Genomic DNA, 57671 nt, shown 5'->3' with positions numbered 1-57671 from the left:
TAATGGCGACATGAGAGTCTGGATACATTATTTTATGGGTAATTTCTTTGTACTTTTCAGTACCGTTAAACTATTTCACCCTGTAAAGTTTGTTCAAGGCTTCACAATGTATGATATTTTAGCTAAGCGTATTCGCTTATATGCCTATGTCTATCCTTTTCTCGAGTTATTATTAGGCCTTTTATACTTGTCTTTCTTCATTCCTGTGCTGACTTACCTACTTACCGTGGTCTTATTAACTCTTAGCAGCATCGGGGCAATTAATGCATTAAAAACCGGACTAGACATTAATTCCCCATATATGGGTTCAAATTTAGATGTTCCTTTATCAACAGTTACTTTAATTGAAAGTATCGGAATGGCTTTTATGGCTTTAATTTTATTATTAACAACTGCTTTCCAATGGCTTGCAAGGTGGTTTTAAATTAAATGTAATTTGAAAGCATAAACACTAATCTCCTGAGGTTTATGCGCCATAAAAGAGCAAATTTACAACGATATAATCTTTCTAAGCAAATCAGATAGTTAATTATATTAGTGACATCATGGTTAGGGCTTGTTACAGCTAGTAGTCTCGCGTAACTATAAATGATTCGCAAGTCTGATAAAGGGGTCTAAAATAGTACCATTTACAATGGAAGTAAATTATGAACATTGCAAGTTTTTGGCAGTCACTTAAAGAATTATTTAAATTTTGGCGTACAGATAGGGTTTCCAGTTTATCCGCAGCATTGGCCTTTTATACTATTTTTTCACTCGCACCAATCTTGCTTATCTGTATTATTCTCATCAGTTTCTTTCTAGGAGAAGCTGCCGCACAAGGCCGTATTTTAGATCATATTTCCGGCTTGGCAGGAGAAAAAGCTGCTTTGCAAATTCAAACTATGATAGAAAATAGCCAACGAACTGGTACTAGTAAGATGCCTCAGATCATTGGAATTGCCTTCTTAATCTTTGGTACCACTAGGGTTTTTGCTGAACTTCAAAATGGACTAAATAGAATTTGGGGAGTAATGCCTAAACCTGGTCGAGGATGGTTTAATATTATTAAAGATCGTTTCCTATCTTTTAGCATGGTCCTAGGGGTTGCCCTTCTCCTGTTAGTCTCTATGACATTAAGTGTTGCCCTTGCCGCAATGAGTAATTTTCTCATCCAAATATTTGGTGGCAGTATATACCTTTTTATGATCTTAGACTATATCATTTCTTTTCTTATTATTACCTTACTTTTTACCATGCTGTTTAAGGTGTTACCAGACGTTATTCTTGACTGGAAGGACGTAGGGATGGGTGCTTTTATTACAGCTATTTTATTTACTTTAGGAAAATTTATTGTTAGCTACTATATTAACAACAGTGGCCGAGCTTCAATATTTGGCGCCGCCAGTTCTGTGATTATTATCTTAATCTGGTTTTATTTCACCTCACAGATCTTATTTATAGGCGTTGAAATAAATAAATTACTGGTATTGAAAAAAGGCAAAACCATCAAGCCCAAGGAGTCTGCTATTTTAGTGGATAGTAAAAGGACCAATATAGAGAACATAAGCTCAGCACCTTAAACAATGACTGAGCTGCCTATCAAAAGAGTATAGGAATTTCAAAACACCTAGATAATAAGCTGGTCCCATTCACCATAGGAATTATAAATTTTTCCTCGAGGGAAACTTAAGAGAATCAAGAGCCCTCCGCACAGTAGGCTAGATAGAGTTTGCAAAAGATTGGCTTCGTATATAAAGGGAGTAAACAACAAACAAAGGCCAAAAAAAAGATTAATCCATCGTAAGGAGCGCGCGGTTTCTGCAAAAGCAATTACACTTACAGTAATCACTAAAGAGCCTATAATATGATCGGCATTTGCCATACTTCCTGTAGAATCTAACGTTAATCGTGTAAACATGAGCCAAAAACCTACTAGCAGACAAAGCAGTAAACTCCAAGGGAAACTAACCCCTCCACTTACTATATCTTTAATAACTTTTAAGGGTGGGCGTTCAAAATTAGTTTCATCCTGACTTTTTTCACTTTCAGAATCTACATCACCTACAAACAAAATGCGTAAAATAGGTCGACCAGCTTTCCAGCGACGCCAGAGAAAAACGCTAGTTGCGATCAATTCATCAAGAGAATAAGGAACTTGTATCAACATAGCGCTAGCGGCAATTAAACATAAGGTGCACCATGTACCCAACAATATGGGTTGAATGATAATAAAAGTAATAGATACAACACCTAAGGGAACAATTAAAATGCCAAAGAGCAAGACTAACCAAGGCATGGTTCGCCAACGATTTGCTCCACCAATAATTCCTGTGAGAATCTCAAGGATATAGACAAAGGCACCTAAGCCAGCATCAGGGACAGGCCAGGCTTCTGAGAGATAAGAGGTAATAATTTCTTCTGTTCCATTTTTTGGATTATTGGCATAGCCCATAAAAAAAGGTTCCCAAACGCCATCAATATGTCCTAATTGATAGGCTGCCATATATCGAGAGATAAGTAGTCCAAAAAATGCGAGAATAATAATTAGCATGCGTTGTGACCAATTAGAAGGTGAAAAATCCCAGCCATCAGGAATTTGAGATCCTTCCATAGCAGCATTAGGCGCGACACCAATGTCAGGACGTACTAAAACGGAAAAACCAATAATAAGCGATCCTACCAGTGTTCCATTCAAATAGGCAGCCGCTGTCGGTGCCCAAAAAGCTAAGGGAGCAAAGATAACCCAAAGTCCAACAAGGGCACAAATCCATCTTGCTCTGGCAAATCGCCAAGATAAACATATAAAGGCTAAAACAATAAGTAACCCCCCGCTTATCCAATCGCTTAGCCTCATTAGATAAGACTCATAGCCTAAAGTGAACGGGGAGCTAAGGAGCCAAAATCCCAAAGCAATATTTAAAAAATGAGCCCAAAGAAAATTTTGATGGGTTTGACGAAATTCCTTTTCATAAGCTTTGCGTATTTTTTCAGGATCTTGGTTTTGAATAGTTTGCATCCAATCTGGAACTGGAATTTTATTTTTTTCATACCAATTTTCAGGGTCGTTTTTTAAATTTTGAATAATGTTAGGTAAAACTTTTTTTATTTGATGTTTTGGCTGCCAATCGAGCTTTTCCTTAGCTCTTGCGATATCCAAATCATAGTGATCCGAAGATAAATCAATCATAAAAGGTTTTATAAAAGGTTTTTGGCCTTGATCGAAGTCATCTGGGATAAGGAATTCTGTTTTTTCTTCCAACCATGCGCCAGCTTTAGCAATAGGCTTAGGCACATTTATTAACTCAGATTTCTCATTATGCATCAGATCAGTAATGTAGTGTTGCAATTCTTTATAACTAACCGCGACGGGTTCACCTGCAAGAATGACCTCTTTTTCAGGTAAATCATAACGATGCTCGATGGATTTTCTAATTAAACTCACTAAATCCTCTTCATGAATAAAAGACTGTCCGGCCTCTATATTTCCTGCATATAGATAACTTTTGAAAGAACGCTCATAAATGCGCTTTATTTGATGAGCAAGCGTGGGCACACAACTACTATCGTTATACAATCCAGCAAGTCTTAAAATCAGGTAAGGAACATGGCCGTGATTTTTTTCAATCACTTGTTCGGCTTTGAGTTTTGATTCAGGATAAACCCACTTAGGGCCAAGAGGTGTAACTTCACTAACTTTCTCACCTGGTTTACAAGGCTCATGAACAAGCATTGTACTGGTATAAATAAATCGCTCAACTTCAAAATCTTGTAACTTTTGGAGCAATCTTCTCGTTCCCTTAACATTGACTTTTTCATATAAAGTTGAATCCTCGCCCGTAAAATCAAAATACGCAGCAAGGTGGATGACGGCAGCAATTTTTGTCCCATAACGTTGTTTAAATGTTTGAAAGGCTTGATTGATAGATGATTCTGATGCTAAATCGATGACAATATCAGCAGACTCCTTTTCTCGATCAAATCCGATAACGTAATAGTCTTTTTTCAAAGCGGTTGTTAATATAGTGCCTATATTTCCTGAGGATCCGGTTATAAGGACAATAGGTTTGTTATTCTCATGTACCATCTGAATTCCTTTTCTATGTGTACAGTTATCGCACTTTTATTTCTCGCTTATCATTTGTAGGTGTTGCGAAGATGGATAATTTTTTGCTAATTTCCAAGCATATTTAGAATATATTTATTGCCTGTATTTGTTTAAATACCTGCATTAAAGCCTAGAACAGTTTCATTAATTTAGCTAGGAACCTTAAAACTCTTCCAACTTGATAATTAAATTGTATTATCCCTATTAACTAACCAACAGCAGCGCTTACTCCAAAGAACTCATTATCACAAATCAATCAAAAGGCGAATTGCTAACCTTAAGGAGTTATCTCAAGCAGCAAGAATACTAAAACAATATAACTTATATAAATCACCCTACTTTAAGTCACTTGCAGGGTTTGCAGTAAGCAGTAATTCCTTTACAATTGTTCCGATAACCATTTAACAACGTATTTAATAGGTAGAGCGTTCTCTAAATATTACTCTAGTGCCAAAAGCAAGGGCTTCAAGGAACAGCGTGTAAATGAGCACTCTACAAGCGTTTGCGATGCAAGCAATATAGTAAAAATACAGATTATGTAAGAGCTGTAATAAAGCTGTTAATAAGAACAAATACTTTATGCATTTACTTATAAACGGTTAATCAATTTTAACCAACAAAGTATAGTTTTTAACTATAGAAAATGGTTGTCTAAAAGGATTTTTATGCTTTGGATGCTGTTACTACATATATCAACGCTACTTGGTTGGTGTGGTTCTCTTCTTTACCTGCCAGGACTTATAGCTACTGCTTCTATTCAACAAGGTGAAGTTCATAGCGCTTACATCCATGTTCCACGCAAAATTTTTACCCATATCCTTACTCCAACAGCACTTATAGCAGTCATATCAGGAACTATTATATTTTTAAAAATGAAACTAATCGCAGCATGGCTTATCATGAAGCTTACATTAGTTAGTGGGTTAGTTATCTGCCATGTCCTTAATGGTTGGTTAATCCTCCGACTTGAAAAAATGCCGGAGAAGCCTAGGCTACTACCTTGTCTCATAGTAGGTTTAATTTCTGCAATACTAATTATTGCCATCCTCTGGCTTGTTTTGGCCAAGCCTTATGTTTAGAAACTGCTTAGAAATGTGGCATCGGATGTTACGTATTGGTCGGCAAATCCACGCCCACGCCATACTCATAAACCAGCCGACCGCCCAAATAGCTAGTCAAAGAAATCATTCCGGCAGTCAAAAGCGTCAGATAGAGTCCCCAAGGCATCAAATCAGTCAGGTGTTTAAAGCGAAACAGCCAGTTAAGCGAAGCCAAAGACAGCATCATCACTGCAAGAATAGCGTGGCACCAAGCAGTAATCATTCTTCGAATGCGTGCTACAACTATCAAATCAACCAAGCCAGCCAAGCCCGAAATAGCACCGCCCAAAGCACCTATTCCAGCAAGCCAAATACCTGCCCTTGCCCAGAAAAAATCATGGGTGTAAATATAGGCACTATCCGTACCAAGTATTCCAATCAGAGCTGCAACAGGAAAATGAATCAACATTGGATGAATTGGATGACCAGCAATGGCCATACGGCTAATAATAGGTCCTGGCATCAGCAAAATATCCTTTTTTTATTCCTTCTATTTATTACTAGATTAACTAAAATCATGCCACTATTCATTCTTTTTTTATTTACAGTAATAGGCTGTAGTGGGCCGCAATCAACGCTGGATCCCGCCGGACCTGCTGCAAGAGAGATTTCTTACCTTTGGTGGGGGATGTTTATCTACTCTAGCATTATTGTAGTAGGGATTGTCGCTCTATGGCTCTACGCGATGCGCCCTAAGTTACAAGAAAATCAGTCTAATCGATCGCATCGAGCCCTAATTATTAGCGGCGGTATTTTACTCCCCTCTGTCAGCATTATACTTTTACTTATCTTTGGTATCCCTGTAGGCCATCGGGCACAACCTCTGCCAGTACATGGCGAGCAACCATTAAAAATTGAGGTGATAGGCCATCAGTGGTGGTGGGAAATTCATTATCCTAATGAAAGGATAAAGCTTATCAATGAATTACACCTACCTGTAGGCCGTGCTATTGATATCTATGCCACAAGTCAAGATGTGATTCATTCATTCTGGATCCCGCGACTTAGTGGAAAAATCGATATGATCCCTGGTTATACTAACATTATGCGCCTTCAAGTAACAAAAGCTGGTTTTTTTCGTGCTCAGTGTGCTGAATTTTGCGGAAAATTTCACGCGCAAATGCTACTTAAAGTTTATGCTCATAACAGCCAAGACTTTGTATCCTGGGCAAGTAGTAAGCAAACAGCTCTTATCCAAGTAACACCTCAAGCAAAACAGGGAAGATGAATTCTAATGAATGAAACAACTATTAATAACTCAACCTCTATTCATGATGAATTTAATAAAGTTTGGGGTAACCCTCGCGGCTGGTACGCATTGACCATCGTAAATCATACAACAATTGGTATTCGTTTTATGGTTACAGGTGGACTATTTTTTCTATTTGGCGGTTTACTGGCCATGATATTAAGAGCTCAGCTTGCTCTTCCTCAGCAATCGCTTGTAACCCCAGAGATTTACAATCAACTTTTTACCATGCATGGAACAGTAATGATGTTTCTCTTTGCTGTGCCCATGATGGAAGGTATGGCACTTTACTTAGTACCTAAAATGTTAGGTGCACGCGATCTAGTCTTTCCAAGGCTAAGTGCATTTGGATACTTTTGTTATTTGTTTGGCGGTATTATTTTAGCCTTCAGCCTGATCCTTGGTGTAGCTCCTAACACAGGTTGGTTTATGTATACACCACTAACCAATGCAGTTTACTCTCCTGGACCAAATGCAGACTTCTGGTTAATCGGGATTACCTTTGTAGAAATTTCTGCTGTTAGCGCAGGTGTTGAATTATTTGTATCTATTATCCGATCGCGTACAGCGCAGATGGGGTTACATCAAATGCCTCTATATTGCTGGTACATTTTGGTTATGGCATTAATGATTGTATTTGGCTTTCCACCACTGATTCTAGGCAGTATTTTACTTGAACTTGAAAGAGCAGCTGGCATGCCCTTTTTTGACCCCACAAGGGGAGGCGATCCCATTCTTTGGCAACACTTATTTTGGCTCTTTGGCCACCCGGAAGTTTATATTATTTTTCTACCAGCGGCGGGGATCATTTCTACTCTAATTCCTGTTTTTGCCCAAAGAGCTATCATTGGTTATCGATGGATTGTCCTATCCACTATTGTGACAGGCTTTATTAGTTTCGGCTTATGGGTGCACCATATGTTCACAGTAGGTATTCCTCAATTGGCCCAAGCATTTTTTTCAATAGCTAGTATGCTAGTGGCAATCCCTACAGGCATCCAATTATTTTCTTGGATAGCAACACTGTTAGCTGGCCGGCCTATTTATCGCCTACCTATGCTTTGGGTCGTTGGATTCTTAATTATCTTTGTCATTGGCGGATTAACCGGTGTGATGTTAGCGTTAGTACCTTTTGATTGGCAGGTGCATGATACACATTTTGTCGTTGCTCACCTCCATTATGTGATTGTTGGTGGTGTATTTTTCCCGTTAATTGCTGGCCTTTATTACTGGCTGCCACATTTTTCTGGTCGTATGCCATCAGATAAACTTGGCACTTGGGGTTTTTGGTTAACGTTCATCGGTTTTAATGTAACATTCCTGATTATGCACTGGACTGGCCTTTTAGGAATGCCTCGTCGAATCTACACCTATGATTCAGGATTAGGCTGGGATATGCCTAATCTCATTTCCTCCATTGGATCATTTATCATGGCTGCTGGCATCGCAACTATTTTGCTTGATTTCTTTTTACATTTTTACATTGGCCAACCAGCAAAAACAAATCCCTGGAATGCTGATACCCTAGAATGGGCTACAGCAACACCGCCTAACCCTTATAATTTTATAAGCTTACCAGACTGTTCAACACGTCATCCACTTTGGGATGCTCCAACCCTTCCTAAAACAATTGCCGAAGGAAAGCATGCTCTGGCTGTTGCAAGTCATGGTAGACGAGAAACTTGGGGAACTGATCCTATCACTGGAAAAGTCAGTGAAATTATTCACCTGCCTGGTAATTCTTGGCTACCCTTTTTTACAGCTTTGGCCATCGGGGCTGCCTGCATTGCTCTTATATCACGTAACTACAATTTAGCTTTATTTAATTCACTGGTTTGTTTCTTACTTTTATTCCGCTGGGCTTGGGAAAATGGCACTCACCCAAAAGCCGCCCCTGATGCAAAAACGCTACCTAATGATCCACCACTACACTCACGTACCTTAAATGGGCCTGGCCTCTGGGGTATGAATACGAGTTTGCTTGCAAACGGCGCCTTATACATGTCATTGCTATTTGGCTGGCTGTATTTATGGACGGCAGCACCTCAATGGAAAATACCTGAGCAAGTACATTTAGAAAAGAGTGCGTTCTTTATTAGTGGATTATTTCTAACGGTAGCATCGATAGGATTTACCTATTTAATTCGTCAAATTCGTCGTTTCGAAATTGCTCATCTCCAAATTAAATTATGGGGATTAAGTTTTATCGGCTTTATTCAAACTGCTATTTTAGTCTGGGTACTAATTAGTGCGAAACTCTACCCCACCCAAACAGCCCATGATGCCGTCATTACAGTAATGATTATTTATCAACTAATCCATAGCTGTTTAGCTACTCTCATTACGATACAACTTGCTGCTCGCGTAGCTTATGGCTATATCAATAAAAAAGCACTTTATGAACTCGTTGTAGTTGAAGGATGGTGGTTATATACCTTAATTACATTCTGGATTACCTACATTGCCATCGTCTTATTACCCCTAGCTTTGGAGAGAAGTTAATGTCATGGCATAAACATCCTTTATCACTTATTATTGGGCTAGTTATCTGGAGTATCTGGTTTATCTTTATCTACAGTGCATTATCAGTTGCCTGTGCAATTGTGCCTCCTGCAATAGTAGATTCCTTTACTTGGATCAATAGTATTTTACTAGTTAGTACGTTAATAACAACTATATTACAACTCTATTTAGCTTTAGGTTATTGGCAAAAGCTCCGGTTATCAGAATTAAAGGATAACCCAAACTCCTTTATTCTCTGGGTCGCTGTGGGCGGCTTCCTAGCTGCAGCATTTGCAACATTAAGTATAGGATTAATGGTATTATTTTTTCGACCATGTTTATAGGAATAAGACATGATTATTCGAAGCCTGCTATTTATTATTATAGGATTAATACCGAATTATGCTCTCGCTCATAACCCTTTTGCTGAACTTAGTAAGGAGCAATTACCAACGCTGTTAAGTGCTTTATGTTTAGCTTTGTTATGGTTCACTTATTCTATTGGTGCATTGCGAATATGGCCAGGATGGCAGCGATTTCTTTTTTTTCAAGGAGCGATATTAATCACCATTTTCACTATCTTTGGCGGGTTAGACGAGCTAGCTGAGACAAATACAGCCGCTCACATGGCACAGCATATGTTAATGATGGTTGTTATTGCGCCCATCTATGCTTTTGCACAACCTCTACCACAATTGGTCGCTGCCACTAGTCGCATCATCCTACTTGGGTTGTCGCCAATCCTTAAAATTGTACGCTATCCAATTTGGACAGCTGCATTACATGGTTTAGTGATTTGGTTCTGGCATGCTCCTAAACCCTACTTACTTGCTCTTAATAATCCCTGGTGGCATATTATTGAGCACCTTTGTTTCTTAATAACTGCTGGCTTATTCTGGTGGTCTATATTATATACTAGCCAACAGACTACACCTCGTGCGCTTTTGGCTTTATTATTTACACTCATGCATACAGGATTTCTTGGTGCTCTTCTAACATTCGCCCAAAATTCAATATATGGTCCTATACGTTCGCTACAAAGCCAGCAACTTGCAGGACTTATAATGTGGGTAATAGGAGGAATACCTTATCTTGTGGCGACAATCTGGTGCGGTGAACGCTGGTTCAAAAGAACATTGAAAACTAAACTATAGGTAATAAAAATTGGCTTATGGTAATAATATTCATGTCATACATGCAGGTTGCGCATAGCTCTGGCTGCTTAGTAAAATTAATTAAACTCCCTCATTTCTGAGTAAAATTTATTAGATATGTTTGATAAAAATACTGGCTATTTTATGTTAAAGAGACTGTCGTGCACATTTATCCAAATACTAAAAACCTAACAAATACAGGCTGTTGAGAAATAAAAAATTTTATTAAAGCTCGGTAATGCTAAAAAAGGAGAGAATAGTGATTTACCTAGCCAGCGAACTTTAAATGCAAATACCTTGGCATGCTTAGACGTGTCAAAATTATCGCTGAGAGTTTGTAAGCAATAAAGTAATGGGTCACTCTTTTTAGAGTTAAAATCATACAAATTAAAATTAAATACAAGCTTTTTTTTAAAAATAAGCTTTTCTTGAGAAGCTTTTCTGTATACTAGGTAAGAAATTATCTCTCTAAAAATTAATGAATAACCTTAATAAAAATGTATTAGAATCAATGAATCAATTTCCATCCTTTTCATTAACCTCAACTGACGATGAGCTTGACTTTAAAAGCGCAGGTGCGCTTACATTAGGTGTAGAAATTGAATTACAGTTAATTGATCAAGAAAATTATAATCTCAACCCTTGTGCCGAAGCAGTATTAAATACTTCTACTCATCTCCCAAAAATAAAACCAGAGTTCTTTCTAAGTACTTTAGAAACTAATAGTGATAAATGTAAACTTGTGCAAGAAGCAGAATCAGACTTACGTAACACGTTAAGTGAACTGAATTTTATTGCTCAACAATTTGGTATTGCGCTTTCAACAACAGGGACGCATCCTTTTTCTAAATAAGAAGACTGAATCATCTCCCCTAGTACGCGTTATCAGGACTTAATCAATCGTGCCCAATGGGTTACGCAGCGTAAGTGTGTGTATGGATTACATCTTCATCTAGGAATGACAAGTGGTGAAGAATGCATTCGCTTTAATAACTTTTTTATGTATTTTTTACCTCATTTCTTAGCGCTATCTGCAAGCTCCCCCTCCTGGCAAAGCATAGATACAGGCCTTTCCTCTTGTCGCCCTACAACCTATGAAGCACTACCAACCGCCGGGCATCCCTATCATGTAAAAAATTGGCAAGAATTTGAGAATATGTGTAGAGCATTAAAAGCCTGTGGCTCTATTAAATCGCTTCATGACCTTTGGTGGGATTTACGTCCTAGTCCTAATTTAGGCACGTTAGAAATACGTGATTGTGATGGTGTAGCAACTCTTGCTGAAGCATTAGCCATTATTGCTTTTACTCAAACACTTGCCTATTGGTTTACCGATAATGGTAGCTGGCTTGAATCTGTCGCCTACCCTCCGTACTGGCTTTCTCGTGAGAATAAATGGTGCGCTATTCGGCATGGCTTAGATGCTCAATTAATTATGAACACAGAGGGGAAATCAAAGCCTCTTCGGGAAGATATTTTAGAATGGTTAGATAAGTTAGCATCCTATATTAAACAATTAAATTATGAAAGCTATTTTCTAACGTTAGAATCTATTATGAATAAAGGTACCAGTTCAGAGCGTCAACGAAAGATATTAAATAAGACAGGGTGCTTGAAAGAGGTCGTTAAACATAACATTAAGGAATTTTTATTCCAACGACCTCTCTATGAATAATGTATTCGTTAAAGCTTTAAGCTAGTTTTTTAGAAAGAAAAGTTAAAGTTAGGTTTTCCTTTTAAACCATTAGAGGCTATAGTTTCTATATACGCTAAATAATTAGTCATGTACTTTTACTAGCTTTATTTAAGCTTATCAACCAATTCAATCATTGATGTCCACCGTTATTTAATAGGTGTATTTTATCGTAGAATGCAACTATTCAATTTGTTCGCTAATTAAGATGGAGCACTATGTGCGGGATTGCTGGAGAGTATCACTTTTCTGATGAACAGGTTTCATTACCTCACTTAGAAAAAGTCATTTTAAAACAATTGAATCGCGGCCCTGATGCTGGCGACATCTATCACCTAGATAAATTGGCATTTGGCCATAGGCGCTTAAAAATTTTTGATCTTTCAAGCCTAGCTGCACAACCGATGGTTGATACAAATTTAGGACTAGCCTTAGTCTTTAATGGCGCTATTTATAATTTTCTAGAGTTACGGCGAGAACTTGAGTTAAAAGGCTATACGTTTAAGTCAACAAGCGATACCGAGGTTATTATAAAGGCCTATCATGCTTGGGGTAAGCAAAGTATTTCGCGACTTAAGGGCATGTTTGCCTTTGCTTTATGGGAAATAGAGACAGGAAAATTAATCCTTGTTCGTGATCGTTTAGGTATCAAACCACTTTACTATAATACCAATTACGCACAAGGTTTCAAATTTGCCTCCACCCTTCCAGCCCTCCTTGAATTTAGTCATATTGATACATCAATTGATAAAATGGCGCTCCATTATTACCTCACCTTTCATGCTATTCCTGACCCTTTTACTATTCTTTCTGGTGTTCGAAAATTAAACCCTGGCACGATTATGACGGTGCATGCTGATGGTAAAGTAGAAGAAGAGAGATACTGGCAACTTAAAATAAATGAAGATAATACAAATACCATTCGCTCTGAGGAAGAATGGCTTTTTGCTATTGAAGCGGCCTTATCACAAGCGACAAAGGGCCAGTTAGCTGCAGATGTACCTGTAGGAGTATTATTATCAGGCGGCCTAGATTCATCACTGCTCGTAGCAATGGCTACAAAAGAGCGCAACGAGCAATTACATACTTTTTCAATAGGCTTTGAAAGCAGCTTAAATGAGCAAGGGGATGAATTCTTTTATTCTGATTTAATTGCCTCTCACTTTAAAACCAATCATGAACAATTATTTATATCCAATAAGCAACTGGCTTATTCTTTACAAGATTGTATTTTGGCCATGTCTGAACCCATGCTAAGCCACGATAATATTGGCTTTTACCTTCTTTCAAAAGAAGTTGCTAAACAGGTCAAAGTCGTTCTTTCAGGTCAAGGTGCAGACGAGATTTTTGCAGGCTATCATTGGTTTCAAACGCTTAAAGATAAGCAAGCCACGCCACTGCAATCAGCACAAATGATTTTTGACCTGGTTGCAGATCGCGCTTATCAAGAATACCAACAGCTTGTTACACCGGACTTTCAAACGACGCCAGATGCTATGTTATTTCTTGAAGAACTATGCTGGCAGAATGGCTCTCGTTACCCGATAGATAATTTACTTGTTTATGAAAGTACATTTGCGCTAGCCAATGGGCCACTTTGTCGTGTTGATAACATGACGATGGCAGCAAGCCTTGAAGCGAGAGTCCCCTTTTTAGATGAGGCTGTAGTTGAACTTGCAATGTCTTTACCACTTCGCTACAAGTTACCTCAAGATGGTAAATATATTTTAAAGAAAATTGGACAGAAAATTCTGCCAAAGAAAGTGGTTAATCGACCTAAAGGTTATTTTCCGGTTCCAGCCTTAAAGTACCTAAAAGGCAGTACCCTTGAACTGATGCAAGACGTTCTATCAATAAATCATGTTAAGCAACGTGGACTTTTCAATTGGAAAGCCATTGAAGAATTATTTCAGCGTCCCGAAAAGCATATCACTCCGCTAGGGGTTTCAAAAGTATGGCAAATTGGATTACTTGAATACTGGCTGCAGCTAAATAAATTGTAATGCTTACTTTTATACTAATTATCCTTCTTAACTTGCCTTAACAATTTCTGGCTATTAATTATATTTTGGTTTTTTAATAATCGATGCTAAAGTTAATTTCAACATTCTTAATTTAAGTAATAAACATGGCTGATAAAATACAAGGAAAAGTAAAGTGGTTCAATGAAAGCAAAGGGTTTGGATTTATTGAAAGCAGCGGCAAAGATTATTTCGTCCATTTTAGCGGCATTCAAATCATGGGCTTTAAAACATTAACTGAAGGAAGTCGTGTAAAATTTATAGCTAGCCAAGGAAAAAAAGGATTACAAGCTGAAGCAGTTGAAGTTATTTAACAATTTGATAACAAATAAAAGGCTTATTTTTCCCAGACGAATATCTTGATTTAGTATTTGTCTATCTACAATAATTACAACAAATACAATCTATATAAAAATGCTAGGAATTAATAAGTTACGGCCGCACTATTAAGCTAACAAATAAGCAGCAAAGACAGTGGTTAGTTAAAGTTATGAAACAAATACCCTTTGGCCGCTCTTTAATCCCGTATGGAAAATCTTATAAAAGCCACTTATCCCACTATCATGAAGTCATTGCCAAAATGGATTTAAGTAAATGCCATGGACTTCGATATGCTTATGCCCAAAGAAGATACCTTGAAATAACCAAACATTATGACAAAAATGGCCATGGATTACTTTGTCCTATTCAGGGAGGGAAACACTATAGAGAGCTGAGCTTCCTTGAAAAAGATTGGGACAGACTTGCAAGAGAACGCATTAGTCAGGAGCTTGAGCATTCAAGATTGAGTATTACTAAAATTTATTGTGGTTAGTAGAATACTATGTACAGTAGAACTAAATTTTCTTTATTTTACAAAACCTATTGTTAAATTACTACGCATAATATTTAAATTAATAAAGGCTCTCTTATAGTGACTTATAATAATCGCAGCCATTGTGCCAATTAACCTAAGTCATAAAGAACCACATAGTAGTCTAGAATTAATAAAAGATATTTTCCACTATTATCAGTTTAATCATATAGGAGAAATATTATGAGAAAAATGGAATTTCCCAACAAAATAAGCGCCTGTCTCTGGGCGCTACGTTTTGAAGTACTAGGTGTGATCTTATTGGTTATCGCAACCGGTTTAACAATCTCTTCTCGCAATGGTCTTGGAATAGTTGCTTTATTTGCCGCAGGTGTTGTTTTGTGCCTTTTTAATAAATTTTGTGATTACGCCTGCTTATCCAAGCATTCATCCTGTCCTATTTGTGATAGACTCCATGATAACTCTGAAGAGTCGATTCAAACGCAAGAAAATGAAGCAAAACAAGCTATGGATAATGAGGGTGGAAATCAAAATAATAGAATTAGATAAACTTGTCATAGAAAAAGGAATTCTGTAAATTAATTCAATGTATTAGGAATTTTATGCACTTCACGCGCAATATCTCTTATTGACTCTGAAAGCCGTAAAAAATTAAATTTTCTTCAAGCATTAGGCCTAGACTTATTGCATCATAAATGAAAAGGATGATTGAGTGCCATTAAATCCACAATTACCTAAGGAGTCTATACATCGGTTATCTAAACCCTTAGATCGATTTATTCGTATTGAAACAAGCACAGCTAGTTTATTATTACTATCGGCTTTTATATCAATAATATTGGCAAACTCGCCTTGGTCAAAATTTTTTTTATCTATTTGGGATATCTCCTTAGGCTTTCACGTGGGAAATATTGAATTTTCTCGTTCAATTCATAGATGGATAAATGATGGATTAATGACTTTATTTTTCTTTTTTGTGTCTTTAGAGTTAAAGCGAGAATTGGTCTTTGGCGAGTTGCGTGAGCCTAAAATAGCGGCTCTTCCTATTATTGCGGCCTTGGGTGGGATGATTGTACCTGCTTTATTTTACCTCTTACTTCAAGCAGGCGAGTCTGGGCAGAATGGGTGGGGTATTGTTATGGCAACAGATACTGCCTTTGTGATTGGCTGCTTAGCTTTATTTGGTAAACATATTCCTTCAAACCTTCGAATTTTCATGTTGTCACTGGCCATTATTGATGACATTGGCGCAATTTTAATTGTTGCTATTGGTTATAGCGATGGGATTACTTGGCCGGCTCTTGCTACATCATTAATAGGGTTTATCCTCGTATACATAATGAGAAAACTGGGGATTCGCAGTATAATTATATTTTTTTTTATTGGAGCTCTAATATGGGTTTCAATAGATGCATCAGGTATTCATCCCACTATTACTGGCGTTATTCTTGGATTAATGACTCCTACTGGAGCCTGGATAAGTGATAAACGGTTACATAAAATTTTAGAGCATGTGGTTTCTTATCCACCAGGAGAGCATTGGAGTGGAGATACAGATGATCGCAAGGCATTACACATGGCTGAAGTAGCGGCTCGTGAAACGCTTTCTCCAGTTGAGCGACTTGAAATTCTCTTGCACCCCTGGATTGGGTATCTAATTTTGCCCTTATTTGCGCTAGCTAATGCAGGCGTAGTAATATCTTTTTCCGATTTTACTAATAAAGTTACCCTTGCTGTATTTTTGGGATTTATCCTGGGAAAACCTATAGGGGTCTTTAGTTTTAGTTTTATTGCTGAATTGCTTGGGTTAGCAAAGAGACCTAGCGATCTTAATTGGGTATTGTTAGCTTGTAGTAGTGTATTAACTGGTATTGGATTTACAATGGCTATCTTCATCGCGAATTTAGCATTTAATAACAATCTTATTAATTCAGCTCGATTAGGTATACTATTAGCGAGTATTTTTTGTGCCTTAACGGGTATTTTTATGCTTTTAATATATAAATTTTTTTTCTCGTCTAACTTAGACTCTAGTGTATCTGAATGATTTTTCTAATAGTTTTACTAACTTCCATATTAAGATTAAAGTAATATCGCATAGCATTGCAATTCTGGATTTGGCATAAATCATGACTTAATTCGTCAAAATCCTATCCTTATTTTTATAAGTATCTTGCTCTATAACTATCTCTCTCATTAAAATACCTGCAGCTACTATGATTGTCTAATGGAAAGTATGGATATTATGTGCAGTAATTTCTGATTAAGTCCTTGTAGAAACTTAAATCTAAACGTACTGCACATAAGTACTAACTAACCACAATACACTTTATGTTTTTCAGCATATAAAAGTTAACTTGGCTAGAGCTTTTAAAAAATTTTGAGTATCAAATAGGTATATTTAGGTACAACCAGAGCACCCCCATTGCTTTTCTTTTTTTGCTTGTTAGAATGAAATTGACACAGCTGATGAGCCAGTGAAATTCTGGTGAAACTAGGTTTCCTAGTCTTGTGATAATGCCATCTTCTTCCCTAATTTATGGCAGAACGTTTAGTCGGGAATATAGTTAAATGCTGCCTTTGTAGGATTTAACTCATGGATTAAGTTTAAGTACTTACACTCTAGGAAGGCTTACGCCTAATTTCATTAATAACTTGGCAAAATCAACCGATGAATCGGTGAGGTTTTTCATTGCATAACCCAAAAGGGATTGAATCTTTCCCTTTTGGGAAACCAATTCCTTTGTATCAAAGGAGCGATACCATGCAACCTTCAAATTTTGTTGAACGAGAGATTGAGCATTTACTGGCTGAATTAACTTATTGTTTGAATACCCTGCGCCAATTTCGTGAGCAGTGGTCTTTAGCAGAAATTAAACAGCTTGACCTCATTCTCTCTGACTTCAAACAGTCTGTGCCTGCTTACCACTGATTGAATCATTGTCTATCCGCACTACAGAAAAACAACTGCCTGCTGCGGAGGTTTTCCTGTTGTGCTTTTATTAAAAAATAGGAGAACATCATGACTGCTTTTTTAAATCGCATTCAACTCATTGGTCATTTAGGTACAGAGCCTAAAGACATCACTAGTAAAAGTGGGCAAACATTTATAACCGCGACTCTTGCCACGAATGAATCATTCAAAATTAAAGAGGAATGGCATACTCGCGCTGAATGGCACCAGCTTGTCTTTTTTGGCATTTTAAATAAAGTTACTGAGTATTTACAGAAAGGAAGTTTAGTCTTTATCGAAGGCAAACTTCGCTCTAATCCCTGGACTGATGAAGACGGTAATAACCGCCACTCTATTAGTATTGTGGTGAGTAATATTCAGTTGTTAGGACAAGCCAAAGCTAGTCAAAAGACAACTGCCTTAGCTGAGCAACACATGTTAACTATGCGCAAAATATTGCAAGAAAACGCACCTACAACAAATGTCCCCTTTTAGCCTTCTAAGTCATGAGCAAACTATCTATTTAGTTTGCTCAGGCATCTTTTATTTAAGGAGAAAATAATGCTTACCCCAAGTATTTATGTGGCATGTCTTGCTTCTTATAACCATGGTATTTTACATGGTACTTGGATTAACGCTAATCAAAGTACAGACAATATAAGTGAAGAAATTCAAACACTGTTAGCTCAAAGCACGATTGAGGATGCTGGCGACTATGTAATTCATGATTATGAAGGTTTTGGCAACATCAATCTCAGTGAGTATGAAGACTTAGAAACCATCACTCAATATACTGACTTTATAGCTACTTATGGTAAGTTAGGACAAGCACTCATTGCAGATGTTGGTTTTAAAGAAACTCAAACCATGATGACTGATGATTATGTAGGTTGTTACGATTCTGAAATTGATTTTGCCTGGCATATTTTGGAAGAATGCTATAGCCATGCGATACCGGATAATTTAATAAGTTATTTCGATTGCGAAGCGTTTGCTCGTATTTGTTTCTTAGTGATTATTGTTTGGTTGAAGCGAATGGTAAGATTCATGTTTTTTCAAGTTATTAAGCCCCTGTTTAAGGGGTTTAATTTAATATACAACTAACACTATTTCTTAATTTTAAGGTAAAAATTCTAATGAACTTACTTAGGTTTTAAATTACCTCTAAAAGAATTTTAATACCGTTAGATACTCACCATAAAATTAATCACCTTAATTCATTTATTGTAAAGATATTTTTTCCAGCTATCTTTATCTAAAATATTAGAGCATAAGTCTGTTATCAGATCAGCTGATTTCTCTATTAATTGATCAGCACTTCCACCTAAAATTTTTGAGCTTGATGTTTTTAAAATAGACTTTAATACTCCCTTAAGTGAATTATCAGGCGCGCCAGCTTTGGTTAATGCTTGTTTTATTCTATCTTTTTCTTTATCAGGGATACATTCAGAAATTAATGATGCAACGGCATCTAGGTTTATTCTTACAATTGATTGACTGAAAGAGCCATCAGAAATATGGCCTAAATTCTTTAATTTTTCTCTAAGAAAAGCTTGTAATAAATTACTTTCTATTTCTAATACGAAGTAATCACCATCTTTTGCAAATGTTGCCTTTGACAAAGCCTCTTTAATTTTTTGATCAGGATCTATATCTTTGAATTTTCTTACTTCGTAATCATAAAGTAGTCGTGATGCCCTTGCTTTCGTTATACCAAGCTCAGTCATTAAACCAAATGTTGAAGAGGGACTATTAATAGCCTTGATATCATTCATAAATTCGAAAATCATAAATTCTAGTTCTTTTTTAGTGACAATGCCGAAAGCCGGCTTAGTAACATTTTCTACAAATTTTTCTACTGAGCTTTTTAAAACTTCTGTATCTACAGAAATTATGTTTTCTGAATTCATACCTATCGCTCCATGCAAAAGCTAAGGCTATTTATAGAGAAGTTTAATAATTTATTTATTTGTAATAAAAGACTAATAAAAATTTTAAGTTAGGTACTGTGGAATTGCTAATACGTATAAAATATAGCTTATATAATAATGAAAGACCCAGATTCTAGAAATTCTGTTAAGTGTACCCGAATGATTATGAAAATTTAACTACCAGTATAAAAACCTTATAAACACTATGCCGTTGAGCGGAATCGAACCGCTGGCCTATTGATTACGAGACTATTTTTTATCAATATCAAATATTATCAAAAAATATCAAATAATAGGACAATCCCTTATTTAATAAGGTTTTTATCCATTCTATAAATTTCATTTTATTTCATCTGATATCATAAATAAACATAACTAGTGGTACCAAAATTGGTACCAAAATGATAAGAGATAATTATTAAAATTTATTATCAATATACGATTTATATTAACTTTATTGTTTATCTTATAGCCTTGCATACAAGAAAATTATATTAAATAATACATATCTTCAAAATCTAATTGACTGGAGTAGAATTAAGGTAATATTGGTAAATATTGTTTTTATTTATAAACTTAAGGATGCTTCTATAAGCTTCCCTTTACAATTTAGCTGTAATCGGAGTAATCATTTTGCAAGGGACGACTGTTTTTTTAAAAGATTATATTGCGCCAAATTTTGATGTAGAAAGTATTTACTTAGATTTTCAGCTTTATGAAGATTATGCATTAATAACCAATAAAATGAACCTTAGACGGCTGCTTCCTGGTCTATTACATCTCTACGGTGACGAACTTGAATTAATTAGCATTACATTAGATGGCAAAGTCTTAACTGAAAGTGATTATGTTCTGAAAGAAGGCAACATATTATTTGAAGATTGTCCAAAAGTATTTACTTTAACGATTAAAACCCGTGTCTATCCACAAAATAACTCTAAACTTTTAGGTCTTTATCGCTCGAATCAATTATTTTGTACTCAATGTGAAGCAGAAGGATTCCGGCGCATAACTTTTTATCTTGATCGTCCTGATGTCCTTTCAACGTTTACGACTCGTATTACAGCTGATAAAGAGAAATACCCGATTTTACTCTCAAATGGTAATTTAATAGAAGCAGGCGATGCTGAAAATGGACGCCATTGGGTAATTTGGCAAGATCCTTTTAAAAAGCCTTCTTATTTATTTGCATTAGTTGCAGGTAATTTGGCTTGCGTATCAGATAAATTTATAACATGCTCAGGTAAAAAAGTTGATTTAAAAGTTTATGTTGAACCGGGAAATGAAGATAAATGTGCCCATGCTATCAATTCATTGCATAAATGTATGCGTTGGGATGAAGAAAATTATGGTCGTGAGTACGATTTATCTACTTATATGATTGTTGCTGTTAGCAATTTTAATATGGGAGCAATGGAGAATAAAGGATTAAATATATTTAATTCTAAATTTATTTTGGTAAGGCCTGACACAGCTACCGATCAAGATTTTGCTGATGTCGAAAAAGTAGTTGCTCATGAGTATTTTCATAATTGGACAGGAAACCGTGTAACTTGCCGAGATTGGTTTCAATTGAGCCTTAAAGAGGGATTGACAGTGTTTCGTGATCAGGAGTTTTCACGTGATATGAATTCACGTGATGTCAATCGTATTTCAGATGTAAAAATATTACGCGTTGCTCAGTTTCCTGAGGACGCAGGTGCTATGGCACATCCGGTTAGGCCAGAATCCTATCAAGAAATAAATAATTTTTATACTACTACTGTTTATAATAAAGGCGCAGAAGTTATACGTATGCTGTCTATGCTAGTAGGTAGAAAAGGCTTCCGCAAAGGCATGGATCTTTTTTTTAAACGTCATGATGGCCAAGCTGTGACTATCGAAGATTTTGTAGCTACCATGGAAGATTCAAATCAAATTGATTTCAGTCAATTTAAACTTTGGTATAGCCAAGCAGGAACCCCTACTGTTGAAGTAAATAGTACTTATAGAGCTAATATCTTAACACTCACTTTAAAACAAATTTGTCCATCCCCTATAGCAGGTTCCGTTAACCACCCCTTTCATATTCCTATCCGTATTACTTTATTTGATAAGCAAGGGCAGGTAATTCCTTTAAAGTGTAGTTTATTAGAATTACGTAAACAGCAACAAACGTTTACAATCGAGAATGTTACCACTGAGCCTGTTATTTCTTTACTACAAGAATTTTCAGCCCCCATTAAGTTGCAGAGAAAATTAACTCAATGCGATTTACTTTTTTTATTACGTTTCGAAACAGATGGGTATGCTAGATGGGATGCTGCACAGTCTTTAGCTCTCTCATGTATAGCAGAATTGTATCGTTCAACTACTAGCAAGTGGCAAATACCTGTTGAATTAGGAACTGCATTTTTACATATTCTTCAAGATGAATCTCTAGATATGGCCTTGCGTGCAGAATTATTAACACCTCCAGGATTTGAAGATGTGGTATCTTTTGTTGGAATTGAAAATGTTGATGTAGATATTATTGAGGCTGCACGAGATGCTTACCGCCAAGAGCTGGGTAAATATCTTTATAATCAGGCACAAACAATCTATCAAAATCTATGGGCTTTAGAAAATCATCTAATGAATGCTAAAGCTTATGGGAGGAGAAAACTTCGTAATATTTGCTTGTGGTTAATGATGAAATCTGATGAGCAAGCCGCCTTAGATATCTGTTATGAGCAATTTACACTTGCAAAAACAATGACAGATCGAATAGCAAGTTTTCAGCTTTTAAATAATTGTTCTATTGTAGAAGCCCGAGCCAACGCAATAGATGAATTTTATAATCAATGGTCCCATGATGAGTTAGTACTTGATAAATGGTTTTCTATTCAGTCTTGCAGTGAGTTACCTGATACATTAAGTAGAGTAAAAACCTTATTAAGCCACTCTGCTTTTTCTTTTAAAAATCCAAATAAAATCAGAGCAGTTATAGGCGCTTTCTCTCAATTTAATCCGAGAAATTTCCACGCGTCGGATGGCAGCGGCTATGAATTTTTAGCTGATACATTGATTAAGCTTGATAAGCTTAATCCTCAAATTAGTGCTTGTTTAGCAACTCCGTTTACTCGCTGGCGTCACCATGACAAGAAAAGACAATTACTAATACAAGACCAATTAAGGCGCCTTGAAGGGCATTCCTTATCAAAAGATTTAAATGAAATTATCTCAAAGAGCTTACAATGGTAATTTTAAAGCTTGATACGTCTAATAGTGAGTAGGTACCTTCACTGTATTACGTTTCTTTAAGAAAAAACATTAATGGTATAAAGAATAAAATTGATAATAAACTTTTATGTTTTCAAAAATATTAAGGAATTTATTTATAGATAAATGTATTTTTATAATCAGTGTTTAATGCAAAGCTCTTTTCAATAAAAATTTTAAAATACGCATAATACAATTTATTGACTATTAAATAATTTAGTGAGAATCTAATTAGCTCATTGCTATATTAAATCATTGATAACTAAGTTTAAACTTAAGGAGAAGTTTCGTGCTTTTAAAAAATAAAAGGTTTATAAGCGCCATAGCATTTGGCATTCCTTTCTCTATATTTTCGGTACATGCTGGCACTATGGGCCCTATACAAGCAATTGAAAATAAATTTCTGCTAATAGAGGGCGGGGCTTCTTATCTGCATGCTTTTTATAAAGACAGTGCTAGAGGTGCTAACTCGTTTACAAGAAATGATTTCGGCGGCCGTAGATATAATCCATCTAGAGTCTATCCAAATGACTTCTTTGGTGGTTATATGGGTGTATCATTTTTACTTGATACTTATATGATGAATGTACGTTATGAATTATTTGAATCTAAAACTAAAAACTTTAATCATGGCTCTCTATTAACAACTTTAGCACCAACAAAATTAGCTTTTACTTTAGATAAAATGTGGGGCACTTATACAAACTTATCTGTAGGTGTTGGTGCAGGTGTTATAGCCTCAACTCATAATAAGGCTGAGATCTATGACTATCAACTAGCGCCCTATCAAAATGAAATTGGTATTTCATTCCCTGGTCGGGTTAGACTTGATCCGTTAGTTGAAGCGGTAGCTATGTACAAACTGTTTGATAACTTTAATTTAAAGGCAAATGTTAGTTACCAAATACCCGTACATTCATTCTATACTAATGGTCATCTTGATGTTAATTTAGGTATTAATTACGCTATTCCTTTATAATTAATACTCTATTTTAGCATACTTAACTTTCTATATCAGATTGTTAACATGGAAAGCTAGCAATAAATATTTCAAACCATAAGGAGATAATGATGAATTCGGTAAATGAAAATTTAGTTGAATTAGTTGAAGTTGAATTGCTTTTTGATGAAGAATTGCCTTCCGAAGTGTCCTTAGCATCTTGCTGTTGTTGTTGCAGCAATTAGTAAAACTAATCGAATTTTATAGAGTTACATAAGTTTTTTTCCACTTTTAAAGACTTATTGATTAATCCTAGTTAATTTTCTTTTAGGTTGAAATTAAGCCGGTTAATCCGGCTTTTTAAATAGTATATACATTTTTTGAAATCTAAAAATTAGAGCATTAATAACCCCTTAGTATTAATTTGCTTATCGTTTTTAGTCAGACTTTAAAAACTATCGTCTAATATTCTGCTTTGAAAATCTATAACTTTAATATTGTTTCTAACAAGGTATGTATTAAATATCCTCCCTTAATTAGTGCTTTTCTTATAAATTTTTATTTTTGAACTGATTTAGAAAAATTAAAATGAGTATTATGAAATTAGAAGAGCTAATTAATTTAATTTAGCACTGTTACAGAACTCAATCATCCTTAGCAATATTTTTAATAACACCATAACGTATAGACTTGGAGAGAATAACTATTTAGTATAGCCACTACTACATTTATTGAAAGGGAGATCGATTTTTGTACATTATTAATGAATATCAATTGCAGACTGTTAATTCGACTACCTATATCTTTAGCGATACTAAAGCAGCTAAAATCCCTAGCAAGGTTTTGTATGAGGTTCTTAAGGAACTGCAACAACAACAAAAATTTGAAATTAGTGAATCCGCTCTATTAGCTTTGGCAACACGTTTTCAAATCTCTTTAGAGCAATTAAAATTTGTTTTAATAAATCAATTAGACATACTACGTCCTTTAGCTTCAAGAAAATTTCGTAAAATTTATTTAAACATTGATGATACTTTAATAGGTGAACTTTTATCTGATTCTTTCCAAGATACTTATCATGTTAAAAATGTCACTAAAGATTTTAGCGATTATGATAAAGAATCACTCGTTATATTTTATCGTAATAATTATTCGAGCCCAGAGTTCAAACAACTCTTTCAAGACTTACCAGATAACGTTTATCTAATTACAGCGGGTATTATTCATAAAATTTTAGTAATTGATAATTTATACTTTAACGATTGTGGGTTACCTACACATTTATCGAATTTGCACCAGCTAATGGCCTTTCTTAACAGTGATATTTCCGTCACAAAAGATAATTGGTTACTTTTTTATCGCAGTATGTTAAAAAATGGTGTTGATGTTTTTCCTCAACCTAGCGTTAACGCCTGTCAGAAAGGTTTCGTTGCCTATACACTTTATCAATTTGCAAGCCAATATACACACTTCTGGAAAGCTCAGCTACCTTTAGACAAAATTAATTGGTTTTGGCATGCAGATTTAACTAGTTTTAATGTCCACCAAGAAATCGCCATACATTCAGCATTTTCTGAGTATGATATGAAAATAAACTCAACACACTTAAAACAGGCGGAGTTAGTTTAACAATGAAATTGACCATGCCTAAAATCTTTGTAAAATCGCTAGTTAATAACTACATTGATAGTACTGTACTACAGGATATTATTAAAACTCATGCTAAAGAAAGTATAACTTTAGTTCCTTACGGTAATGTTAATATTAGTAATGTACCTAATGATTTAATAAAAAAGGTACAGTTTAGTGAAACGGAAATATCATCCTTTCATAAGTACGATATTGACTGTAACAGCTTTCCGTCTCCACCGGTTTCGAGGCGAGCTTCCCTCAATAGTTTTAGCCAGAAAAAGATTTCATTTGAAGATTTGCAGAAATGGTTAATCAAATGCTTTTCACCAGATGATCATGGTAGGCGCCCCTATCCTTCTGCCGGTGGATTATATCCTATTGAGCCTTTAGTATTTTTATTTCCTGAACGTATAGAGGGATTTTCTCACATACCAGGTTGTTACCATTTTCGTTCCCTTGGAAAAAAACTGCAATTGATAAAAACCATGCAGAAAGAATTTTTCTTTGACAAAATATTGCATAATTTGATTAGCCAAAATGCTCAGCCTTGTTTTAGTATTTTATATCTTGCAGCCATAGAAAAAGCGATATTTAAATACCGTTATCGTGGATATCGTCATGCACTTATGGAGGCTGGAGCGATGTATCAGCATGCTACACATACCTTCGAAGGAGCCGGCTTACGCACTACTGTTTGGTCAAGCTTCGGTGATCAGCAGTTGATGTATGCTCTGGATCTTGATCATAGCTCTTACATTCCACTAACGTTACAGTTTTTTGGGTATGGTGATTAAATGACATTTACAAACCCATCATTAAATACCTCTATAATCAAAGTTAAACATATTTCATTGCAACATATTCATTCATTTAGCCTCTGTGGTGATGGCATGTTGTCAACTCCTCGTTCTGTTATACTTAATGGTATTATTAGCTATGGTGGAGGTACTGGCGTAGGATTAAATTTAATATGCAAGGCTTTTGGGGAATATTATGAGCGGAATCACTTTTTTACATCTGTGCCCATAGTTGAAAAGAAAAAAATAGGCAATATTAATTCTCTTACTCATCAACAACACTTAATAAGCTTATGTCATTTCGAAAATTATCAGCAACTTTTACAACATCAATTTTCATTTACTCGATTAAAAAATATTTTTACCCAAGAGCCATATGATTATTTATATAATGCTATTAGCCTTCGTCTTGATAAAAATGACAGTGAATTTTTAAATTTTAGCGATAGTTGCGCTTGTGCTGCACACACCAGCAAGGACGAAGCATTACATAACTCCTTAATAGAATTCCTTGAACGACAAGCTTTACTTGGAAGCTGGATATCCAAAACTATCCGCTATAGTATTAATCCTCAGATACTTAAGGTAACATCTCCTTACAGTAGCCTCGTAGAAAAATTTTTGGATAATGGTGATCTTTTCATCTTTGAAAACGGCAATCATCTACCTGGCTATAATGTAATTATGTTTTATTTTGCACATAGCACACATGATGCTGTACAGTATTCTGTAGGTTCAAAATCTTCGACTTCTCTTGATAGCGCATTAAACTCAGCATTTGAAGAGTTATATCAATGTTATACATTTTTATATAATGCAGCCTTTAAAGATTCTCATCTCGAAAATAAGGCTGGAGCTAATTATCATATGGCCTTCATTCAATATAACAATCAACAAACAAGATCAAAGATTCCTTTTTTTAAAGCCATGAACACTTTTCAAATCAATAACAAAACCGATATAGATAACTTACCTCAATTTACCTATGAAGATATGCTGGTAGAGCTTAAGGATCTTTCGCCTAATATTTATTATTATCATTTTTTTGAGGAAACATTAGGTTTACATTTTACTAAAATAGTCAGTCCTGATTTTTTTGCACATATGGCATTAAATAAATCTTTAAACTTACAATGTTTATATGCAAAAAAATTAAAAATTGATCCAGATAATGCTTATCTAGAATCACTTCCATTTCCTTAAGTATTTTAAAAATGTCTTTTATCAAATTAGTTCATAAAGGAATAGAACAATATGAAAGTAGTAAGTGACCTTAACGCGACAGTTTTATGTCCATTTCAACTTGTTGCAGATATTTCCTTTCACTTGGAAAAACAATTTTTAAAAAAGAATACTGTTCAATATCAGGATGACTCAGCTCATAATCTGAATACTTTAAAGTCACATCTTTTTCAACAAGTTTGTCCTTTAGAAACCCCAACTGATTGGGTTAATCTCGATGATTCAGTAGGTGATCTTGTAGCTATGCGTGGATATGAATTAAATAAAATGTTAATTCCACTATTACAGATTAAAAAGCTTGAACTCCATATTCTACTTGGAGCGAAAGCTTTAAATAGCGATAATCTCTATAGCTTAATTTTTCTTGCAAATTCTTTTTCACACCTAAGTGTTCATTTTTACCTTGATTCAGAAAGTATGACTCATTTACAACCTAATTTAACACTCATTAAAGAAAAAATAACTGTAAATTACCATCCAACCTTACATATGTTTAAACCGCCAAGTATGGCCGCTCTCCTTGAAAATATAAAGCTAAATCGCCAAGGAATTTTGTACGGTCAGGGCTTTAATTTTTGTGAACAAAAAAAGCAATTATCTCATAGTTCTGTAATTCATTATGCTTGGAAATGTCTGAAGGCTGGTGCTTATAACTTATCCTGCCAGGTCTTAGAGGAAGCGTTAACTCAAAATAACTTACCAAACCCAATGAAAGAGGAGTTTTTTCTACAGCTACAAGTTATCCGTTTTCTTTCTCACCAACATCATTTGGTTAGTAGAGTACCCTTGCCAGAAAAGTTTGAAACAATAAATGATTTAAGGACAGCTTATCTTTATTTTATTCAGGCGTTTTCAGCAACAATGACTCATAACTTAAAAAGAGCTGAAATTTGTTTTACAAAAGCAAACATCCATATGGATTTGGAAATAAGCGATGAGGATTCTATATATAAGTTAAATCTATATGCCCTTTTCCTCGTTTTGCAAGGCAATTCGGAGAAAGCCTATACTTTAGAAACAAAATTAATTAATTATATTGATTGTTATTATCCAACTAGTACAGCTATTAATCATGTAATTAGAATGAATATAGCGCGTTTATATAAAAAAAGTAAACAGTTTAAAAAAGCGGAAATCGCCTATCACGAGGCTTACTCACAACTCTCTAGTGGAGGATTTACCCTTTTTGATTTTATTAATTATGAAATGGATAAAGGAATTTTATTTGAGGCGCAAGGAAAAATCCATGAAGCTATTTCTGCTTGGATAAAAGTCACCCTTTACTGGTTAACATGCCCTAATCCTTATTCATTAGCAGTTCGCCCAAGGCTAGTCTTATGTCAAGAAAAAGTAACCGATACAATTACCCCCCTTTCACTTGAAAAAGTTAATCAATTTTTACTACAAAAATTAAAAACACTTTCATCTCAATTAACATGTACCACAGGTAAAATAAATATTACAAAATACCCTGTTTTTAGAGTTAATATCAATACTGATAAACTTTCCACTGAGAAAGAAGAGATGTTTCATTTTATTTCAGACACAGTCAGATTTAATAATAATAAAACCTGTCATGTTATGGATGATATGGTTATCTATAGTTACGACTGTAACATAAAAGATCAAAGCAAATCCTATAGTTTAGTAGAAAAATCACTTCGCATTTTCGTAACGCGCCTATTGAAACAGCGAACTAACATTTCTGATAATACCAAGGCTATCGCTATTGAAACAGTGTATGATTTAACCGTGCCCAAATCAGAAGAAGCAGCTATTACTCAAGCCAGTTTGGCTGATTGCAATGGTTGCAATTTTTATGGCAAGTACGTGGATATTAGTATTGAAACTTCAGCAACCTATCTTCGAAATGTAGCAGTGAAATTTCCTACTATGCTCAACGAAATCAGACACACTCCAAATAGTGTGCACTTAAATTATAGGCGTAGCTTCTTAAATAAAGTCATCACATGTTCTAAGATAATAGCATTAATTAAACGCCTAGAAAATGGTGAGTTTATTTCAGTAGATCTATTAAAAAATACATGGCCTGACCAATTTATACAAATGGTAAACCAAAAAATAATAGTTGTGGAAATGAATGCCCATCTATCATCGGATAAAGAAGATTCACTTAATAATCAGGAAGTAGACTCCTTGTTTTCTACCACATCCACCTCTCTGGATTTAAAACGTGAAGATTTAATACCTGATCTACTAATATAAAGAAATAGATAATAATGAATCTTTTATTTAAGGATACAGAAAATATAAGGCTTAGCTATTTTTTTTTACGAATACTTAATCTAGCAATTCCAATAAGTCTCTGCCGAATAATATATTTGCTCTCTGGATTTATTGCTATATTAATGCTTGGTCAATTAGGAAAATTACATGTAGCTGCTGGTGTACTAGCTATCCCAACTTTTTCTATAGCAGTAGTTTTTACTAGCTCAATTTTCCAAGCCCTGAGTATTTTAATCCGAAAAACACCAAGCTCGCAAAAATCATTAGTTGAAATTTCTGCCCTTTTTCAAAGTAGTATTTTCTTATCTGTAATAGTTGGCTTATTAACAACGTTATTGATATGGCACGCCGATAACTTATTAGTAGTTACAGGTCAAGAATTAACAATTATAACTATTTCTCGTTTATATTTTCAAATTTCTGCTGTAAGTATTATCCCTACTTTAATAATTACTGTAATCAATCAATTGAATATTGGTATTGGCCGACCTAACACTTTGCTTTATATCGAACTATTATGTTTCGTACCCCGAATAATATTATATTATGGATTTATTCAGGGGCATTGGGGATTACCTGCTTTGGGTTTGAGCGGTGTTGCTCTAGCTGAATTATTAATTAAATATCTAATCTTAATAATACTTATAATTCATTTTTGCATAAGCAAATTTTACCAACCCTTTAGACATACATTATTTTTACACAAATGGATTTTTAATAAAAAATTGATAAAAATGATATTAGGTATTGGCTTGCCTATTGCTTTACAAAGCAGTGGAGAAATTACCGCAATGTTAATTGCAGGTTACTCTATGGGAAGTTTCGGCGCGACAGCGCTTGCTGCACTCTCTGTTACTAATCAATATATGATTCTAATTATGGCGTTTGCTTATGGCTTGTCTCAGACATTAACTTTATTAATTAGTGAAATAAAAGATACAATTAATGCTCACAAGGCCATAATTACGTGCTTATTATCTGCTTTACTAATTATGGTTATTTATTTGATTCCTTTTATTATCTTTTTTTTAAAATTTCCTATCGAATTATTATCATTATTCTTACCTTTAAACATTCAAGATGCTAATTTACAGTCATTATCAGCCTCATTTTTCATCATTGCTATATTTTTCATTTTAATTGATGGTGTCCGTAATATTGTTATTGGAATATTATGGGTAACTTCTAAATCTCGCGTAATTATTATGCATAGCTTGGGTATAACTTGGTTCATTGCGTTACCCTTAGGTTACGTATTTGCCTTTATTTTTGATGAAGGGCCAATAGGACTACGTTTTGGTCTGTTACTTGGTTTAACGATTAGTTTAGTTTTACTCAGTAGCATATTGTACTACAAATTGTCTAAGCCCCTTCGTAACTTTATTTTACCAGTAAAACAATTAGATTAAGTGTATTAATTTAATTAATACAACCGCTACATCACTGAGGGCTCTATCTGCTCTATGCCGATTGAGCGGAATCGAACCGCTGGCCTATTGATTACGAGTTACAAAATTGGGTATTTTATGTACTTCGACATTCTTTTAATTTCTTTTAAAAACCTTTTATTTACAACGAGTAATCCTTATAATAAGTTATAAGTTCTTTTAACAAATTTTAACCAATTCTTCGACACATATTCGACACGCCTTCGACACGTATTCGACACGCTTAGGAAAATTTTAATGAAAATTACTAAATCAGTTGTAGATAAATTACCCATCCCTTCAAGCCCCCAAAATGGAAAGTCAGCACAAAAACGTTATTACGATGACAATATGAAAGGATTTGGTGTGCGAGTCACCTCAGGCGGCACCAAAGCATTTTTTGTTGAAAAGATTATTAAGAATAAACTGAGTCGTATTACATTAGGCCGCTACCCTGAATTAACCGTCGAGATGGCCCGTAAAGAAGCCCAAAAGCTGCTTGGCCAAATTGCTATGGGCTTTGACCCTGTGGCGCAGAAGAAAACCTCCAAAATGCGAGAAATCACCTTACAGGAAGTATTTAATGATTACCTCCAAGCGAGAAAGTCATTAAAGCAAAGCACCCTTATCAATTATAGACAAATTCTAACCAAAGGATTTTCAAGCTGGATGAATAAACCCTTAATTTCGATCACTAAAGACAAGATTGCCAAACACCATCAAAAATTAGGCGAGGCTCACGGTGAAGCTTACGCTAATTTAGCCATGCGCGTTTTACGTGCCCTATTTAATTTTGCTAGTGGCCAATATGAAGACGCTGAAGGTAAATCACTGATTCCCGAAAATCCAGTTAGACGTTTATCACAAACCCGAGCTTGGTATCGCGTTGAACGCCGCCAAACGCTTATCAAGTCACACGAATTAGCACCTTGGTATAACGCCCTTGAGCAACTACCAAATAAGACACTCCGTGATTACCTACTATTAATTTTATTTACGGGCTTACGCCGCCAAGAAGCAGCAACGTTGACATGGGATCAAATTGATTTAAAGGCAAAGACCTTAATTATCCACGACACAAAGAACCGCGATAACCACACCCTACCTCTTTCAGATTTTCTATATAACTTAATGCAAGCGCGCTACGGCAGTCGCATTAACAATTACGTATTCCCAGGCGCAGGCGCTGCGGGTCATATTGTTGAACCCCGAAGACAAATGACTAAAGTCACTGAACTAACGGGCATTCAATTTACAGTGCATGATTTAAGAAGAACATTTATTACCATTGCGGAAAGTTTAGATATTCCTGCTTATGCACTCAAACGTTTACTGAATCATAAAATGACGAGTGATGTTACAGCAGGATATATTATTGCTGATGTAGAACGCTTGAGAAAACCGATGCAATTAATTACTGATTATATTTTAAAGTGTATGGGTGTAATAAAATCAGCTGAAGTGATTGCAATCCAACAAGAAAAAGTGGAGCTATTAAAATGACTACGCCTGTTTCAAGCGAATTATTATCAGCTGTCCGAACTCTTCTAACCCAAACAAGAACACAGCTACATCAAACCGTTAACCATGTCATGGTAAAAACATATTGGGAAGTCGGACGTTTGATTGTTGAGCATGAACAAGGTGGGGAAAAGCATGCGACCTATGGTCAATATCAACTTAAATTTCTTTCCAAACAGCTACAACATGAATTCGGTAAGGGCTTTAATGAACGTAATTTGCGAAGAATGCGCGTATTTTATTTAGCTTACCCAATTTGGACCGCAGTGCGGACCGAATTGAGTTGGACTCATTATCGAATATTATTACAAATTGAAAACCCGAAAATACGTGACTGGTATATTCAAGAAAGCATAGACCAAGCATGGAGCGCTCGAGCATTAGAGCGTCAAATCGATAAATTATATTACGAGCGATTATTATCAAGTAAAGATCAGCAACCGGTAATTGATGAAGCTAAAGCGCATACTGATAAACTTAATCATACCCCAAAAAATTATTTACGAGATCCCTATATCTTAGATTTTCTTAACTTACCTCATGCCCCACTATTAGAAAACACTATAGAACAAGCATTAATTGATAATTTACAACACTTTCTATTGGAGCTGGGGAAAGGCTTTGCCTTTGTTTCACGCCAACAACGAATAAGCACTGAGGATCAAGAATTCTACATCGATTTAGTTTTTTATAATTTTAAACTTAAATGCTTTTTATTAATCGATTTAAAATTAGGTAAACTCACTCATCAAGATGTTGGCCAAATGGATACCTATGTCAGAATTTACGACCAATACCGTAAAGGCTCTGACGACAATCCTAACATCGGCTTAATTCTCTGCAGCCAAAAAAGTGAAGCTGTCGCTAAATATTCTGTGTTAACTGACAGCAAACAACTCTTTGCTTCTAAGTACCTTCCTTACTTACCAACAGAGGAAGAATTACGGTTTGAACTAGAACGTGAACGTGCTGCCTTAAGTCAATTACCTGATAGCAAAGAAGAGGAAATTTAGTTCGTTTTTTTGCCACATACAACGTATGTATATTGCGCCCTTAGAAAAATGATTTTCTGCGGGATAAAAGGAGTTGGAAAGATAACTGTCTCATTAAATGGATATCACGATAGGGAAGATGATAAAAGTTAAACTTATAGATTATTTAAATTAGAGAAAACTAATAACATCTTGCTAACTATTGAAGTTGTCTAAATTCCAGTGCGTTCCATTTTAGAACTTAATGGTAAGATCATTTTGGCAGCTAGCTATCAAGGAACCCGTGACAACGGAATATTAGTTTAAAAGGATTTTAACTTTATCTTGTTAGGCAAAGATAAATTTGAATTAGAACCCATAAGTTAATCTTTAATCGATTATAAAGCCCAATATTGTTCATTTTTTTTGGTTGTTCATTTTTAATGAACATACTATAATTATGAACAAGAAGACAGAGGTGATAGTCATGGATACGAAAAAATTATTATCTACTATTAGTAATAAGTTAGGAGTTGAGTGTAAATATGACAAAAAATCAAATCAGCTCAATATTCGTATTCAACAGAATAATCTTACCTTTAAGCCTGAGATAATTGGCAACATCGATAAATCTAATATCGGTGTAGTCATCCACTATCTGCAGCACTTAAATAAAAAAAGTATATTAATTACTAACCACGTTAACAAAGTACTCGCTGAGAAATTACAAAAGGCAAATATTGAGTATATTGATTTCTCAGGCAATATGTTTATTAACACAGCACCCGTCTTTATCTATATCAAGGGTGAAACACCTCAGAAATCATCTATACCAGATACCCAACATTTTTCACTTAGCGTTGCTAGTATAAAAATTATTTTTACTTTATTAACAATTAAAAGTGCGTTAGATCGCACCTACCGCGAAATAGCAAAAATGAGCGACGTTGCGCTCGGAAGTGTAGGTAAGACGCTTTTAATACTAGAAAAGTATGGTTATATAGTCACAAAGAACCCTGGTGAAAAACATCTTATTAATAAAGAAGATTTATTTAACAAGTGGTGTATCGGATACATAGAAAGATTACGCCCTAAATTAATAATGGAAAAATTCTCAACGGATAATCTGGCTTTGGTAAAAGAAGTAAACCCTACAGATTTTAATTTTCTTTGGGGCGGTGAAATAGCAGCGGCCAAACTAACTAACTATTTAAAACCCCAGATAATTACCCTCTATGCAAATGATAAACTGCCCTTATTACAATACAAATGTCGGCTAAAACGAGATGTTAATGGCAGTGTTGAACTACTCAAAAAATTTTGGAATTTTGATACAAAGTCTTACGAGCAAAACACTGTGCCGTTTATTTTAGTCTATGCAGATTTATTAAGCTCAACTGATGAGAGAAATCAGGAAACAGCAGAAATTATTTATGACAAATTCATCGAAAAGCAAATGGAATAATATTTCAGACAATGATATCGAATTATTTAATTTGATAAATGATATTACCCTTAGCAATAATTGCCCCTATTTTTTAATTGGCGCAAAAGCAAGAGATATACTTTTAGAGTTTTATGGTAGAAATACAGCTCTAAGAGCCACGTTAGATACAGATATTGCTATCTGCTGCAAAAGCTTGGAAGAATTTGAAACAATCAAAAGTGTCTTTCTTAATAATACTGATTTCATCGCTGATGACAAGCGTATACATCGTATTTTATCCAATCAATATGGTTATTTAGATATCCTTCCATTTGGTGATATCCAAGGCGGAAAACACAATATAAAGTGGCCGCCAGAATATGATATAGAGCTTAGCTTGATAGGATTTAAAGACGCTTATAATTGTGCAATAGATATTAAGCTTAATGACATGATTATAAAAATAGCTTCGCCTTTAGGTTTTGCTCTTTTAAAGTTACTTGCATGGATTTCTAGAAAAGAAGAAAAGGATGCTAGTGATTTTGCTTATATTATTGCTGATTATTTTGAATTTGGTAATCAAAATAGACTTACAGAAGAACATCAAGATCTTTTAGAAAAGGACTTTGATTATACTTTAAGTGGCTGCCGCCTCTTAGGACGAGACCTTAGAGAGTTAACTTTAGAAACTCAAAATCAGCTGCAAGAATTCTTTGCTGATAAAACCTTAATAGATAATTTAGCACTAGGAATTTCTAAACGACAATTTAGTTATAAGGAGGCTCTATCTATCATAAAGATGATAGAAAAAGGACTTAATGACTGAAATAGTTTAGAAATATCTATGAAATAAAGGGAATTAAAAAATATTTAATATCCCATATCTAACGATTGAGCCTGATCCACTAATTCTTGTAGTATCGCCTTACGTTCTGCTAATGACCTATCTTTAAATTTATTTAGATCAGTAACTAAGATTCGGTTATTAACTTTATCAAATGGAATCTTTCCTTCCTCTAATAACTTTTTAAAATAAGGAATCGAAATATTTAAGATATCAGCAGCTTCTTGAATTGTTAAACAAGAATTCCTAGGCATTTGAGTTGAAGGATTATTTTTTGGCATTTTGTTTGCTGTTAAAGTTATTAACTTAAAAGTATAGCAACTATCCGGGAATTCCGGATAGTTTAAAAAGCGGTCCAACTCATAGACTGTAGCATCAGTCTTATATTTTAATTCAAGTCAGTTGCTATGCTAGCTAATAAATCCTCTGCTAAAATAATAATAGAACTATTTATTTAAAATAAAAACATAATTATTGGGATTGATTTAGGAAGTTTAATGGATATTAACAATGAATGGAAAAGAGCGTGGGCCTTCTCTTATCTTAGGAAATGGATTTAATTTAGCGCTAGCGAAATGCCTAGAAGGCAAAGATTTACATATAAATTTAAGCTATCAGGAAATAAAAGCCGAAGTTATTGATCGGCTAAAAAAAGAACAGGAATCACATACTGATTTATGTAATTTCCTAGAGCAAACTAATTTAGAAGAGAAAACTGATGACTTAGAATATCTTCTCTTTATTTTAAGAAATGCTCAGGCATGTATAAAATATAGTGAAGGTACATATTGTAAAAAAAATGAAGAGAAAGATTATAACGAACTTATTCCCCAGGACATTAAATTGTTAAAAGAATTTGTTATAAATGTATTAACAGATTCAAATTTCCACCCTCAGTATGATGAAATAATTAATTTTGATAATGATATTTACTTAAAAACCTGTGCGGAAAACATCTTACAATTTGATAAATTATTTACAACAAACTATGACCTAATTCTTTATTGGATTTTAAATTCTCAAGGCTTAACAGCAGCAACAGATCACAAGAAGGGTAAGTTTAGGGATGGTTTTTCTGCACGAAATAATTATGGTTTAAGCAAAGATGGTTATTCATTTGGTAAGCTTTATGGAATTAATTCTAATAATCCACAGCAAAATGTTTGTTTCTTACATGGCGCAATTCATTTACTTCAGTACCAACATAAAACCTACAAAATTGTAAAAGAAAAAAACAAAGCATTGACCTTACAAGATATTAGAAAGATATTAATTCCTGAGAATAGTAGTACTGAGCTATCTGACTTTGAAAACCTTATTGTCTTTGATGCGACTAGTTACGATAAAATACAAGACATATATAATGATGCATATTTAGAGAAATCTTATGATAAATTGATTTCTATAAATGGCGATACTGTCATATATGGATGTCATATACTTAGTTCTAATACTGTTAAACTTGGGAATGATGCTCACTTATGGAGAAGACTTGTAAATTCAAAAACAAAAAAAATTTATGCTGGAATATGCCCACAAAAAGGTAAAAGCATTGATAGTTATGCTAAAGAACTACAAAAAGAATTAATTTCTTTTCGATGCTCAAGTGAAGACATTAATTTATATTGCTATTCTCAAAATGATATAAATATATGGGAAAATCCTAATTTTTTTGCAGCTATAGTAGAGAGCAGCTCGAAAGGCTACAGTATTAAACCTAGAAATTAGTTATTCTAAAATTTTTAAATTTGTCATTGCGATTCCGCAGTGACTCAAGTTTATTAAATTAATCTTCATTGGATAATGCTTAACTATAAACCTAGCACGTCAAATAAGTAGGTCAAAAAAACCCTCCTGAGCCATCTTTGTTTTTATAGCGACGTTCATAATTTTTCTAAAATCTCAAATATCGCCTGAAAATAATTAAAATCAGATTTTTCAGCATTCTTACATACCCATTCGCAAAAATTTCCTTTCTCATCTTTATTTATTTCATATTGTTCACTTTTAGTTACATTGTCACCTCTTATTCTTTGAGTATAAGCAGGAGTATAATCAATTAAAGCACTATTAAAGTTCATAGCTCTCTTAACCAAGCTGTGAGGAAATAAATTTTCAATACCTTTTTTAATAGGATTGCTTTCTATAAACGGTATGTTTATTCTAATTAAGTTACCTTTAGTTTCTTCGTCAATACCAACGTCACAATCATATAGTAATAAAACTTTTTGCTTAAGGGCTTGACCAATTCGATTATTGAAAAGTCTCCATATATTTTTAAGATTGCCAAAGCCATCAGCATCAATAATTTCAATTTTTTCAAGAATATTCTGTTGATTTAAAAATTCTGCTGCTTTGACTATGTACTTTTTATCGTATATACCTTCAACAAATAGCACTGGCGAGTTTGAATTATAAATTGCTTCTTCAAGATCATTTTCGTATTTTTCCGTTTGCTTAAAATAATTATAAGCATTTCCAAACTCTGAAAATTTTTCTGTAGTTGTTTGCTCTCCACTTGGTAGATTTATAATTACAAATCCATTTTCTTTAAATTCCATTTTCATGCCTAGCAGGAACAGTGGCGAATGACTTGTAAAAATAAATTGTATTTTAGGAAACAATCGGACTAATTTTGGTAGAACATCTATTTGTAACTTTGTATGTAAATGAGTATCAACTTCATCAATTAAAACAATACCTTCAATATCTTGTATATTAATTTGATTAATATCTGAATGACGGATGATATTCAAAAATAAGTTTAATAAGATTAATTCTCCTAAGGAGAGGTTATTTATACTCGGTAAATATAGATTTATTTTACCTTGCTCTATATCTTGAACAATTGCAACTCTATTACCTCCCCGAGGTCCGATTCCAAATCTTATATCATTTCGCCCTTTAATGATTCTCAGAATATGGTTAATTAAATCCCATCGTTGAATATCAAAAGAGCTACTCTGTGTAAGAGAGTCTAAAACTAAATCAAGCAAATAGGATATGTTTACTTTCATTGATGATAAAATCTCAATTTCTTTATTAAGCTGCCCCATAATTCCCAGTTTTTCTTCTACCTTGGAATAAAATGGTTCATTTTTCCAAAATGGTTCTTCAAATCGGTAAGCAGGTTGATAAAAGTAAGCTCCCCTTTTCCACTCACTAGCTAGTTCCTCGTCTTGAGTATTAATATTATCGGACAGAAGCTTTAGGGATTTCTGACTAGGTTGTTCTTGCAGTGTAAAATTAGGATAAATTTTTTGAAAAGCACCCTTTTCTACGCTGCCAATTTGCTCAAAATACTCAATGATATTGTTTCTTTTATCTACAAATGAGAGCAGACAAAAACCATAATTTTGATCGATTTGAATAGTATTGTGGCTAGATATTTTATAATATTTGTAACCTACTATACCTTTGGGAGGCAAAATATCATCAAATAACTTGTTTGTAATTTCATAGAAACAATCGACTAAATGAGATAATAAGATTGTTTTTCCAGCCCCATTCTCACCCACAAAAACACAAGGTTGAGGTAAATTATTAGCCGTAAATGGAAAATCAACAACTAGCTCACTTATTGGCCCTATATATTTTAGAGCAAGTTTTTTTAAATACATTTAATTCCTTTTATATAAATTATATATAAAAGTATAAATTATATGTAAAAGCTATGCCCAATCTAGTTAAATATCTTCTGCGTCACTGCCTTCTCAGCAGTGACGCAGAAATTCCTCAGTTAACTACCCAGTTATTACCTACCCTAGAAAGCCATCTGTCCTAACGCACCAAATAAGATAGGACAAAAAATTCCCCTAAAGTCTCTTGCCTCTAGATCTACACTTTGTTACTTTCCTAAATGAAGTATGACTGATGAGCCGGCGAAATTCTGGCGAAACGCTTAGGCGTCTTATACTAAAACCATGCTTATTCCCTAACCTCATGGTTGGACGTTTAGTCGGGAAATCTTAAAGGAACTCTGTCGGTTGATAGGGCTAACTCATTGTTCACTATGAAATCGATGGCGGATAAAGCTCTTTCGTTTTATCTAACCTTTTCACATACATTAATAGGAGAAAAACCACCAAAAAAACTTAGTTTTGGCCAAATCGTTTGCCTTATAACGATTGCTTTGCCCCCTACTTCGAGCTTTACGGCTTTGCCGAGTTTCACTAGCGAGTGAGCTGCTCGACCAACACTAAACAGCATTCAGGGCAAACATTTATTTAAAATACCTTTGCAGGTGAACTATGCGTACACAATCATTGAGACAATTCGCTAATCAGCAAATAAAATTTGACAGACAAGGTAAATATCTTTATCGCAAGCATCGTGCTTATGTTATTCATAAAATGATTGATGATTTATTTGCTATTCGACAAGTACCACCCACCTGGCAAGCATTAAACACGCAACATATTACCGAACTAGTTTCCTACTGGAAAAAACGCAATATTAATCCAGTGACGATCATGCGTTATATGACAATCATTCGTCGTTTCTTGGCCCTGTGTGAATGCCCTGTTGGCAATATTGATAACAAATCACTTAACTTAATACGTCCTATTAAACGCAAAAAACGTAAGTCAATTGTTAAAGCAGATATATGGCAATCAATGACAGACCCATACGCTCGAATTATTATGGCATTGCAAACTGAGTTTGGTTTAACCTTTCGAGAAGCCATTACAATAAAACCGCACATTCAGGTTCAAGATGATCGTTTTTGGATTACTCGAGATATCGCGTTTAATTCTAGCGACCGTCATATCCCTTATCGAACAACAACCCAACGCTTACTTGTAGACTTTTTTAATCAGTTAACTGGTAGCCATGATAGCCTCATAAAAATAATACCTTATGAAGAAATCCGTTTAAGATGGCGCAGCGCTTTAGCGAAACATCGCCTATCTAGCGCTAAAAACTGGCGCTATTTGTATGCGCAGCAAATGTATGCAAGCTTGCTGGCTGAACATGGTAATTATAAAACTTGCTTATTAATACAAGATGAGATGGGAATAAAATCGCGTAACACGTTATGGTTATATCTTAAGGATGTAAAATCGGCGGGGACAACTGGGACACTTGGGACAGCGCATTAGTACTGGGTTCACGCTGTCCCAAATTGTCCCAAGAATTAAAATTTATGGGACAATCTTAATAACTAACTTATTCACCACCCCAGATTTTATCAGTGAATTTATAGACTCTGGGTGTCCCTACTCCCCTAATCCTTGGTTTATGAGTAGGCAGTCCATCGGCTGCAGGTCTTAACCAGCCTTCATTCATCAATACTCGAACAACCATTTTAGGCTCAAAACCCTGACACAACTCTTTTTTAAAGACTTCCGTCAACACCATATAAACTCGATAGCCTTCATCGTCAGTTGAATAAAATCCTGCGCGATTTAGAACGCGTTCATTATTTGGAGTTCTTACATTATCAAAGCGGCTTGCGCCATGTGATTCAAAAAAAGCTCGCACTTGTGCGAGTATTGCTCTATCTTCTCGATTCCCTTCGCTGCCGAACGCGTCTAACCAAACGTTAAAGCACTTTTTAGCTGCAGAAAGTGATTCGTCTTTTTTCCAACTTGTTAATCCATAATGACTAGCCAACTCACCGGCAATGGCAACTAAAGCAAAACGTCGTGCTACTCGTATAATCTGGCCAGTCGCATTTGCTATAGCAAGCTTGTTGATAAATTCCTGTATTAAACCGTGTATCTTGCTGGCAATAGCTTGGCGATTAGCAACTACTTTTTTTAACCACTCCAGGCCAACTGCGCCGTAATACTTGCCAGAATATTCCTTTAAGGATAGTGCCATGGTAGCGGGACTTAGTTGATTATGAATATGTTCAAAGATGCCCATATTAAACCCTGCATCTGCTTCAATATCAGCTAAGCGAATTTCCTGACCAACATTAGTTCGCTGCCCAATTCTTGCCATTAAAGACATGAGTGACTCCTCACCAGCTGACAAGAAAAACAATGACCAACGAGAAGCAGGCTTGGCTATTCCCTGCCGAGTGGCGCGGGTTTTTCCCTGGCCATTCGCCAGTAAATAAGCAGCTTCGCCTGCTTCTTTAGGATCCATTTGACTTAGCTCATCTAAAATTAATAAACCATCATTATGAAGTGCAGCTAGTCCTTCGAGACCATTCGCAGTGCTGCGCCATAAACGGCAATAGGATTGAGGATTACCCCAAACAGAAGCTGATACTTTTAAAGCAGTGCTTTTGCCACACGAAGAAGCACCTCTAAAATGAAACCCACCCGAATCTTCACCGGCAATAGTTGCTAGTGTTGGTGCGAAGGCCGCTGAAATAGCAAAAACCAGGCGTGAATTTCCAGCAGAAAGCGCACCAATAGTGTCTCGCCAATCTTCAACACTACCTGATACAGACAATGCAGATTCAATGGCATTAGTATTTTGAAAGACAATCCTTTCTGACGAATTACCTATTGCTTGCGATGCCGTGATAAAGGTTTCACCATGCCAACCTAATTTATCAACGCAACGTGCCCTCGCCTCCACTGGAAAAACTTGTAGATAGGTAGCCAGCAAATCTCGAGCAATTTTATTCGGTGAAATAGATAAGCCAAGATTAGCTAACTCTCGTCTTACTTCAGAAGAATCCCCTTGTAGAAGTGATAACGGCATTGCCCATTGATGGATAATGCCATCGTCATCTTGCCACTCTAACAAGCGACCCCACTCACCACTTTTAGCATCACGCGTTTTAGCGATGACATAGAGCGGCGAGCAAATCCAGCGTGGTGCCATTGGGTTACCATCTTTATCATTGCCAAGGAAAGAGATACCCTTTTCCGTTAACTTAAAGTGGCCACCAGCGTACTCACAAATGACAGAGGAGCTACCCGCTTTATTTTTGATATTAATAATTTGATTTTGACTCATGACTCTTTCTCCAGCAGCGTTCATGAAAGGCACAATCTCAGTAGAAATCATCCCCTTCTTGAACGGAAATCTATTTTTATGGAATTTATTCGTTAACCAGCGCTAGGCTTTGCCCTTCATCACCAGTCGAACAATAGATTCGTTGCTGCTCTAGAAAAGCCAGAACATCACTTTTGCGGTACAAAACCTTGCGGCCAATTTTAAGATAGGGAATGCCAGTGCCTGCCCAACGATTACGTTCTAAAAGTTGAGTCGAGCAACTTAAAACAGCGGCTAACGTTTGTTGATTAAATAAAGAAGAATGTGGTGCAAATTCAAATTCGTTTAAGAGTTGTAAACGAGAAAGTTTAATATTAGACATGGATAACCTCGTCAAATGATGATCAATCAGCTTAATGCCGTCCACCAGCGTCCATGCTGTTTGAAAACCAGTTGACTCTTTATCAGCTTAAATGCGTTAAAAGAGACTGGGGAGCATTTGATATTATCCTAAAAGCTTAATTATTAACGGTAATTAAGGCTTTCTCAAAGTCCGTAGAGATTATTACTTTAGATGATAATGAGAGTCAAGCACTTTAAAGTTAGTGATCTCAAATGTATCTAGTTGATACTGTTTGCTATTAAAAATTTTTCCTTAATGTAAATTGTCCCGGTTGTCCCAAGTGATATTTTTAAAAATGGGACAGTTTTAACCTATGTTTATGCGGGTGTCCCGCTTGTCCCAAATGTCCCAGTGTTTTTTATGAATATTATGAAATTGCCTAAGTTCACTAAAGCTCATCAACTGTTAGAACCTACATTTAATAGCGTTTTCATTGTATGGCAGTATAGGCATCAATCAGACCAAAGAAATTATTAAATAATTGCAGGAAGAGCTTGAAACATTTCTATTAGTTATCACATAAATATTATAATTAGTTACAAAACTGAATGACATATCGTGCACAAAATGAAAATACATACGAAAATTCAAAAATGGGGTAATAGCTTAGCTTTACGTATCAGTGGCCCAATGCGTAAAATACCTCACTTTAAAGAAGGAACTGAAGTCGATGTAGAAATTACTGAAAAAGGCTTCACTGTCGTTAAAACAAAGGGAAATAATTTTCCATTTAAAGAAATTGATCTCATCAAAGGATTATCTGCAGAGACAGGCCATGCTGATTTGCTTGCTTCGCTTAAATTAAATGAACACGAATAATAGAGGTACATATTCACCTTTAATAAGCTCCAAGCTGTTTGGCAACATGCTTAAGCCTGTCTAGGCTCTCTTGTTTGACTGAATTCATTATTACCTCCACGTATTCTTTCTAATAATAATTCTTTTGCAATATCTCGCTCTCGTGCTCGACCTGCGCGGATTGCATCTACTAATACCAATAACTCATAAAATCTTTCATCAGGGGCGTTATGCAGAGATTTAGTTACTGAAGAGTGAATAGGCTCTAATGCTACCCCTTTTTTATTACCATACACATCTGGCCAAACAGGTATAGGATCATTGCCTAGGCCTATCTTACCTTTGAAGATGGAAGCTGCAACTGCTGTAGGCATCCCTTGTGTATAAGAACCTAGTTTAGCTGGAAAAAGATATTTTATTGCTGTAATTAAAAATTCTTCTGCTGCAGCAAGGATGGGAAGAAATGGAGTTAAATTTTGTGAGCTAAAATTTGCTTTCCTAATTAAACCCGCTTCTTCTAACCTTTTTAGGCCCGCATTGATCTCAGAAAGACTAATACACAACTCGCCTGCTAAACATCTTTGTGTCCATTTCTTGTCTGGATTAGCTAGTAGCTTGAGCAAAATAAGGCAATCTTGTCCCTTAATCATGGTGCACCCTACCCTTTTATACTAAGATTAGTATGGCATATTGTTCGCTGTTCGCGAACAGCGAACAAATAATGAAAGAATTCTTTTTGCTATGTACTGTCCTAGTTACCCCAAGTGATATTTTTTAAAATGGGATAGCTTTTAGCCTATGTTTATGCGGATGTCCCAATGATTTTTAATAAGACTATCAACCTTTATATATTTGTTACCTGATTATTTTGCTGTCTAGTAGATTTTGTTCATTTTTTTATGTTGTTCATTTTTGTTGAACGTAATTCAATTATGAACAAACTAACTTTGGCTTAAAGCCGTGCAATCAACGTTTGGAGAAATGATAGGCAATTATATTGGGCCAAGGCCAATCTACACTCGCTGATTAGTTTCTGCAGATAGGGCAAAACCGAAAATTTAAGCTAAATTAAACATAAGTAAACATAAATTTAGGTATTATTTTGGAGAAGAATTTACCATTGTTTATTAATTCATCTGCACAAAAATTTTTACGGTATATAGAAGATCAACAAAAAAAAGAAGATGCTTTCCGTGATAACTTAAGAAAACAAAGTACAGCAATGGCTAAGGCTTTAGAAGTTACAATATGGCCGTATCTTTCTAAAAGAGGATGGTTTCTTTCGGGGGAAAGATTATATTTTAATACAGTATTAATTATAAAAAATACAATAAATGAACTACCTAATTTAAGTAAAGAAGAAGTCACCAAATTAGAGCTAGAATTAGAAGATGCTCTCATGGAACTAACTAAGAGAATAATTAGTATAACAGAAGATAATATAGGTAAGATTTGGAAATCTCGAAAAGATATAATTAAACAAGCTTTTTGGGCTCATCAAGAAGGATTATATTCCTTAAGTATACCTGTCTTTTTAGCTCAAGCAGATGGTATATGTCATGAAATCTTTGGGTGCCATATATTTTCTAATTATAGTGGTAATATTAAAACTAAGGTGCAAGAAATCCTTGATAAAGAAAATAATACTCCTTTAAAGATAGCCTTTCTTAAAGTACTTACAGAAACAACCAGCTTAACTGATAATATAAAAACCCGAAATGAAAAAATACAAAGTGATCCTTTATATGGGCCGCTAAATAGGCATGCAATATTACATGGGGAAGATCTTAGTTATGCGAAAGAAGCTAATAGCCTTAGGTGTATAAGTCTTCTATCTTTCCTAATAATGGTAAAAGACTGTACGAGTTAGCTTAGATATATTGATTCTTTAGAATTTAAAGGTTGAAATCACTTTAATCTATAGAGAATTTTTAATTAGCTAATTTTAAAAAGCTTATAGAATTTTTATTGAAATTTCATTTTTCAGATTTGTTTTATAAATAGCAGTATTTACTATTTATAGGGGAATATAAATGTGGGATTTTTTAAATAGTCCTCTGATTTCTGGTATCGTAATACTTCTTCTAGGAAGCCTAGGCTATTTAATACCCATTTCTATCAAATATATATTAGGAAAAAAGGCATCAAATAATAAATGGGCTTATTTTAAAAAAACATATCCTATATTAGAGCAGGAAATGAAAAAAGATTTTAATGAGCCTACTTATGACTACATAGATGAGCTAGTTGTAACAAAAACAAAATTAACATTTAATTCGAAAAGCCCAAGGTTCTATTATGATTCGTCAAAAATTGATAGAGCTTGGGAAGGCATAGAGTATTTAGATAAATTAGGTTATTTAGACCTTATGAAAACAGATGATTTCTTCCGAATATATCGAATTAAAGAAAGCCTTAAGGCTAAACTAAAGGGCTAAAACAAATTATAGCATACCCATAACAAGGTAGGTTTAACGCAGTGAAAGTATAATCAAGGTTCTATTTATTTCAATCTTTCAACTACAATTTGCTCATCCAACCAGCAAAGAGCTATAGAAAATTAGTTCGTTAAATACGGCTTTATTAAATCCAGTATGGACCTTATTCTTTATTCCATCATACATGTCAATCTTACTTCTAAAATTAAGCTAACTTAATACTTGGGCTTTATGACAAATATAACTTCGAAGAATAGAAACCTTAATTCCGCTGGCGCTGCATCACGGCTTCGTTGAATAGTACTAAAATATAAATAAAAATTTATAATCTTTAAGTTATTTATTGCTTTTTAATTTACTGGATTCTAATGCGTTAATTACAGCTCTCATTTTTAGCAATAAATCATCAAACCCTATTTCTTCAAGATATTTTTCATAGTTTTCTTGAGATTCGTATTGTCTATCTGAAAAGGGATCATCCGAAAGCTCTTTTCGAGCTTCTTCAATCTCATTGAGAGATCTATTCAAGCTATTAATAACGAACTTCTGGAATCCATGTGAATTCATATAACTATCCTTAATAGTTTCCTTTTTAAAAAGATAGCACAAATCTAAATCCACTTTCGGAAAATGGGTTGTTCATAAATTTTTAGCAAACTTTGATTATATTGTATATTACTCCATTAAGGCACTTGCCTACCCTTCATATCGCAAATTTACCTCCCTAACATTGCTACCGTACTATGCCAAAGACCGCCGTTAGAACTATTATCTGTTTCCGCACCAATATGTAAAATTTTGTATTCATGCTTTTGAAGATAATGATTTATTTGCTCATCCATATCTGCCTTTCTTCCTTTCGAATTAAATAACTCCGAACATTCTTGACATTTAGTTACTTCAATGCAACTTGATAGATAAAGAACATGAGATATATCGGCGGCATTATTCATAATAAACTCCCTGTACGAACTATTAATAAAATTATAATTAATAAATGTTAACTATAGGTATCATAAGTCAGGGACATGATTTTATGCTTTATTAATAGTAAAAATTTATTATAAATTAGTCTCTAAACTTCGACACATATTCGACACGCAAAACCAAAATGAAAATTTAAATTCGTAAGTTATTGATTTTACTATGCCGTTGAGCGGAATCGAACCGCTGGCCTATTGATTACGAGACTATTTTCATCGATTATCAAACAGTATCAAACGATAGCAAATAGATACACTTAAATATTAAATATCAACAACTTATATAAATTTACTGTTGCAAACAGTTGCAAAAAATTGTAAACCAGTACAAAATTAAGTGTACCCATTAGTGTACCCAAAGAGAAGAATAAAAATGGCTACCTTTACTGACACTTACATAAAAAATTTAAAAGCAAAAGATAAACGGTATGAAGAGTATGAAGGAGGAGGTTTTGGAATCCGCGTTTCACCCAATCAGCTTAAATCATGGATATACCGTTATAAAATAGGCAATAAAACCGATAAATTAACGTTAGGGCACTACCCTACTATGTCACTTTCTGCAGCTCGAAAGAAATATCTTGAGCTTCAAGAATTAAGACGTACAGGACAAGCTCCGAAAGTCATTATTCAACAACAAATCGAAAAAAAGAATGACACTGTAGCCAAACTAATTACCTCTTGGTATATCAATTATATTGAAAAAAATAGAAAAAAACCTCTTCAAATTAAACAGCAAATTGAAGCAGATATTATTCCCTTACTTGGCCATTGCGAATTAGAAAAAATTCAACCTATAGATATTTCTAATGCACTAGATAAGATTGTCCAACGTGGCGCTCCAATTCAAGCAAATCGAGTACTAAGTACCTTAAAGCAGGTTTTTAACTACGCAGTGAGTCGAGGAAGCATGCAAGCAAATCCAGCTCTTAATATTCGTGCTCGTGATATTGGTGGATTAGAAAGGCATCGTGAACGCTATTTAAACCTAGAAGAAATTAAAAAGATTTGGCTTTTTTTAGATAGTTCTCAATGCCAAATGTCAATTCAAACTAAAAGTGCCATAAAGATAATTATTCTTACCGGAGTTAGAACAGCTGAAATACGTTTAGCGAAATGGAGCCAGGTCGATTTCAATAATTCACTTTGGATAGTACCACCTGAACATAATAAAGGCGGAATTACTGTTAAAATTCATCTATCAGATTTAACTAAATCAATTTTTAAAGCATTACATGACATTAGCGATTCTTCTTATGTCATACCAAGTTTAGTTGAAGACAAGCCGCTTGACGAAAATTCTCTGCCAAGAGCTATCAGACGAATTCAATCAAAGGTAGGTATTCCAGAATGGACTGCTCATGATTTAAGACGTACGTTTGCAACTCAGCTTGGTGAAACACTCCATATTGATCCAGTCGTGATTGAAAAATGTTTAGGCCATAAAATGCCTAAGATTATGGCTACTTATAATAAGAATGAAATGCTACCCCAAAGACAAGAAGCACTTGATAAATGGGCAGCCTATATCCAAAGACATATTACATATCAGCCCACTTTGCAAAAACAAGAGCAATTATGTATAATTTAATTAACATAACCGCCACGCCTAGAGAGTTTCGACTCTTGCGTAACCTTGGCGGTTTTTTTATTCATGCACTATGAAAAATATTGAAAAAGAAAAATATCTGAAACCCACCCTTAATATCCAAGAGCAACTAGAAAAATTAAAGAAATGCGGTTTAATTATTAAGGATGAAAACACGGCTTTAGAAACCCTATCTAATATTAATTATTATCGCTTAAGTGCTTATTGGCTTCCTTTTAAAAAAAGAGATAACTATGGGAACCTTTCAAATCAATTTCAGGATAATACCTCTTTTGAAAGCATCTTAGAACTTTATGAATTTGATAGAAAGCTAAGACTTCTTATCATGGATGCCCTAGAACGAATCGAAATATCAATCAAGACACATATTACCTATCATTTAGCTAATCAGTACGGGCCATTTGCTCTTAATAATAGCGAAAATTTTCATAGTAAATTTTCCTATAATAGTTGGCTCTTCCAAATCCAAGACGAAATTAAACGCTCTAAAGAACCCTTTGTTGAGCACTATAAAAATAAATATGAAGATTTTCCCAGCCTACCGATCTGGATGGTGACTGAAACCACATCATTTGGTTCAATCTCTTTTTTGTATAAAGGATTGAAAAATGAAGATAAGCGGGCTATCTCTAAAAAATATTATAATTTACATCCTAAAACCTTAACTAATTTTTTGCATTTTTTAACCTATGTTAGAAATATATGCGCGCACCATAGCAGGCTTTGGAACAAAGAACTTGCAATAAGACCAACCTTAGAGGGGTTAGATGAATTATGGCGACCACCTATTACTCCTAGAAATGACCGATCTTTCTTTATTTTAATTACACTTAAATATTTATTGTATAAATCAAATACAACGAAAGACTGGATGAAATCATATGATGATCTTATTTTACCAATACTAAGCAAATATCCTTGGAGTGCTAATTCGATGGGTTTGCCTGAAGACTGGCAGTCTCACCCTTTATGGGCAGAAAAATAACTGTTTAGCCAATAGCCTAAACTTAACATGATATGGAAGCCAAAAAGCAGAATCATAAATAGAGTAAATGAATTTACTTGGCCAAAATAATTGAAACTTATAAAAGGTGGTAACCAAGTAATAATGGCATAACCAACAAATAGCACAGTTGCAAATGTCTTGCTATAAGAACTATGCTCATCTTTTAAAAGCCTGGCAAATATAGCAAAAATAAATCCAAATAATATTGCATAGATTGCACCCAAAATAATAATAACAGGCCACCAACTACGCGCATCAACATTATTACTTTGGAAAATTAATGAGGTAACAAAAGCTAATAGGCAGCCATAAGATACAATAAACATATCTCGTTTAAATATTATTATTTTATCTGAATACGCTCTTTCTTGTTTTATAATTTTCTCTGACCAAATTACAGCCAGGGCAATAAACGGCAAACTACTAAGCCCTTCATACCAACTACTTTGTGAGTCGATTTGCATGACTATATAAGCTAAAATATAAGCGATTATCAAAGCAATAGAATAGTGATTAAAACGATATACATTCATAAGTATTAGTTCCGTAATTTTGCTAAAAGGGCACTATTAAAAAATCTTACTCAAGAAAGGCATTGCCACTACCATCTTTTAATTTTATAGGCTCTTTAGCGTTGAATGTTATCTCTAATAAGCTTCCCAGCTCTCTTGCCTAAGCTCACTAATTATATGCCTTATCTGTATGCTTAGCTAACTCTATTGTCGCGTCGGTAATATCAGGTGAATATTTTTCATTAGCGCATTCTAAAGTACGAATAAACTGCTTATCAAACCATTCAACTTTATACAAAAATCCTGAATTTTCATTACCTCTTACATCAATAAGAGTAACTTTCCCGTTAACATCAAAGCTTGCATCTTCTTCAGCGACACGAGCTGCACCATGAGAAATTGTAAGATTGTTTTCAATATAAGCACACATTCCAAATGTAGTTTTAAAAAATTCGACAGCTCCTGACCAGCCAATAACAGGTTCTTTAACATAAGTTCCAGAAGGCGCTATACCAATGAACTCTGTCATTTTACTTTGAGGTACACCAACATAGGGATAAGCTGTTAGCATATCAGCCACATGATATCGCATATGTGATTCATCAGGTCTATACATCTTGGCTTCTATGGCTTCATTTCGCTTCATTACTTTTCTAAAATGTAATAGTTCATAAGCCCTATCAGACGTTTCTTCAATATAGCCTTTAGTTTTCAATTGCTGAGCTTGCTCGATTTCTTTTTTCTTTTGCCATTCAGGTTGTGATAAATCCTGTCTCGGTACTACTTGAATGCCAGAATCTGGCGTTATAAACCCCTTGTTCTTAAGTGCTTGAATACTTGATTTTGTCATGGCTTCTTTTTCTGCATTAGTGATAGCAAAAGCTATGGCCGGCATAAAACTTAAAACTATTAATAGTTTTTTCATACTCATTCTCCACTTTAATTTTGATCCCACCAGCCATCATAGATGCTACAATCAGAAGCTTGCGTATTAGTGTCAAGAATTTCGCGGCCACGATCTAGAAAATAGTGAAACCCAGACACAAAATACGTTCCACCAGGTGCAGATTCATTCCAATGTACAGCTGCTTGTCGCCAGGTGTAACCCATGCCTGTATCAATATAATGGTAACCCTTATTTGGATGTTTTAAATCATAGTTATGAAAACTTACAACACGCCAATTGTAATTGTGCCATAAATACCAAGTGATAGACTCATTATTAAAACAATTAGCTCGACTATGTGCAGTAGTTGCATAAACGCCAGCATGAGAAGTAAAAGTTAAAGATAATATAAGTGTTCCTATAATTTTTCTTAGGTACTTCATTGTATAAGCCCTCGATATTTCACATTATTTTGTTTCTGGGCTCCATCTAGAATTAAAGATTTTTAACCTCTAAGGTCTGATTTATCCACTGCTCTATAACTTTATAGTGCCATGACAGAATTGAACCGTTTAACTTAACTGGCTTTGGAAATTTACCTTCCATCCACCAACGTCGCAGAGTATGACGGTTACGACCTATAAGCTGCTCAACATCATTTATAAACAAAACTTGCTGCTTAAAGCTGCCATGATACATATTTAACTCCTGTTATTTAATTCAGCCAAAATACTCGATTCGAGTATAATTAAAACATATCGAGTATTCGTATGCAATATATAAATATGATAGCTCATATCAATTAGCAATTTTTTGAAACAACAATATTTTCTAATTAGTTATATGTCTCAAATTAAAACAGATAGTAGCTCTATACCTCGGGGGATTTTATCAATACAATAGGGATGCAACTTGACTTAAGAGGAAATGGTATGAATTTTTTAGATGAAATTGAATTCGCAGTTGGCAATGAATACTTAAGTGATTATGAATCCATTGATTCAAAATTACTTTCTTCAATCACTAAAGAACAATTAACTAATTTATTAACTCAACCACATTCTAATACAATCTGTGATATAACTGATTAAATGCATACACTCATTGTTGCGGGCTCAGGGATTAAGTCTATTGCCCATTTAACTGCAGAAACTAGGCAGGTTATTAAGAAAGCAGATAAAGTTCTTTATTTAGTTAATGAAAATAATTTCAAAGCCTGGCTTGAGCGTGAAGCAATAGAAGCAGAATCCTTAGAGCCTATTTATTTTAAATCAATTAAACGAGCTGATGCATATAAGGAGATAAGCAATTATATCGTTGAGCAATACCATCAAGTAAAAAATCTGTGTGTCATTTTTTATGGACATCCCACTGTTTTTGCGCAATCAGGGTTAGATGCAGTCAAGCAAATCAAAAAAGAAAAAGGAAATGCTATCATTCTACCCGCTGTAACAGCTATGGATTGCCTTTTTAGTGACTTGGAAATAGATCCAGGCCAACATGGCTGCTTTACAATAGATGCTACAGAGCTTTTAATTTATGAACGCACTCTAGATGTGCACGGACATCTTATCATTTGGCAAATTGCGAATTTAGGTCGAGCAGATACTCAAATTACATCTAAAATAAGTGTCTTGCAAAATTATTTGGAAAAGTACTACTCTCCAACACATCCTATTTGTATTTATGAAGCAGCTCTTTTACCAACGCACAAACCTAGAACTGATTGGCATCAGGTAGCTGAGTTAGGATTGCTAAATATTAATCCGTTGTCAACGCTTTATCTTCCACCCACTGAACAAAAGAAAATAAGTCAAGATTACTTAGCTCTTTTAGAAATTGATCCGCAGGATTTTCAATCATCTACTTAACTGAACACAGCCACGAAATAATTTAGCATCGGCTGAAAATGTCGTGCTGTTCTGGCTGTAAGAAAATAAGAAGCGTTTATCTTGTTCTAATAATTCTGCAGGCCCTCTTATTGAATGTTTTTCATTCGCTTGATAATGATAAAATGTAAATTTCAGTTCTTTACTTAAATGGTAAAGAGGACTTCCATAAGCATCACTATTTTCCGCAGTAAATTCCTCTTGATAAGCATGCAAAACATTTTTTAATGTTTCAAGTTCAGTAAGAGTACTTTTGCTTTGGTTTGACTTGAAAGTATTAATGTCAGTAAATGGACACTGTAATGGATAATAAATCATGTCTCTACACCCATTAAGTGAGGCTGGCACCATGACGGTAGGCGTATAAACTAATCCATAACATTCAGCATAAGCATGCTGAATAGTTTTTAAAGGTAAGTATTGCTCATCATTGGCTGGCTTTGCTCCAATACCAGGCCCCATACAAATATTAAAAATGTATTTTGCTGTATCGATAATAAAGGGCGTCGGCCGAAAACGATTCACCTTTTTGGCATTTAAAAATAAATTATTACTGGACATATCAAACGTATCTCGAATAATTTTTTTTCTTAACGCCTCAGAAAAATAAAGCTTTAACTTAAGCCAATGTTCGTCATTTTTAACTTTTTCAATAAAAGATTCAGAAAAATATAAAATTTCGCTACACCAATTGCTTGCCTCATTGTCTATTATTTCCTTAAAAACTTGATAGTGCTCATAAGGTGACTTAGGTGCAGGTGCTGTAGTTTTAAAATATTTTTGAATTTGCCCATGCTTTCTTACGCAACCAATATTGGGCAACAGGTAAGATGAAAGCGCTCCTGAAGAAACAGATAAAATATTATTATCAACGGTTTTATCTTCATCAAATATAATTTTCATATTAAAAATAGCACCAGGGCCCTGAACATATTCAGGAAAGATACGTTCATTTTCGCCAAAATAATGCCATTCACAATATTTGTCTAAAATCATACCTAAGGGAAGACTGCCTTTCCCATAACCTAAATGCCTATATAACTCATTATCAATAGCTGAGCTGCTAATTTTAGCGAGTTGGCCAGAGTTAGTAGGTAGATAAGCATGATTTTTTACACCAAAGTGTGCGCCAAATTGGTAATGGGCTAAAAAGAAAGGAATATTGTTATCAAGTTGAAGTTGTTCGATAACTTCATAGATGGCGGGATTAACTACTTTAACTTTGTTTTTAATTTCTTCCCAGAATACTTTTTTAATACGGTTCATTCCTAAACACCTTAACAACAGGCTGTAAACTTATAATGTTTTAAGATCTACATAAATAGCAGTAAGCCTTAATAATAGCCATCTTTAATGATAGAGTCACCACTTTCAGGATGTATAGGAAGTAAAAATGAATAAGCAGCAAGCAAAAATGCCCAAAGGAGTTATCCCTCTCTATTTTATTAAAGCATGCTCTACCTTTTCGTATGCTACTCTTTATTCTTCATTAGCACTGTTTATTACTAAAGAACTGGGTTTAGAGAGTTCTTTTTCAAATAATATTGTTGCCTTGTTTCTAGCTTTTAATTATGTCATGCAATTATTTGGCGGAGTATTAGGTGGAAGCTACTTAAGTAATCGAGTATTATTTCTTATCACTGTTGTTATACAAAGTAGTGGCTTATTTTTTCTCGCCAAATTTCAGGGTAATCTACTAAATATAAGCTTAAGCTTATATTTAGTGGGATGTGGGCTTAATACAACAAGTTATTATAATATGCTGACTCAACGTTTTGACGCAAACGATAATCGGCGTGAGAAAGCTTTCTTTTTTAATTATGCTGTGTTGAATTTTGGTTTTTTTGTAGGTTATTTTTGTAGTGGCTTTTATGATTATTCTAACCATTATGGCCCTTTATTCTATTTAAGCACTTTAGCTAACACATTATCTTTATTTTTTTTGGCCGCTAATTGGAAAGTACTAGCCGATCGAGAAACACCTTTGCTTAAGATTAATAACACATTAAAGCAGCAAGCCAAAAATATTAAAGGCGTTATTCTTATAATGTTCTTAATTCCTTTAATCTTATTTTGTTTTAATTGGGCAACCTTAAGTAACTATTTAATTATTATACTCAGCTTAATCATGTTTGCTGTAGTTTTCTATTTAAGAAAACAGCAGAAGAGCCTTGTTGATAAACAAAAACTACTTGCTTATCTTATTTTAGCTGTCACCTCTATTATTTTTTGGATGATATATTATACAGGCCCTATGGGCATTACGCTTTTTATTAAAAATAATGTGGATAAACACCTTTTTAATTTTGAAATCGCTACCCAATGGATTTTAAATGTTAACACTATTGTAATTATTTTAGGCGCGCCCACTCTTTCTATAGTTATCGATAAATTACGCAACAAAGGATTTATTTTCTCAATTTCAAGACAATTCTTTAGCGCGTTTGTCATGTTATCACTGTCATTCTTTTGTCTAGCTTATGGAATTAAATTTGCTAACAGTGAAGGTTATAGCAGCGTAACTTGGGTAATAGGACACTATTTCTTTCAATCTATTGCTGAGTTATTAATTGCACCTGTAGGGTACGCTATGGTAGGACGTATTGTCCCTATAAACTTACAGGGCTTGCTTATGGGAATCTGGACAATGACATCGGGAGTTGCCGCAACGTTATCTCATTACTTTTCCAATGCCATGACTAAGGCATCTTCCATTTACCCGTTAATAACTAATAACAATTACTTATATGTTTTCCAAGAACTAGGCATGTGGGCTCTCGCAGGGGCAATCTTTCTTTACTTCATTGCTAACAAAATCAGCCAATATATGGACGATTCCAATCAAGAAGAACCTGTTTTAGCTGAGGAAGTCCCTACTTAATTGTATTTTATTAGTAATTTTTTCGAAGTAAAAATACTAATTTTTTCACCGCTCCTATTATGGTTAACTTCTGTTTATGAAAACATAGTTCATTGTTGTTAAGTTGTAAACAGGAGTTTTTTACATGGGAAGTCTAGTTAAATTATTAACCTCCACTAATCAAACTATTCAGTATAAGAAAGAAGCTCAGAAGTATCTAATCGAGTTCATATTATTTCAGGGTAGTTATGATTTGAAAACTCTAGCTGATCTTCTAGAAGTAAATCTGCTTCTTTTAAATCAAGTCGCTAGAGGCAAAGCTACATTTGAAAAAGAAACTGCAAATAAATTGTTTGCGTGGTTTTTGATAATTATTAGCGATTAATAACGGATGATGCCTCAAAGCTATTGATAAGCATTAATTGTACGCGGTCGTAGCCAATTAATCGTAATATTACTTTTTCTGGAAATGTTGCATAAACATAAACTTAGAATAGATTTCAGCTATAAATGTGAAATAAGTGGTTGATAAATGAAACTTCATTTTGCTTGCCAACCATCCAGATATTAAACTGTCCTTTTCTAAACATTCTCATGATTTCAAAACCTCTAATGGTTGCATAAGCGGTTTTCATGGAATGAAATCCTAAAACAGGATTGATAAGACGTTTAAGCTTACCATGGTCTGACTCTAGACGATTATTACGGTATTTTATTTGCAAATGGCTACCCTATGGTGCTAATTTCCTTCCCATTTCAATCTCGAATAGCCTAATTGTAGACTGGATTTTTATCCGTATTAATCACGCTAATATCACATGTCGGAATACTCTTTATAAATTTTTTAAGAATCCGTTTAGCCGCTTTGGCATTATGTCGATGAGCCAGATAAAAAATCAGTCGTATTGTCAGACTCATCAATAGCGCGATATAAATATTTCTATTTTCCTTTGACTTTGACATACGTTTCATCGAGATGCCATCGCCTAGAGTAACGTTGGGTATACTAATCTAATCTTTTTTCAAGCTCCGGTGCATAATACTGAAACCAACGATAAATTGTAATATGATCAACTGACAAACCGCGCTTATCCATTAGTTCCTTTAAATCACGATAACTGATTCCATATTTACAATACCAACGCACGCACTGCAAAATGATCTCTCCATGAAAATGGCGCCATTTGAAATCTATAGGATTTTTAAAACTCATCAGAACTACTATGTGAAAATTCAGATAGTATACTACAGTATTGTTTTTGCAACATGGCCGACTTATTATTAATTTTTTAATGAGAATGGAACATCTTAATCATGGATGAATTAGTCGGATTTAGTAAATTATTAGATTATGGCCTTTATGTTCGTGGAATAGTAATTACGTTTTATGCCCTTATTTTATTTCGAGCAACTTCATCGCGCGTATTTGGCAATTATTCTTCCTTTGACTTCATTATTTCTATTATTTTAGGTGCAATCTTAGGTGAAGCGATTGTCAATAACATTCCTTTATTACCTTCTATGGTCGTTTGTGCTGTTATTGTCATAATTCATAGAATGCTGGCCTTTTTGTCTTATAAAAGTCGCCGCGTGGGT

Annotated in this window: 54 protein-coding genes and 2 pseudogenes (1 of these 56 running past the window's edge); 39 read left to right on the top strand and 17 right to left on the bottom strand. The window is 34.6% G+C overall.

Going from position 1 to position 57671, the window contains the following annotated elements:
• Both E1P04_RS10215 and E1P04_RS10210 read left to right on the top strand, forming a co-directional pair.
• Positions 1–424, top strand: the 3' portion of a protein-coding gene (locus tag E1P04_RS10215; RefSeq protein WP_131782810.1) for a MauE/DoxX family redox-associated membrane protein. It extends 101 nt beyond the left edge of the window; only the last 424 of its 525 coding nucleotides appear in the window; its start codon lies off the left edge, out of view; its stop codon occupies positions 422–424.
• Positions 425–647: 223 nt separating this feature from the next.
• Positions 648–1562, top strand: coding sequence for a YihY/virulence factor BrkB family protein (locus tag E1P04_RS10210; RefSeq protein ID WP_131782809.1), 915 nt, complete (start codon positions 648–650; stop codon positions 1560–1562).
• A 47-nt stretch (positions 1563–1609) separates the two neighbouring features.
• On the opposite strand, the gene E1P04_RS10205 is transcribed toward E1P04_RS10210, so the two are convergent.
• Positions 1610–4066 carry a vitamin K epoxide reductase family protein gene (locus E1P04_RS10205; RefSeq protein ID WP_131782808.1) on the bottom strand — a complete coding sequence of 819 codons (2457 nt, stop codon included), beginning with the start codon at positions 4064–4066 and terminating at the stop codon, positions 1610–1612.
• A 686-nt stretch (positions 4067–4752) separates the two neighbouring features.
• Between E1P04_RS10205 and E1P04_RS10200 the strand changes: the two genes are divergently transcribed.
• Positions 4753–5166 carry a CopD family protein gene (locus tag E1P04_RS10200; RefSeq protein ID WP_131782807.1) on the top strand — a complete coding sequence of 138 codons (414 nt, stop codon included), beginning with the start codon at positions 4753–4755 and terminating at the stop codon, positions 5164–5166.
• A gap of 28 nt (positions 5167–5194) precedes the next feature.
• Here E1P04_RS10200 and E1P04_RS10195 read toward each other — a convergent pair whose 3' ends face one another.
• A complete protein-coding gene (locus E1P04_RS10195; RefSeq protein ID WP_131782806.1) occupies positions 5195–5650 on the bottom strand; it encodes a DUF2231 domain-containing protein in 456 nt (151 codons plus the stop codon).
• Positions 5651–5704: 54 nt separating this feature from the next.
• Here E1P04_RS10195 and coxB point away from each other — a divergent pair, with 54 nt between their 5' ends.
• From coxB to E1P04_RS10135, 13 genes and pseudogenes are all read left to right on the top strand, one after another.
• Positions 5705–6415 carry a cytochrome c oxidase subunit II gene (gene coxB / locus E1P04_RS10190; protein ID WP_207386010.1) on the top strand — a complete coding sequence of 237 codons (711 nt, stop codon included), beginning with the start codon at positions 5705–5707 and terminating at the stop codon, positions 6413–6415.
• A 6-nt stretch (positions 6416–6421) separates the two neighbouring features.
• The gene (ctaD, locus tag E1P04_RS10185) at positions 6422–8938 is read left to right on the top strand and encodes a cytochrome c oxidase subunit I (protein WP_131782804.1); all 2517 of its coding nucleotides are present in this window, start codon (positions 6422–6424) and stop codon (positions 8936–8938) included.
• Complete coding sequence (locus E1P04_RS10180) at positions 8938–9282, top strand: hypothetical protein (protein WP_131782803.1); 345 nt, start codon at positions 8938–8940, stop codon at positions 9280–9282. The genes ctaD and E1P04_RS10180 overlap by 1 nt, the downstream gene beginning before the upstream one ends.
• Before the next feature lie 9 nt (positions 9283–9291).
• Positions 9292–10092, top strand: a complete 801-nt coding sequence (locus E1P04_RS10175; protein WP_131782802.1) for a cytochrome c oxidase assembly protein — start codon at positions 9292–9294, stop codon at positions 10090–10092.
• A 478-nt stretch (positions 10093–10570) separates the two neighbouring features.
• A pseudogene (locus tag E1P04_RS10170) lies at positions 10571–11767 on the top strand (carboxylate-amine ligase).
• Between the two features lie 236 nt (positions 11768–12003).
• The gene (locus E1P04_RS10165) at positions 12004–13788 is read left to right on the top strand and encodes an N-acetylglutaminylglutamine amidotransferase (RefSeq protein ID WP_131782801.1); all 1785 of its coding nucleotides are present in this window, start codon (positions 12004–12006) and stop codon (positions 13786–13788) included.
• A gap of 125 nt (positions 13789–13913) precedes the next feature.
• Positions 13914–14120, top strand: coding sequence for a cold-shock protein (locus E1P04_RS10160; RefSeq protein ID WP_131782800.1), 207 nt, complete (start codon positions 13914–13916; stop codon positions 14118–14120).
• Between the two features lie 176 nt (positions 14121–14296).
• Positions 14297–14620: a hypothetical protein gene (locus E1P04_RS10155; protein ID WP_242604431.1), complete on the top strand. Its 324-nt coding sequence runs from the start codon at positions 14297–14299 to the stop codon at positions 14618–14620.
• A 222-nt stretch (positions 14621–14842) separates the two neighbouring features.
• A complete protein-coding gene (locus E1P04_RS10150) occupies positions 14843–15169 on the top strand; it encodes a hypothetical protein (RefSeq protein ID WP_131782799.1) in 327 nt (108 codons plus the stop codon).
• A gap of 163 nt (positions 15170–15332) precedes the next feature.
• Positions 15333–16667, top strand: a complete 1335-nt coding sequence (gene nhaA / locus E1P04_RS10145; RefSeq protein WP_131782798.1) for a Na+/H+ antiporter NhaA — start codon at positions 15333–15335, stop codon at positions 16665–16667.
• A gap of 717 nt (positions 16668–17384) precedes the next feature.
• Positions 17385–17552: a hypothetical protein gene (locus tag E1P04_RS17670; protein WP_165482742.1), complete on the top strand. Its 168-nt coding sequence runs from the start codon at positions 17385–17387 to the stop codon at positions 17550–17552.
• A 90-nt stretch (positions 17553–17642) separates the two neighbouring features.
• Complete coding sequence (locus tag E1P04_RS10140; protein WP_131782797.1) at positions 17643–18068, top strand: single-stranded DNA-binding protein; 426 nt, start codon at positions 17643–17645, stop codon at positions 18066–18068.
• Between the two features lie 66 nt (positions 18069–18134).
• Positions 18135–18677 carry an antirestriction protein ArdA gene (locus E1P04_RS10135; protein ID WP_345788920.1) on the top strand — a complete coding sequence of 181 codons (543 nt, stop codon included), beginning with the start codon at positions 18135–18137 and terminating at the stop codon, positions 18675–18677.
• A 113-nt stretch (positions 18678–18790) separates the two neighbouring features.
• Here E1P04_RS10135 and E1P04_RS10130 read toward each other — a convergent pair whose 3' ends face one another.
• The gene (locus tag E1P04_RS10130; RefSeq protein WP_131782796.1) at positions 18791–19483 is read right to left on the bottom strand and encodes a hypothetical protein; all 693 of its coding nucleotides are present in this window, start codon (positions 19481–19483) and stop codon (positions 18791–18793) included.
• Positions 19484–20137: 654 nt separating this feature from the next.
• Here E1P04_RS10130 and pepN point away from each other — a divergent pair.
• From pepN to E1P04_RS10075, 11 genes are all read left to right on the top strand, one after another.
• Entirely contained in the window at positions 20138–22726 is a 2589-nt protein-coding gene (gene pepN, locus E1P04_RS10125; protein WP_131782795.1) for an aminopeptidase N, read from the top strand.
• Between the two features lie 307 nt (positions 22727–23033).
• Complete coding sequence (locus E1P04_RS10120; RefSeq protein ID WP_131782794.1) at positions 23034–23723, top strand: hypothetical protein; 690 nt, start codon at positions 23034–23036, stop codon at positions 23721–23723.
• A gap of 711 nt (positions 23724–24434) precedes the next feature.
• Entirely contained in the window at positions 24435–25313 is an 879-nt protein-coding gene (locus E1P04_RS10115; RefSeq protein ID WP_131782793.1) for a hypothetical protein, read from the top strand.
• Between the two features lie 14 nt (positions 25314–25327).
• Entirely contained in the window at positions 25328–26110 is a 783-nt protein-coding gene (locus E1P04_RS10110; protein ID WP_165482741.1) for a SagB/ThcOx family dehydrogenase, read from the top strand.
• Entirely contained in the window at positions 26111–27316 is a 1206-nt protein-coding gene (locus E1P04_RS10105) for a YcaO-like family protein (RefSeq protein WP_131782791.1), read from the top strand.
• Between the two features lie 51 nt (positions 27317–27367).
• Positions 27368–29581 (top strand): tetratricopeptide repeat protein, encoded by a 2214-nt coding sequence (locus E1P04_RS10100; RefSeq protein WP_131782790.1) that lies wholly within the window; start codon positions 27368–27370, stop codon positions 29579–29581.
• A 14-nt stretch (positions 29582–29595) separates the two neighbouring features.
• Positions 29596–31011, top strand: a complete 1416-nt coding sequence (locus E1P04_RS10095) for an MATE family efflux transporter (protein ID WP_131782789.1) — start codon at positions 29596–29598, stop codon at positions 31009–31011.
• Positions 31012–31287: 276 nt separating this feature from the next.
• Positions 31288–32532, top strand: coding sequence for a tyrosine-type recombinase/integrase (locus tag E1P04_RS10090; RefSeq protein ID WP_131782788.1), 1245 nt, complete (start codon positions 31288–31290; stop codon positions 32530–32532).
• Positions 32529–33563 (top strand): PDDEXK nuclease domain-containing protein, encoded by a 1035-nt coding sequence (locus tag E1P04_RS10085; protein ID WP_131782787.1) that lies wholly within the window; start codon positions 32529–32531, stop codon positions 33561–33563. Before E1P04_RS10090 ends, E1P04_RS10085 begins: the two co-directional genes overlap by 4 nt.
• Before the next feature lie 445 nt (positions 33564–34008).
• Entirely contained in the window at positions 34009–34986 is a 978-nt protein-coding gene (locus E1P04_RS10080) for a type IV toxin-antitoxin system AbiEi family antitoxin (RefSeq protein WP_131782786.1), read from the top strand.
• Positions 34955–35773 (top strand): hypothetical protein, encoded by an 819-nt coding sequence (locus tag E1P04_RS10075; protein WP_131782785.1) that lies wholly within the window; start codon positions 34955–34957, stop codon positions 35771–35773. Before E1P04_RS10080 ends, E1P04_RS10075 begins: the two co-directional genes overlap by 32 nt.
• Before the next feature lie 44 nt (positions 35774–35817).
• Here the strand turns inward: E1P04_RS10075 and E1P04_RS10070 are convergent, their stop codons facing one another.
• Complete coding sequence (locus E1P04_RS10070; RefSeq protein ID WP_131782784.1) at positions 35818–36072, bottom strand: excisionase family DNA-binding protein; 255 nt, start codon at positions 36070–36072, stop codon at positions 35818–35820.
• A gap of 229 nt (positions 36073–36301) precedes the next feature.
• On the opposite strand from E1P04_RS10070, the gene E1P04_RS10065 reads away from it, so the two are divergent.
• Entirely contained in the window at positions 36302–37519 is a 1218-nt protein-coding gene (locus E1P04_RS10065; RefSeq protein ID WP_131782783.1) for a DUF4917 family protein, read from the top strand.
• Positions 37520–37674: 155 nt separating this feature from the next.
• On the opposite strand, the gene E1P04_RS10060 is transcribed toward E1P04_RS10065, so the two are convergent.
• Together E1P04_RS10060 and E1P04_RS17665 are read right to left on the bottom strand one after the other, a co-directional pair.
• Positions 37675–39411, bottom strand: a complete 1737-nt coding sequence (locus E1P04_RS10060; protein WP_131782782.1) for an AAA family ATPase — start codon at positions 39409–39411, stop codon at positions 37675–37677.
• Between the two features lie 424 nt (positions 39412–39835).
• The gene (locus tag E1P04_RS17665) at positions 39836–40000 is read right to left on the bottom strand and encodes a hypothetical protein (protein ID WP_165482635.1); all 165 of its coding nucleotides are present in this window, start codon (positions 39998–40000) and stop codon (positions 39836–39838) included.
• Between the two features lie 41 nt (positions 40001–40041).
• On the opposite strand from E1P04_RS17665, the gene E1P04_RS10055 reads away from it, so the two are divergent.
• Positions 40042–40893: an integrase gene (locus E1P04_RS10055; protein WP_131782781.1), complete on the top strand. Its 852-nt coding sequence runs from the start codon at positions 40042–40044 to the stop codon at positions 40891–40893.
• A gap of 67 nt (positions 40894–40960) precedes the next feature.
• Here E1P04_RS10055 and E1P04_RS10050 read toward each other — a convergent pair whose 3' ends face one another.
• Positions 40961–42712, bottom strand: a complete 1752-nt coding sequence (locus E1P04_RS10050; RefSeq protein ID WP_131782934.1) for a DUF927 domain-containing protein — start codon at positions 42710–42712, stop codon at positions 40961–40963.
• An 85-nt stretch (positions 42713–42797) separates the two neighbouring features.
• Complete coding sequence (locus E1P04_RS10045) at positions 42798–43073, bottom strand: helix-turn-helix domain-containing protein (RefSeq protein WP_131782780.1); 276 nt, start codon at positions 43071–43073, stop codon at positions 42798–42800.
• Between the two features lie 588 nt (positions 43074–43661).
• Here E1P04_RS10045 and E1P04_RS10040 point away from each other — a divergent pair.
• Complete coding sequence (locus E1P04_RS10040; RefSeq protein ID WP_131782779.1) at positions 43662–43913, top strand: AbrB/MazE/SpoVT family DNA-binding domain-containing protein; 252 nt, start codon at positions 43662–43664, stop codon at positions 43911–43913.
• Positions 43914–43963: 50 nt separating this feature from the next.
• Here the strand turns inward: E1P04_RS10040 and E1P04_RS10035 are convergent, their stop codons facing one another.
• Positions 43964–44542 carry a helix-turn-helix domain-containing protein gene (locus tag E1P04_RS10035; RefSeq protein ID WP_131782778.1) on the bottom strand — a complete coding sequence of 193 codons (579 nt, stop codon included), beginning with the start codon at positions 44540–44542 and terminating at the stop codon, positions 43964–43966.
• 470 nt (positions 44543–45012) lie between these two features.
• Between E1P04_RS10035 and E1P04_RS10030 the strand changes: the two genes are divergently transcribed.
• On the top strand, positions 45013–45762 hold the full coding sequence (locus E1P04_RS10030) for a hypothetical protein (protein WP_165482740.1): 750 nt from the start codon (positions 45013–45015) through the stop codon (positions 45760–45762).
• Positions 45763–45925: 163 nt separating this feature from the next.
• Positions 45926–46330 (top strand): hypothetical protein, encoded by a 405-nt coding sequence (locus E1P04_RS10025; RefSeq protein WP_131782776.1) that lies wholly within the window; start codon positions 45926–45928, stop codon positions 46328–46330.
• Positions 46331–46666: 336 nt separating this feature from the next.
• Here E1P04_RS10025 and E1P04_RS10020 read toward each other — a convergent pair whose 3' ends face one another.
• Together E1P04_RS10020 and E1P04_RS10015 are read right to left on the bottom strand one after the other, a co-directional pair.
• Positions 46667–46897, bottom strand: a complete 231-nt coding sequence (locus E1P04_RS10020; RefSeq protein ID WP_131782775.1) for a hypothetical protein — start codon at positions 46895–46897, stop codon at positions 46667–46669.
• A gap of 149 nt (positions 46898–47046) precedes the next feature.
• Positions 47047–47283: a hypothetical protein gene (locus E1P04_RS10015; protein WP_131782774.1), complete on the bottom strand. Its 237-nt coding sequence runs from the start codon at positions 47281–47283 to the stop codon at positions 47047–47049.
• 403 nt (positions 47284–47686) lie between these two features.
• Between E1P04_RS10015 and E1P04_RS10010 the strand changes: the two genes are divergently transcribed.
• Positions 47687–48904 (top strand): tyrosine-type recombinase/integrase, encoded by a 1218-nt coding sequence (locus E1P04_RS10010; protein ID WP_131782773.1) that lies wholly within the window; start codon positions 47687–47689, stop codon positions 48902–48904.
• 70 nt (positions 48905–48974) lie between these two features.
• The gene (locus E1P04_RS10005) at positions 48975–49907 is read left to right on the top strand and encodes an Abi family protein (RefSeq protein ID WP_131782772.1); all 933 of its coding nucleotides are present in this window, start codon (positions 48975–48977) and stop codon (positions 49905–49907) included.
• Here E1P04_RS10005 and E1P04_RS17880 read toward each other — a convergent pair.
• The 4 genes from E1P04_RS17880 to E1P04_RS09985 all read right to left on the bottom strand — a co-directional run bounded on the left by E1P04_RS17880 (position 49883) and on the right by E1P04_RS09985 (position 52025).
• A complete protein-coding gene (locus tag E1P04_RS17880) occupies positions 49883–50461 on the bottom strand; it encodes a hypothetical protein (RefSeq protein WP_207386009.1) in 579 nt (192 codons plus the stop codon). The genes E1P04_RS10005 and E1P04_RS17880 overlap by 25 nt on opposite strands.
• A 148-nt stretch (positions 50462–50609) precedes the next feature.
• Entirely contained in the window at positions 50610–51365 is a 756-nt protein-coding gene (locus tag E1P04_RS09995) for a hypothetical protein (protein ID WP_131782771.1), read from the bottom strand.
• Between the two features lie 14 nt (positions 51366–51379).
• On the bottom strand, positions 51380–51769 hold the full coding sequence (locus E1P04_RS09990; RefSeq protein WP_131782770.1) for a hypothetical protein: 390 nt from the start codon (positions 51767–51769) through the stop codon (positions 51380–51382).
• Positions 51770–51821: 52 nt separating this feature from the next.
• Positions 51822–52025 (bottom strand): helix-turn-helix transcriptional regulator, encoded by a 204-nt coding sequence (locus E1P04_RS09985; RefSeq protein ID WP_131782769.1) that lies wholly within the window; start codon positions 52023–52025, stop codon positions 51822–51824.
• 233 nt (positions 52026–52258) lie between these two features.
• Here E1P04_RS09985 and E1P04_RS17660 point away from each other — a divergent pair, with 233 nt between their 5' ends.
• Together E1P04_RS17660 and E1P04_RS09980 are read left to right on the top strand one after the other, a co-directional pair.
• A complete protein-coding gene (locus tag E1P04_RS17660; RefSeq protein ID WP_165482739.1) occupies positions 52259–52417 on the top strand; it encodes a hypothetical protein in 159 nt (52 codons plus the stop codon).
• The gene (locus E1P04_RS09980; protein WP_131782768.1) at positions 52418–53197 is read left to right on the top strand and encodes an SAM-dependent methyltransferase; all 780 of its coding nucleotides are present in this window, start codon (positions 52418–52420) and stop codon (positions 53195–53197) included. It abuts the gene before it with no gap.
• On the opposite strand, the gene E1P04_RS09975 is transcribed toward E1P04_RS09980, so the two are convergent.
• On the bottom strand, positions 53186–54481 hold the full coding sequence (locus E1P04_RS09975; protein ID WP_131782767.1) for a hypothetical protein: 1296 nt from the start codon (positions 54479–54481) through the stop codon (positions 53186–53188). The genes E1P04_RS09980 and E1P04_RS09975 overlap by 12 nt on opposite strands.
• 127 nt (positions 54482–54608) lie before the next feature.
• Here E1P04_RS09975 and E1P04_RS09970 point away from each other — a divergent pair, with 127 nt between their 5' ends.
• The gene (locus tag E1P04_RS09970; RefSeq protein WP_131782766.1) at positions 54609–56096 is read left to right on the top strand and encodes a peptide MFS transporter; all 1488 of its coding nucleotides are present in this window, start codon (positions 54609–54611) and stop codon (positions 56094–56096) included.
• Positions 56097–56220: 124 nt separating this feature from the next.
• Entirely contained in the window at positions 56221–56460 is a 240-nt protein-coding gene (locus E1P04_RS09965; protein ID WP_131782765.1) for a hypothetical protein, read from the top strand.
• Positions 56461–56575: 115 nt separating this feature from the next.
• On the opposite strand, the pseudogene E1P04_RS09960 reads toward E1P04_RS09965, so the two are convergent.
• Positions 56576–57288, bottom strand: a pseudogene (locus tag E1P04_RS09960) (IS6 family transposase).
• Positions 57289–57389: 101 nt separating this feature from the next.
• On the opposite strand from E1P04_RS09960, the gene E1P04_RS09955 reads away from it, so the two are divergent.
• Positions 57390–57671: DUF421 domain-containing protein (locus E1P04_RS09955; RefSeq protein ID WP_486606319.1), on the top strand; the 282-nt coding region annotated here is incomplete at its 3' end.

This window comes from Legionella gresilensis (assembly GCF_900639865.1).
Classification (GTDB): domain Bacteria; phylum Pseudomonadota; class Gammaproteobacteria; order Legionellales; family Legionellaceae; genus Legionella_C; species Legionella_C gresilensis.
Note: the sequence above shows the minus strand (reverse complement) of the source record. Positions and strands in the feature narration are given on the sequence as shown.

Bases quoted from the DNA above. Each gene is read 5' to 3' on its own strand.
- E1P04_RS10210 (WP_131782809.1), top strand. From the start codon at position 648: ATGAACATTGCAAGTTTTTGGCAGTCACTTAAAGAATTATTTAAATTT.
- E1P04_RS10205 (WP_131782808.1), bottom strand. From the start codon at position 4,066: ATGGTACATGAGAATAACAAACCTATTGTCCTTATAACCGGATCCTCA.
- E1P04_RS10200 (WP_131782807.1), top strand. From the start codon at position 4,753: ATGCTTTGGATGCTGTTACTACATATATCAACGCTACTTGGTTGGTGT.
- E1P04_RS10195 (WP_131782806.1), bottom strand. From the start codon at position 5,650: ATGCCAGGACCTATTATTAGCCGTATGGCCATTGCTGGTCATCCAATT.
- coxB (WP_207386010.1), top strand. From the start codon at position 5,705: ATGCCACTATTCATTCTTTTTTTATTTACAGTAATAGGCTGTAGTGGG.
- ctaD (WP_131782804.1), top strand. From the start codon at position 6,422: ATGAATGAAACAACTATTAATAACTCAACCTCTATTCATGATGAATTT.
- E1P04_RS10180 (WP_131782803.1), top strand. From the start codon at position 8,938: ATGTCATGGCATAAACATCCTTTATCACTTATTATTGGGCTAGTTATC.
- E1P04_RS10175 (WP_131782802.1), top strand. From the start codon at position 9,292: ATGATTATTCGAAGCCTGCTATTTATTATTATAGGATTAATACCGAAT.
- E1P04_RS10165 (WP_131782801.1), top strand. From the start codon at position 12,004: ATGTGCGGGATTGCTGGAGAGTATCACTTTTCTGATGAACAGGTTTCA.
- E1P04_RS10160 (WP_131782800.1), top strand. From the start codon at position 13,914: ATGGCTGATAAAATACAAGGAAAAGTAAAGTGGTTCAATGAAAGCAAA.
- E1P04_RS10155 (WP_242604431.1), top strand. From the start codon at position 14,297: ATGAAACAAATACCCTTTGGCCGCTCTTTAATCCCGTATGGAAAATCT.
- E1P04_RS10150 (WP_131782799.1), top strand. From the start codon at position 14,843: ATGAGAAAAATGGAATTTCCCAACAAAATAAGCGCCTGTCTCTGGGCG.
- E1P04_RS17670 (WP_165482742.1), top strand. From the start codon at position 17,385: ATGCAACCTTCAAATTTTGTTGAACGAGAGATTGAGCATTTACTGGCT.
- E1P04_RS10140 (WP_131782797.1), top strand. From the start codon at position 17,643: ATGACTGCTTTTTTAAATCGCATTCAACTCATTGGTCATTTAGGTACA.
- E1P04_RS10135 (WP_345788920.1), top strand. From the start codon at position 18,135: ATGCTTACCCCAAGTATTTATGTGGCATGTCTTGCTTCTTATAACCAT.
- E1P04_RS10130 (WP_131782796.1), bottom strand. From the start codon at position 19,483: ATGAATTCAGAAAACATAATTTCTGTAGATACAGAAGTTTTAAAAAGC.
- E1P04_RS10110 (WP_165482741.1), top strand. From the start codon at position 25,328: ATGCCTAAAATCTTTGTAAAATCGCTAGTTAATAACTACATTGATAGT.
- E1P04_RS10105 (WP_131782791.1), top strand. From the start codon at position 26,111: ATGACATTTACAAACCCATCATTAAATACCTCTATAATCAAAGTTAAA.
- E1P04_RS10100 (WP_131782790.1), top strand. From the start codon at position 27,368: ATGAAAGTAGTAAGTGACCTTAACGCGACAGTTTTATGTCCATTTCAA.
- E1P04_RS10095 (WP_131782789.1), top strand. From the start codon at position 29,596: ATGAATCTTTTATTTAAGGATACAGAAAATATAAGGCTTAGCTATTTT.
- E1P04_RS10090 (WP_131782788.1), top strand. From the start codon at position 31,288: ATGAAAATTACTAAATCAGTTGTAGATAAATTACCCATCCCTTCAAGC.
- E1P04_RS10085 (WP_131782787.1), top strand. From the start codon at position 32,529: ATGACTACGCCTGTTTCAAGCGAATTATTATCAGCTGTCCGAACTCTT.
- E1P04_RS10080 (WP_131782786.1), top strand. From the start codon at position 34,009: ATGGATACGAAAAAATTATTATCTACTATTAGTAATAAGTTAGGAGTT.
- E1P04_RS10075 (WP_131782785.1), top strand. From the start codon at position 34,955: ATGACAAATTCATCGAAAAGCAAATGGAATAATATTTCAGACAATGAT.
- E1P04_RS10070 (WP_131782784.1), bottom strand. From the start codon at position 36,072: ATGCCAAAAAATAATCCTTCAACTCAAATGCCTAGGAATTCTTGTTTA.
- E1P04_RS10065 (WP_131782783.1), top strand. From the start codon at position 36,302: ATGAATGGAAAAGAGCGTGGGCCTTCTCTTATCTTAGGAAATGGATTT.
- E1P04_RS10060 (WP_131782782.1), bottom strand. From the start codon at position 39,411: ATGTATTTAAAAAAACTTGCTCTAAAATATATAGGGCCAATAAGTGAG.
- E1P04_RS17665 (WP_165482635.1), bottom strand. From the start codon at position 40,000: ATGCTGTTTAGTGTTGGTCGAGCAGCTCACTCGCTAGTGAAACTCGGC.
- E1P04_RS10055 (WP_131782781.1), top strand. From the start codon at position 40,042: ATGCGTACACAATCATTGAGACAATTCGCTAATCAGCAAATAAAATTT.
- E1P04_RS10050 (WP_131782934.1), bottom strand. From the start codon at position 42,712: ATGAGTCAAAATCAAATTATTAATATCAAAAATAAAGCGGGTAGCTCC.
- E1P04_RS10045 (WP_131782780.1), bottom strand. From the start codon at position 43,073: ATGTCTAATATTAAACTTTCTCGTTTACAACTCTTAAACGAATTTGAA.
- E1P04_RS10040 (WP_131782779.1), top strand. From the start codon at position 43,662: ATGAAAATACATACGAAAATTCAAAAATGGGGTAATAGCTTAGCTTTA.
- E1P04_RS10035 (WP_131782778.1), bottom strand. From the start codon at position 44,542: ATGATTAAGGGACAAGATTGCCTTATTTTGCTCAAGCTACTAGCTAAT.
- E1P04_RS10025 (WP_131782776.1), top strand. From the start codon at position 45,926: ATGTGGGATTTTTTAAATAGTCCTCTGATTTCTGGTATCGTAATACTT.
- E1P04_RS10020 (WP_131782775.1), bottom strand. From the start codon at position 46,897: ATGAATTCACATGGATTCCAGAAGTTCGTTATTAATAGCTTGAATAGA.
- E1P04_RS10015 (WP_131782774.1), bottom strand. From the start codon at position 47,283: ATGAATAATGCCGCCGATATATCTCATGTTCTTTATCTATCAAGTTGC.
- E1P04_RS10010 (WP_131782773.1), top strand. From the start codon at position 47,687: ATGGCTACCTTTACTGACACTTACATAAAAAATTTAAAAGCAAAAGAT.
- E1P04_RS10005 (WP_131782772.1), top strand. From the start codon at position 48,975: ATGAAAAATATTGAAAAAGAAAAATATCTGAAACCCACCCTTAATATC.
- E1P04_RS17880 (WP_207386009.1), bottom strand. From the start codon at position 50,461: ATGAATGTATATCGTTTTAATCACTATTCTATTGCTTTGATAATCGCT.
- E1P04_RS09995 (WP_131782771.1), bottom strand. From the start codon at position 51,365: ATGAAAAAACTATTAATAGTTTTAAGTTTTATGCCGGCCATAGCTTTT.
- E1P04_RS09990 (WP_131782770.1), bottom strand. From the start codon at position 51,769: ATGAAGTACCTAAGAAAAATTATAGGAACACTTATATTATCTTTAACT.
- E1P04_RS09985 (WP_131782769.1), bottom strand. From the start codon at position 52,025: ATGTATCATGGCAGCTTTAAGCAGCAAGTTTTGTTTATAAATGATGTT.
- E1P04_RS17660 (WP_165482739.1), top strand. From the start codon at position 52,259: ATGAATTTTTTAGATGAAATTGAATTCGCAGTTGGCAATGAATACTTA.
- E1P04_RS09980 (WP_131782768.1), top strand. From the start codon at position 52,418: ATGCATACACTCATTGTTGCGGGCTCAGGGATTAAGTCTATTGCCCAT.
- E1P04_RS09975 (WP_131782767.1), bottom strand. From the start codon at position 54,481: ATGAACCGTATTAAAAAAGTATTCTGGGAAGAAATTAAAAACAAAGTT.
- E1P04_RS09970 (WP_131782766.1), top strand. From the start codon at position 54,609: ATGAATAAGCAGCAAGCAAAAATGCCCAAAGGAGTTATCCCTCTCTAT.
- E1P04_RS09965 (WP_131782765.1), top strand. From the start codon at position 56,221: ATGGGAAGTCTAGTTAAATTATTAACCTCCACTAATCAAACTATTCAG.